This window comes from Variovorax sp. 770b2 (genome assembly GCF_900115685.1).
Lineage (GTDB): Bacteria > Pseudomonadota > Gammaproteobacteria > Burkholderiales > Burkholderiaceae_C > Variovorax.
The window spans coordinates 1-56938 of record NZ_FOXJ01000008.1 but is presented as its reverse complement, the minus strand read 5'-3'; the positions used below and the strand labels follow the sequence as shown (position 1 = coordinate 56938).

Below are 56938 nucleotides of genomic sequence, written 5' to 3'. Positions count from 1 at the left end.
CCTCGGTGCCCGACCGCTACGTGCGCATGATGGACGGCGACATCGTCACCATCGGCGGCCGCGGCTGGCGCTGCATCAGCGGCTACGGCCATGCGCCGGAGCACATCGCGCTCTATTGCGACGAGCAGAAGCTGCTGCTGGGCGGCGACATGATGCTGCCGCGCATCTCGACCAACGTGAGCGTGCATGCGGGCGAGCCCGAGGCCAACTCGCTGCGGCTCTTCCTGGACAGCATCGACAGGTTCAAGGCGCTGCCCGTCGACACGGTGGGCCTGCCCTCGCACGGCAAGCCGTTCACCGGCATCCACCGCCGCGTGGACCAGCTGCAGGAGCACCACCGCGACCGGCTGGCCGAACTGCTCGAAGCCTGCACCGCGCGCGCGCTCACGGCGGCCGAGGGCCTGCCGATCCTCTTCAAGCGCGAGCTCGACCTGCACCAGATCACCTTCGCGATGGGCGAGACGGTCGCGCACCTGCACCTCTTGTGGTTCTCGGGCCAGGTGAAGCGCGAGCTGGGCAAGGACGGCGTCTACCGCTTCGGCGCCGGGAACGCCACCGCCTAGGCATTTAGACTCGCCGGATGGACACACTGGCCGAGCTGCGAGCGGGCCGGCTGGCAGGCGCCACCCGACTGGACCTCGCGTGCGGACTCACCGAGTTCCCGCGCGAGATCTTCGACCTTGCCGACTCGCTCGAAACACTGAATCTCTCCGGGAATGCGCTCGATGCACTGCCCGATGACCTGGGCCGGCTGCATCGCTTGCGCGTGCTGTTCTGCTCGGACAACCGCTTCACGTCGCTGCCCGAATCCATCGGCCAGTGCCATGGCCTCGACATCGTCGGCTTCAAGGCCAACCGCATCCGCAGCGTGCCGGCTGCTGCACTGCCGCCGTCGCTGCGCTGGCTGATCCTCACGGACAACCAGGTCGAGGAACTGCCCGATGCGCTGGGCCACTGCACGCAAATGCAGAAGCTCATGCTGGCGGGCAACCGGTTGCGTCGGCTGCCCGATTCGATGGCCGCGTGCCGGCAACTCGAACTGCTGCGCCTCTCCGCCAACCACTTCGAGGCGCTGCCCGATTGGCTGCTCTCCTTGCCGCGCCTCTCGTGGCTTGCGGCTGCGGGCAATCCCTTTGATACGCAGGCCGAAGATGCCGCCATCACGGCGCAGTCCGTGCCGCATGTGGCCTGGCAAGACCTCACGCTCGGCAAGAAGCTCGGCGAAGGCGCATCGGGCGTGATCCATCAGGCCACGCTGGGGCCTTCGCAGCAGGAAGTGGCGGTCAAGCTTTTCAAGGGTGCGGTCACGAGCGACGGCTGGCCGCACAGCGAGATGGCCGCCTGCATCGCGGCCGGCGCGCACCCCACGCTGATCGCCGCGCAGAGCCGGATCGACGGCCACCCCGATGGCACCGAAGGCCTCGTGATGGCGCTGGTGCCGCCGTCTTTCCGCACGCTCGCAGGGCCGCCGAGCCTCGCATCGTGCACGCGCGATGTCTATGCGGACGATGCGCAATGGACCTCCGATGTCGCGCTGCGCATCGCACACGACATCGCCTCCGCCATGCAGCACCTGCACGCGCGCGGCATCCTCCACGGCGACCTCTACGCGCACAACATCCTGTGGAATGCGCAAGGCGGCGGCCGGCTGGGCGACTTCGGTGCGGGCTGGATGACGGGCTCGCTCGATGCGCGCCAGGCCGCGGCCTTGCAGCGCCTGGAGATGCGCGCCTTCGGCTGCCTGCTCGAAGAACTGCTGGAGCGCTGCAGCGGTGCGCCGCCTGTCGCCATGTCCGCACTGAAGGACCGCTGCTTGCACCCCGACGTGTCCTCTCGCCCGTCCTTCGCCGAAGCGCTGTCGGTGCTTCAGCAAGAAGCCGCGCGATGACCGGCCACCGGCTGCCGCTGCCCACCCGCGACGGCGTTGGCCCGAGCTGCGTCGGCCTGCCCTACGGCCCCTGGCCGACGATTGCCGAGTTCCTGATCGAGCGCTTCCCCGCCATCACGCGCAATGCGTGGCTGGAGCGCATCGTGGCGGGCGACGTGATCGACGAGCATCGCATCCCCGTCACCATCGAGCGGCGCTACGAATCGCCGCTGCGCGTCTACTACTACCGCACGCTCGACGGCGAAGTGCACATCCCCTTCGAGGAGCAGGTGCTGTTCCAGGACGAGCAGCTCGTGGTGGCCGACAAGCCCCCCTTCCTCCCCGTCACGCCCACCGGCAAGTACCTGCAGGAGAGCCTGCTCGTGCGGCTCAAGCGCAAGCTGAAGATCGACGACCTCGTGCCGCTGCACCGCATCGATCGCGGCACCTCGGGCCTGGTGCTGTTCTCGGTGCGCCGCGAGACGCGCGGCGCCTACCAGCAGATGTTCCCGGAGCGCCGCATCGCCAAGCACTACGAAGCCGTGGTGCCGTGGCAGGAAGGCGTCTCGTCGGTGCCCGGCACCTACCGCAGCCGCCTTGTCGACGACGAGCACTTCATGCGCATGCGGGAAGCGCCGGGCGAGCCCAACGCCGAGACGCACATCCAGGTGCAAGAGGTCCGGGGCGGCCGCGCGCTGCTGAAGCTCTCGCCCGTCACTGGCCGCAAGCACCAGTTGCGCGTGCACTGCCTTGCGCTGGGCATGCCGATCGAGAACGACCCCATCTACCCCGTGCTGTTGCCCGAGAACACCGACGACTTCGACAAGCCCCTGCAATTGCTGGCCAAGTCCGTCGCCTTCCAGGACCCGGTCACCGGCGACCTGCGCAGCTTCACGAGCCCCCGGAGCCTGTCGCTGGCACCAAGGTGACGCGGCGCGGGCACGCTCGGCACTAAGCTCGTTTCCTGAAATCTTTCACTCAGGAGACACCGGCACCATGGACACCACCCAACTCTTCTCGCTGAAGGGCCGCACCGCCTTGATCACCGGCGGCTCGCGCGGCATCGGCCGCATGATCGCCGAGGGGTTCCTCGCCCAGGGCGCGCGCGTGTACATCTCGGCGCGCAAGGCCGCGGCCTGCGACCAGACCGCCAAGGAACTCTCGGCCTTCGGCCATTGCGTGTCGCTGCCGGCGGACGTGTCCACGGTCGAAGGCGCGCAGGCGCTGGTCGCGGCCTATGCGAAGCACGAAAACTCGCTCGACATCCTGGTCAACAACGCCGGTGCCGCCTGGGGCGCGCCGTATGAAGAGTTTCCCGAAAGCGGCTGGGACAAGGTGGTCGACCTGAACCTGAAGACGCCCTTCTTCCTGACCCAGGCGCTCACGCCGATGCTCAAGAAGGCCGCGACCGATCACCTCTCGAAGGTGATCAACATCGCCTCGATCGACGGCATCTCGGTGAACCCGCAGGAAACGTATTCGTATGCGGCCAGCAAGGCCGGCTTGATCCAGCTCACGCGCCGCATGGCGCTGCGCCTCGCGCAAGACCGCATCGTGGTGAGCGCCATCGCACCGGGCGCCTTCGCCTCCGACATGAACAAGGATGCGCGCGACCACGGCGACGAGGTCAAGGGCCGCATTCCCGCGGGCCGCATCGGCACGCCCGAGGACATGGCCGGCGCCGCGATCTACCTGGCCTCGCGCGCGGGCGACTACGTGATGGGTTCCACGCTCGTCGTCGACGGCGGCGTGACGCACGCGCGCTGAGCGCATGCGCCGCGCGAGCGCTCGTCAGTGGTTGTCGCGCGGCACGCCGAAGGTGGCGTGGATCTTCTGGTACTTGATCGCCGGCTTGAGCACCATGCCCTCGGAGAGCTCATCGACCACCGAGCGCTGGATCTCCTGCCACGGCGTCTGGCTCGGCGGGTACGGGTAGCCGCCGGCGGCTTCGAGCTTCTGGCGGCGCTTGGCCAGCTCTTCGTCGGACACCAGCATGTTCGCCGTGCGTTTCTTCAGGTCGATGCGCACGCGGTCGCCGGTCTTGAGCAACGCCAGCGCACCGCCGGTCGCGGCTTCGGGCGATGCGTTCAGGATCGATGGCGAGCCCGAGGTGCCCGACTGCCGCCCATCGCCGATGCAGGGCAGCGCGGTGACGCCCTTCTTCAGCAGGTAGGCCGGCGCGCGCATGTTCACGACCTCGGCCGCGCCCGGGTAGCCCACGGGGCCCACGCCGCGCATGAACAGGATGCTGCGCGCATCGATCTTCATCTTCGGATCGTCGATGCGGCGGTGGTAGTCCTCCGGTCCGTCGAACACCACGGCCGTGCCTTCGAAGGCCATCGGGTCGGCCGGGTCCTCCAGGTAGCGGCTGTGGAACTCGGGCGTGATCACGCTGGTCTTCATGATCGCGGAGTCGAACAGGTTGCCGCTGAAGTCGAGGAAGCCGGCGTTCTTCATCATCGGCTTGGCGTACGGGAAGATCACCTTCCGGTCTTCGGTGAAGCGCCCCTCGCAGTTCTCGATGATGCTCTTGCCGTTGGCCGTGAGCGCGGGCTGGATCTTGCCCTTGGCGATCAGCTCGGCCACCACCGCGGGCACGCCGCCCGCGCGGTAGTAGTCCTCGCCCAGGTACTCGCCGGCCGGCTGCAGGTTGACCAGCAGCGGAATCTTGTAGCCGTGCTTCTCCCAGTCGCCGGTGGTCAGCGGCACGCCGATGTGGCGCGCAATGGCGTTCAGGTGGATCGGCGCATTGGTCGAGCCGCCGATGGCGGAGTTCACGACGATCGCGTTCTCGAACGCGGCACGCGTGAGGATGTCCGAGGGCTTGAGGTTCTCGCGCACCATCTCGACGATGCGCTTGCCGGTGAGGTAGGCCATCTCCTGGCGGTCGCGGTACGGTGCGGGAATGGCGGCGCTGCCGGGCAGCGTCATGCCCAATGCCTCGGTCAGCGAGTTCATCGTGGAGGCCGTGCCCATGGTGTTGCAGTGGCCGGTCGACGGGGCCGACGAGGCCACCAGCTTGAGGAACCCGGTCTCGTCGATCTCGCCCGCCGCCAGCAACTCGCGCGCCTTCCACACGATGGTGCCCGAGCCCGTGCGCTCGCCCTTGTACCAGCCGTTGAGCATGGGCCCGGAGTTCAGCGCGATGGCCGGGATGTCGACCGTGGCGGCTGCCATCAGCTGTGCCGGCGTGGTCTTGTCGCAGCCGGTGGTCAGCACCACGCCGTCGAGCGGGTAGCCGTACAAAATTTCGACCAGCGAGAGGTACTGCAGGTTGCGGTCCAGCGAGGCGGTCGGGCGCTTGCAGGTTTCCTGGATCGGATGGATCGGAAACTCGAAGGCGATGCCGCCCGCATCGCGGATGCCCTCGCGCACGCGCTCGGCCAGCACCAGGTGGTGGCGGTTGCAGGGGGCGATGTCGGAGCCGGTCTGCGCAATGCCGATGATCGGGCGGCCCGACTGCAGCTCCTCCAGGCCGAGCCCGTAGTTCATGGTGCGCTCCAGATACAGCGCCGTCATATCGGTGTTGGCCGGGTTGTCGAACCAGGCCTGCGAACGCAGCTTGAGCGCAGCCGGGGACTTCTTCGAGGCGCTGCTCTTCGGCTTGGATGTGGACACGGGCGTGGGGCTCTTCTTCTTGCTCATCAGGACATTCCCTTCAGTGTTTCTGCCGCATTCGGGAGCGCGGCGCAATCGGCGATGTATTGGCGAACGATGTCTGCAAAATTCTCGTGCGGATGCAGGCCGAGCCGGGCCGCGCGCTCGGCCGTGGCACCGGCGGGCCAGTTGGCCACGATGCCGGCGATGCGCTCGTCGCGCTCGAAGCGCACCAGCGCGCGCACCTTGGGGCCGGCCACTTCCTCGAGCGCATCGAGCATGTCGCTCACGCGCACGTTGAGCGCCGGCAGGTTGAGCGCGGCGCGTCCGCCGAAGGCCTCGCGGCTGGCTTCGTAGACGGCGATGAGGCCATCGACCGTGCGCGCCGGCGAGGTCATCGGGTGCGACACGTCGGGCGACACCGGGCAGACCGATTCGACGCCCGCCAGCGGCTCGCGGATGATGCCGCTGAAGAAGGACGAGGCGGCGCCATTGGGGCGGCCCGGGCGCACGGTGACGGTCATCAGCCGCGCGGCGCGGCCGTCGATGTAGCCCTTGCGGGTGTAGTCGGAGATGAGGTGCTCGCAGACCAGCTTCTGCGTGCCGTAAGAGGTCTGCGGCAATGGCAGCGTGTCGTCGGCCACCAGCTCGGGCAGCGGCACCGAAGGGTCGGGCCCGAACACCGCAACCGAGCTGGAGAACACCAGCCGCGTCACCTTGCCGCCTGCAGCCACGTTGGCACGCAGCGCATCGAGCAGCGCGCGCGTGCTGTCCAGGTTGGAGCGCAGGCCCAGGTCGAAGTCCGCTTCGCATTCGCCCGACACGGCCGATGCGAGATGGAACACGCCGTCGAAGGCTTCCGTCTTCAGCGCCTCCGTCTGCGCGAGCAGCGGGCCGGTGCGGGCTTCCACGCGCGCATCGGCCAGCAGGTCGGCGGGCGGCGGCGCGATGTCGGCCAGCACCAGCCGCTCGATGCGCTGGCCGGCCAGCGTGCCGCGCGCGAGCAGCGCTCGCGCAAGTCGGGAGCCGACGAAGCCGCCGCCTCCGGTGATCAACAGTTTCATGGGGTGTCCCTCTTCGTTCTCTGGGTGGTGCCGGTTGTACGTTGGGCGGTGCTTGCCGGTGCGGCCTTGCGCAGCGCCTGCGCCGCGGCGCGACGGCGTTGCCCGGTGATGACACCGCCTTCGACGAGCCGCTGCTCGCCGCGGATCAGGTGTTGCGTGGCGTGATGGCGCGCGGCCACGGGGTCGCGCGCCGCGATGGCTTCGACGATGGCGCGGTGCTCGTTCTGCACGGCTTCCATGAAGTCGAGCCGGCGCGCCTCGTTGCCGCGGGTGATGCGCATGCCTTCGCGCAGGTACTGCTCCAGAAACCCGAGCAGCAAACGGAATTGCGGATTGCCGGTGGCCTCGCCGATCACGCGGTGAAAGGCCAGGTCCTCGGCCACGCCGTCGTGCCCTGCCGCCGCGGCAACATCGATGGCCTTCAGCGCGCGCCGCAGCGCCGCGATCTGGCTGCGCGTCGCGCGCTTGGCGGCGAGCGCGGCGATCTCGCCTTCGAGTACGCGGCGCACCTCGACCACGTGCACGACCGCCTGCACCGACTCGAGCACGGCGGGGTCGAAAGCCAGCGGCCGATTGAGCGGCGCCTGCGCCACGAACACGCCCAGCCCTTGCCGCGATGTGACCAGCGCCTGCGACTTGAGCTGATGCACCGCCTCGCGCACCACGGTGCGCGAGACGCCGTGCGAGGCCGCCAGCTGCAACTCGGTGGGAAGGCGATCGCCGGGCCGCAGCGCGCCCGATTCGATCTGTGCCGCCAACCGCGAAGCGAGCCGGTCGGACAGGCGGTCCGTGACCAGAGGAAAGGAATCTGAGAGGGCGGTGGCCTGCACGGCAGCGGGAAAGTGAAGCACGGTTATCGGGTCATCATACAAGTCAACAGGGAGTTTCTCGTACCGGTTTGCCCTGATACCGGTTTCAAAACCGAGTGCCGATACTGCGCGGGCTGCTGCGATGCGGAGGTCTCCGTGTTGCTCCCCTTCCCGCGATTTGTCAGGACTCCTTGCATGGCCAGTGTCACGATTCAGGCGGTCAAGAAGCGATTCGGCGAAGTCGCCATCCTTCACGGGGTGGACATCGACATTGCCGACGGTTCGTTCACGGTGCTGGTGGGCCCCTCGGGCTGCGGCAAGTCGACCTTGCTGCGCATGATCGCGGGGCTGGAAGAAGTCCATGGCGGCGAGATCCGCATCGGCGATCGCCGCGTGAACGACCTGCCGCCCAAGGAACGCGATATCGCGATGGTGTTCCAGAACTACGCGCTCTATCCGCACATGACCGTGCGCGACAACATGGCCTTCGCCCTCTCGCTGGCGAAGATGGACAAGGCCACCATCGACAGCAAGGTGACGCGCGCGGCCGAAATTCTTGCGCTCGCGCCGCTCTTGGAGCGCTATCCGCGCCAGCTCTCGGGCGGCCAGCGCCAGCGCGTGGCGATGGGGCGCGCGATCGTGCGCGATCCGCAGGTGTTTCTTTTCGACGAGCCGCTCTCCAACCTCGACGCCAAGCTGCGCGTGGCGATGCGCAGCGAGATCAAGGAGCTGCACCAGCGGCTGAAGACCACCTCCATCTACGTCACGCACGACCAGATCGAAGCCATGACCATGGGCGACAAGATCGTGGTGATGCGCGACGGCCGCATCGAGCAGACCGGCAGCCCGCTGGACCTGTACGACCATCCGGCCAACCAGTTCGTCGCGGGCTTCATCGGCTCGCCGGCCATGAACTTCCTGCCCGGCACGCTGCGGCGCGCGGGCGGCGCGGCGCATGTCGAACTCCCTGACGGCACACGGCTCGATGCCCCCATCCACGCGGGCGGCACCGACGGCCAGCCCGTGGTGTACGGCACGCGCCCCGAGCACCTGACCCTGGGCGCGAGCGGCGGCATTCCGTCGCGCGTGGTCGTGATGGAGCCGACCGGCATGGACACCTTCGTCGCGTGCCGCCACGAGGGCGCGGAGCTCTCGGCCGTGTTCCGCGAGCGCTACGACTTCGCGCCCGGCAGCACGATCCATCTCTTGCCCGACCTCGAACGCGCGCACCTGTTCGATGCCGAAAGCGGCCTGCGCCTGGCCGCCTGAAGGCACGCCCGATTTTTTGCTTTGTCTTTGGTTCACACCGGTCCATTTACAACGAAGGAGACAGCCATGAGTGATTTCAATCGCCGCAAGTTTCTCGAGAGTTCGGCCGGCGTTGCCGCCGCCGCGACTGTCGGCACGGGCAGCGCCCTGTTCGCACCCTTCGCGCAGGCGCAGAACCTGACGTTCAAGCCCGAGAAGGGCGCCAAGCTGCGCGTGCTGCGATGGAGCCGCTTCGTGCAGGGCGACATCGACGCCTACATGGCCAACGTCAAGAAATTCACCGAGGCCACGGGCGTGGAAGTGCGCGTGGACAACGAAGGCTGGGAAGACGTGCGCCCGAAGGCCGCGGTGGCCGCCAACACGGGCGCCGGCCCCGACATCATCCTGTCGACCAACGACGACGCCAACCTCTATCCCGACAAGCTGCTCGACGTGACCGACCTGGCCGAATACCTCGGCAAGAAATACGGCGGCTGGTACCCGGCGGGCGAAGCCTTCATGCGCCCCGACGGCAAGAAGTGGCTGGGCCTGCCGCTGGGCGCCTCGGGCTCGCTCATCGTGTACCGCGAGAGCATGGTCAAGGCCGCGGGCTTCGCGGCCTTCCCCAAGACCACCGACGACTTCCTGAAGCTCTACAAGGCGCTCAAGGAAAAGGGCACGCCCGGCGGCATGGCGCTGGGCAACGCGACCGGCGACAGCACCTGGTGCAACTGGCTCATCTGGTCGCACGGCGGCAAGCTGGTCGACAAGACCAACAAGGTGGTGATCGACAGCCCCGAGACGCTCAAGGCGCTGGAGTACGGCAAGGAGCTCTATGCCAACTTCATTCCGGGCACGCTCTCGTGGCTCGATCCGAACAACAACAAGGCCTTCCTGGACGGGCAGATCAGCGTCACCAACAACGGCATCTCGGTCTACTACGCGGCCAAGAATTCGGCCGACCCGAAGGTCAAGGAAATGGCCGCGGACATCAACCACGCGGTGTTCCCCATCGGGCCGGTGGGCGTGCCGACGGAGTCGCACCTGTTCTTCAACCAGATGGTCATGAAGTACACGAAGTTCCCGCAGGCGGCCAAGGAGTTCCTGCGCTTCATGATGGAGAAGGAACAGTTCGACCCCTGGCTGCAGGGCGGCGGCGGCTACGTGGCGCAGCCCCTGCGCTTCTACGAGAACAGCGCGATCTGGACCTCGGACCCGAAGAACATGCCCTACCGCGACTCGGTGAAGAACCTGCGCCCGGGCGGCTACGACGGCAAGCTGGGCTACGCCTCGGCGGGCGCGGCGGCGGACTTCATCATTCCGAACATGGTGGCCGAGGCCGCCAGCGGATCGAAGACGCCCAAGGAAGCGGCCGAGCGCGCGCAGAAGCGTGCCGAGCGCTATTACAAGGTCTGACAGGCTCTGATCGTTCCACCTCCAAGCCGTCCACCCCATGACACTTTTGGCCAGGTTCCAGAACAGCCGCAACGCCCTCGGGCTCGCGTTCATGCTGCCCGCGGCGGTGCTGCTGCTTCTGTTCCTGACCTACCCGTTGGGGCTGGGCACCTACCTCGGCTTCACCGACGCCAAGGTGGGCCGCGCGGGCCAGTGGATCGGCCTGGAGAACTACGAGTACCTGTGGGGCGATGCCGTGACGCGGCTCGCCCTCTTCAACACGCTCTTCTACACGGCGGTGGCGAGCGTGCTGAAGTTCTTCCTGGGCCTGTGGCTGGCGATCCTCTTGAACCGGAACATCCGCTTCAAGACCTTCTTCCGCGCGGTCATCCTGCTGCCGTACATCGTGCCCACCGCGCTCTCGGCGATCGCGTTCTGGTGGATCTACGACTCGCAGTTCTCCATCATCAGCTGGGCGCTGATGCGGATGGGCCTGATCGACCAGTACATCGACTTCCTCGGCTCGCCATGGAATGCGCGCATCGCGGTGATCATCGCGAACGTGTGGCGCGGCGTGCCCTTCGTGGCGATCACGCTGCTCGCGGGGCTGCAGACGATCTCGCCTTCCTATTACGAGGCCTCGGCCATCGACGGCGCGACGCCCTGGCAGCAGTTCCGCCACGTCACGATGCCGCTGCTCACGCCGATCATCGCGGTGGTCATGACCTTCTCGGTGCTGTTCACCTTCACCGACTTCCAGCTCATCTACGTCATCACCCGCGGCGGCCCGCTCAATGCCACGCACCTGATGGCCACGCTGTCGTTCCAGCGTGCCATTTCGGGCGGCGCGCTCGGCGAAGGCGCGGCCATTGCCATCGCGATGGTGCCCTTCCTTCTGGCGTGCGTGATGTTCAGCTTCTTCGGCCTGCAGCGGCGCGCGTGGCAGCAGGGCGGTTCGGACAAATGAGGAATCTCTAATGAGCAATGCCGGCCAGGTCGACACCGTCGGCATGAGCTACCTCGACACGATCCCGCGCAAGGCGGTGACCGTGTACCTGCCGCTCGTGGTCTTTTTGATCGTGCTGCTGTTCCCGTTCTACTGGATGGCCATCACCTCGGTGAAGCCCGATGCCGAACTGCTCTCGCGCGAGGGCAATCCGTTCTGGGTGATCAACCCGACGCTTTCGCATTTCTACAAGCTGCTGTTCGAGACCTCGTACCCGCAGTGGCTGTGGAACACGGTGCTGGTGTCGGTGGTGTCCACCTTCGTCTCGCTCGCGGCCTCGGTGTTCGCGGCGTATGCGATCGAACGGCTGCGGTTCAAGGGATCGAAGCACGTCGGGCTCTCGATCTTTCTCGCGTACATGGTGCCGCCGTCGATCCTGTTCATTCCGCTGGCGAACGTGGTGTTCAACCTCGGCCTCTTCGACACGCGCTGGGCGCTGATCCTCACGTACCCGACCTTCCTCATTCCCTTCTGCACGTGGCTGCTGATGGGCTACTTCCGCTCGATCCCGGCCGAGCTGGAAGAATGCGCGCTCATCGACGGCGCGAGCCGCTGGCAGATCCTGGTGAAGATCGTGCTGCCGCTGGCGGTGCCCGGGCTCATCTCGGCCGGCATCTTCGCGTTCACGCTGTCGTGGAACGAATTCATCTACGCGCTCACCTTCATCTCCTCGTCGGAGGTGAAGACACTGCCGGTCGGCGTGGTGACCGAGCTGGTGCAGGGCGACGTGTACCAGTGGGGACCGCTCATGGCCGGCGCGCTGCTGGGCTCGCTGCCGGTGGCGTTCATCTACTCGTTCTTCGTCGAGTACTACGTCTCGGGGATGACCGGGTCGGTCAAGGAATAGCGGGACTGGCGCGGGGCTTTCAGTTCCAGCGCGGGACGGCCTCGTCCTTGAGCTGCTGGCGCAGCACGTCGTAGTCGGGCACCACGCTCTCCACGGTTTCCCAGAAGCGGTGCGAATGGTCCATCACGCGCAGGTGGGCCAACTCGTGCGCGACGACGTAATCGATCACCGGCAATCGGAAGTGGATCAACCGCCAGTTCAGCCGAAGCGATCCGTCCGCGCTCGCGCTGCCCCAGCGCGTGGCCGCGTTCGACAGCGACAGCTTCTGCCAGCGCACGCCCAGCAGCGGCGCGAAGTGGTCGAGCCGCTCGATGAAGAGCTTGCGCGCCTGCCGCATGAGCCAGGCCTGCGCGGCATCGCGGATCTGCGAGGGCTCGGCGTTCTGCGCGACCGCCAGCCGCAGGATGCGCGGGCCGCCCGCGACCTCGGCCTCATCGAGCGTGCCGCCGACGCTTGCAAAGCCGTGCTTCGGATCGAGCCGGATCACCACCGGCTCGCCCATGAACGGAAACCCGGCGCCGTCCTTCCACGCGATGCGCGTCGCCTCGACGCGCGCGTGGCGCTGCTGCGTTTCCTGGAGCTTCCGCAGGATCCAGTCGGCCTTTTCGCGCACCGCGGCATCGACGTCGCGCAGCGCGACCCAGCGCGGCGCGCGCACCGACAGCCCTTCGGCGCCGACCAGGAAGCCGATGGTCTTGCGCTTGCCGCGCTTGAATTCGTAGGCCACGCGTGCCGAGCCCAGCACCAGTTCGCGCGTCGCCTGCGGATGGATGAAGCTCGCGAGCGCCAGCGTGTCGCGCAGCGGAATCGCCGGCAGTGCCGGACCGGTGCTCTTGACCTCTTCTGGCGCCGGCACCGCGAAGGGCAACGGCGTCGCGACAGGCGGCGCAGCCTTGCGGACCTTCTTCGGCCGCGGCGCGGGCGGCTCGGGCTGCGTGAATTCGCTGCCCAGCCCCTCGAACAGGTCCATCGTGAACTGCAGCAGCCCCTGCATCTTGGCGCTCCTCTGTTCCTTGGCTAGCGGTACGCCTCGGGATCGAGCCGGTGCATCTCCGCTTCGATCCACGCTTCGACTTCGCGCATCAGCTCGTCGGGCTTGCGGCCCACGCTGGAGATCGCCGGCCCGATCGACACATCGACCACGCCCGGGCGCTTGATGAACGCCTTGCGCGGCCAGACCTTGGCCGAGGTGACGGCAATCGGGATCACCGGCACGCCGGTCTCGCAGGCCAGGCGCGTGCCACCGCTCTTGTAGGTGCCCTTCTGCCCGCGCGGAATGCGCGTGCCTTCGGGGAACATGATGATCCAGATGCCCTGCGCGAGCAGCTTGCGGCCCTGGTTCACCACCTTGTTGAAGGCTTGCGCACGCTGGCTGCGGTCGATGTGGATCATGTCCAGCCGCGCCATCGCCCAGCCGAAGAAGGGCACGTAGATCAGTTCTTTCTTGAACACGAAGGCCAGCGGGTGCGGCATCAGCGTGGGCATGAGGAAGGTCTCCAGCGTGGACTGGTGCTTGACCAGCAGCACCGCGCCGGCGAGTTGGTCGGTCGGCAGGTTCTCCATGCCGGTCACGCGCGTCTTGATGCCCAGCAGCACGCGCGCGCCGCCGATGGCCCAGCTGAGCCATTGCTCGGCCATCCAGTAGAGCGGGATGCCGCGCTTCCAGATCGAACTGACGCACATGATGATGCCCCACGGCACCACGGTGACCAGCATCCAGAGTGCGTGGAGAACGGAACGTATGAACGCCATCAGACAGCTACCTGCAGTGCAGCCCGCGCTTCGCGCACGAGCAGGAAATCGACAAAGGCGGCGAGGTTCTCGTGAACCATCGTGTTCGCCGGATATTCGGGGGGCAGCGGATCCACGCCGATGCAGGCCGCGCCCATGCCCGTGAGCAGGAGGTGCGGCTCGCAGCCGGCGGCCGCGCCCGCCTGCAGGTCGCGCAGGCTGTCGCCCGCGGTCGGCACGCCCTTCAGGTCGATGCCGTAGCGGTCGCCGATCTGCAGGAACAGGCCCGACTTGGGCTTGCGGCAGTCGCAGCCCTCGTCGGGACTGTGCGGGCAATAGAACACCGCATCGACCTTGCCGCCCACGGCCGCGAGCATCTTGTGCATCTTGGCGTGCATGGCGTTGAGCGAGGCCATGTCGAAGAGCCCGCGGCCCAGGCCCGACTGGTTCGACGCGACCACCACGTGCCAGCCCGCATGGTTCAGCCGCGCCACGGCCTCCAGCGCACCGGGCAGCGGCGTCCACTCGATGTCGCTCTTGACGAAGTCTTCGCGGTGCACGTTGATCGTGCCGTTGCGGTCGAGGATGACGAGTTTCATGGCGATGCCACCGGTGGAGGAGTCGTCGAAGGGATCAGACGGCCAGCCGCTCGAGCTGCGCCACGCGGTTCATCGCGGCGTGCAGCGACATCAAGAGGCCCAGCCGGTTCAGGCGCAGGTCGGCCTGCTCGGCATTGACCATCACGCCATCGAAGAAGGCATCGACCGGCTCGCGCAACGCGGCCAGCGTCTGCAGCGAAGCGGTGTAGTCGCCGGCTTCGAACTGGGCGTTGGCGGCGGGCACGACCTTCGCCATGGCGGCGTGCAGCGCCTTCTCTGCGGGCTCCTGCAGCAGCAGTTCGCTCACGTGCGCGTCGGCCTCGGGCGCCTTCTTCAGGATGTTGCCGATGCGTTTGTTGGCGGCGGCCAGCGCGGCGGCGGCGGGCAGTGCGGCGAAGGCGCGCACGGCGGCCAGCAGCTTGGGCACTTCGCCCAGGCGCTGCGGCAGCGGGGCCAGCACGGCGTCGACTTCCTGCGCGCTCGCGCCCTGCTCGCGCAGGCTGCCCGCAAGGCGGTCGAGGATGAAATCACGCAGCTCGACCGTGGCCTTGCCGCTGTCGAAGCCGGCGATGTCCTTGAACTGCGCAGCGGCGTCCTGCAGCAGGGCGTCGAGCCCCAGCGCAAGGTCTTTCTCGATCAGCATGCGCAGCACGCCCAGCGCATGGCGGCGCAGCGCGAACGGGTCGCGGTCGCCAGTGGGCAGGTTGCCGATGCCGAACATGCCGACCAGCGTTTCGAGCTTGTCGGCCAGCGCGACCACGAGGCCGACGGTGTTGCGCGGCAACTCGTCGCCGGCAAAGCGTGGCTTGTAGTGGTCTTCGATCGCATCGGCCACCGCGGCATCGAGGCCGTCGTGCAGTGCGTAGTAGCGACCCATCGTGCCCTGCAGCTCGGGAAACTCGCCGACCATGTCGGTCACCAGGTCGGCCTTGGCCAGTTGCGCGGCCTGCGTGGCCTGTGCGGCGACCTTCGCATCGCCCGGCTTCTCGGCCAAACGTTCCGCGATCGCGCGCGCGATGTGCATCACGCGCTGCACGCGTTCGCCCTGCGTGCCCAGCTTGTTGTGATAGACCACCTTGCCCAGCGACTCGACGCGCGAGGCCAGCGATTTCTTGCGGTCCTGGTCGAAGAAGAACTTGGCGTCGGCCAGGCGCGGGCGCACCACGCGCTCGTTGCCTTGGATGACCGCGCTCGCGTCATCGGGGCTGATGTTGCTGACGACCAGGAACTTGTTGGTAAGCCTGGCCTGTGCATCGAGCAGCGGAAAGTACTTCTGGTTGGCCTTCATCGTGAGGATGAGGCACTCCTGCGGCACTTCGAGGAACTCGCGCTCGAAGCTGCAGACCAGCACGTTGGGGCGCTCGACCAGCGCGGTCACTTCGTCGAGCAGCGCGTCGTCGTGGATCGGCACCGAGCCGCCGCCGACCTTGACCGCAGCCGCCGCGAGCTGGCGCGCGATTTCGGCGCGGCGCGCCTCGAAGCTCGCGATGACCGCGCCCTCGTCCTGCAGCTGCAGCGCGTAGCTGTTGGCATCGCGCAGCACGACCGGATCGACCGCCGCTTCGAAGCGGTGGCCATGGGTCTCGCGGCCCGCCTGGAGGCCCAGTGCCTCGATGGGCACCACGGTGTCGCCATGCAGCGCCACGAGGCCGTGCGCGGGACGCACGAAGCTCACGCTGCTCCAGCCTGGCAGCTCGCAGCCGCTCTCGAGCTGGTAGCTCATCACCTTGGGGATCGGCAGCTTGGCGATCGCTTCGGCCAGCGCCTTCTGCAGGCCCTCGGCCAGCGTCGCGCCCTTGGCGGTGCTTTCGTAGAAGAGCGCTTCGGCCTTGCCGTCCATCGCGCGCTTCAGGCCCGGCACGGCCGAGGCGTCGGCGCCCAGCGCGCCCAGGCGCTTGAGCAGCGCGGGCGTGGGCTGGCCCGAGGCATCGAGCCCCACGGCCACGGGCATGAGCTTTTGCGACACGGCCTTGTCGGCGGCGCCCTCGGCCACGTGCGTGAGGTGCGCGGCCAGGCGGCGAGGCGAGGCGTAGGCGGTGAGCACCGAGCCGGCTTCGGCCAGACCCTGCGCCACGAGCTGGTCGCGCAGCACGCCCGCGAAGGCATCGCCGAGCTTCTTCAGCGCCTTGGGCGGCAGTTCTTCGACGAAGAGTTCGACCAGCAGGGAGTTCTTGTTGTTCATGGGGGTCGTCATCGCTCAGGCGGCTTTCTTCGGAGGCATTTGCGCGACCCATTCGCGCGGCGCCATCGGGAAGCCCAGGCGCTCGCGGCTGTCGTAGTAGCTCTGCGCCACGCTGCGCGCGAGGTTGCGGATGCGGCCGATGTAGGCGGCGCGCTCGGTCACGCTGATCGCACCGCGCGCGTCCAGCAGGTTGAAGCTGTGCGCGGCTTTCAGCACCTGCTCGTAGGCCGGCAGCGCGAGCTGCTCGGTCATGAGGTGCTTGGCCTGCTTTTCGTGCGCATTGAAGGCGGTGAACAGAAACTCGGCGTCGCTGTGCTCGAAGTTGTAGGTCGACTGCTCGACCTCGTTCTGCTTGTAGACGTCGCCGTAGGTGAGGCCATCGGTCCACGTGAGGTTGTAGACGTTGTCCACGCCCTGCAGGTACATCGCCAGGCGCTCCAGGCCGTAGGTGATCTCGCCGGTGATCGGCTTGCAGTCGATGCCGCCGACCTGCTGGAAGTAGGTGAACTGGGTCACCTCCATGCCGTTGAGCCAGACTTCCCAGCCCAGGCCCCAGGCGCCGAGCGTGGGGTTCTCCCAGTCGTCTTCGACGAAGCGGATGTCGTTCTTCTTCAGGTCGAAGCCCAGGGCCTCGAGGCTGCCGAGGTAAAGCTCCAGGATGTTCGAGGGCGCGGGCTTGAGCACGACCTGGTACTGGTAGTAGTGCTGCAGGCGGTTGGGGTTCTCGCCGTAGCGGCCGTCCTTGGGGCGGCGGCTGGGCTGCACGTAGGCGGCCTTCCAGGGCTCGGGCCCCAGGGCCCGCAGGAAGGTGGCGGTGTGCGAGGTGCCCGCGCCCACCTCCATGTCGTACGGTTGCAGCAGCGCGCAGCCCTTGTCGGCCCAGTACGACTGCAGTTTGAGAATGATTTGCTGGAAGGTCAACATGAGGCTGGCCGGCTGAGGCCGGACATTGGACGGTAGCGCGGCAGTGCGCCGCGAAAGCGGACGATTTTACGGGCGGAGGGCAACTCTCCCACAGCCGGCCGGGATGCCGGCCGCTCCCGCCGCCCGGCCAGGCATGCGACAACCACCGGCCGGCCGCACGCGGCAGCCTTTCACACGGTCCTTCCGGGCCCGTCTTTTCCCCGCTCCACCCACATGCAACCGCCCCACATCGGTCCGAACGCCCCGTTTTTCATCGTGCTCAATGCCGGCTCCGGCAGCGAGAGCACCGCCGAGGCCCGCCGGGTCATCGAGGAAGGCTTTGCCGCGGCCGGCCGCAGGCACCGCATCTTCCTGGTCGACGGGCCGGGCCGGGTGCAGGCCCTGGCGCGCGAGGCCGTCGAACGCGCCCGCGCCGTGGATGGCGTGGTGGTGGCCGCGGGCGGCGACGGCACCATCAACGCAGTGGCCGAGGCCACGCTGGGCAGCGGCTGCGCCTTCGGCGTGCTGCCGCAGGGCACCTTCAACTATTTCAGCCGCACCCACGGCATTCCGCGCGACACGGCCCAGGCGCTGCAGGTGCTGCTGACCGAGCAGCCGCGCGCCGTGCAGGTGGGGCTGGTCAACGACCGCGTGTTCCTGGTGAACGCCAGCATGGGCCTGTACGCCGAGCTGCTGGAAGAGCGCGAGACCTACAAGGCGCGCTACGGCCGCAGCCGCTGGATCGCGTTCTTCGCGGGCCTCCTGACGGTGATGCGCGGCCGCCACCGGCACTGGAACCTGCGCATGGCCTGGCGCGGGCAGGAGAAAGACATCCGCACGCCCACCCTCTTCGTGGGCAACAACCCGCTGCAGCTGCTGCAGGTGGGCATCGCGCATGCCGATGCGCCCGAGCAGGGGCAGCTCGCGGCCATCGCGCTCAAGCCGGTCGGGGTGCTGGCCATGCCCGAATTGCTGGTGCGCGGCGCGATGGGCCGGCTCGGCCGCGCCGACCAGGTGCTGAGCTTTCCCTTCGAATCGATGACGGTGAAGGCCGGGCGCCTGCGCTCGCCGCGCCGCGTGAAGGTGGCGACCGACGGCGAGATCGCGTGGACGGAGATGCCGCTGATGTTTCGCGTATCGCCCGAGCCGCTGTGGCTGGTGCGGCCCGAGGTTGCGCCGGAACTGGAAGCGGCCAGGCAATGAGTTGCCTGCTGCAGATCTCCGACCCGCATTTCGGCACCGAGCGGCCCGAGGTGCTGCAGGCGCTCGAGCGCTTTGCCGAGGCGCTGGCACCGCAGGTGGTGGTGATGTCGGGCGACATCACGCAGCGCGCCACACGCGTGCAGTTCGCGGCTGCGCGCGCTTTCGTCGACCGGCTGGCGGTACCCGCCACGCTCGTCATTCCGGGGAACCACGACATCCCGCTGTTCGACCTTGCGGCGCGCTGCTTCTCGCCCTACGGCCGGTACATGGAAGCCTTCGGCGACGACCTGGAGCCGGTGTTCGAGTCCGACGAATGGCTCGTCGTCACCGTCAACACGACGCGCTGGTACCGGCATGAAGACGGCGTGGTCTCGCCCGCGCAGGTCGAGCGGGTGGCGCAGCGGCTGGCGGCCGCAACGCCCGCGCAGCTGCGCGTGGTGGTGACGCACCAGCCGGTGATGGTCACGCGGCAGGAGGACATGTCCAACCGCCTGCATGGCCGCGAGCGGGCCGTGGCGCACTGGTCCGAGGCGGGCGTCGACCTGATCCTGGGCGGCCACATCCACCTGCCCTACGTGCGCTCGCTGCACGATGCGTTCTCGGGCTGCAAGCGCACCGCCTTCGCCGTGCAGGCGGGCACGGCGGTGTCGCACCGCGTGCGCGCCGGGTTTCCGAATTCGGTGAACGTGGTGCGCCTGGGCTTGGGCCTGGACGTGGCCGCCGGCACGCGCGCGTGCCGCGTGGAACGCTGGGACTACGCCGCCGCCGACAAAGCCTTCGAGTGCACCAAAGTATTCCCGCTTTCGCTTGCCAGCAGCGCGGCGCCCCCTTAGGGTGCAGCCGCATGCCGTTGGAAGCTTCCCCTCTCGCCCCCCCTCTCGTTCTCCTTGCCCAGCAACTCGGCGCCCATGCGCTGGGCTGGTTTCTCTCGGTCTGGACCGTGTCGGTGCTCGGCGCCGGCGCCATTTGCCGGACGCTGCAGCGGCGCCATTTCAAGGCGCTCGATGCCGACGAACCCAGCGAGCCGCGCATCGCCCTCGGGCTCGCGGCCGGGTTCCTCTTGATCCTTGCAGCGGCAAGCGTGTTCGCATGGATTGCGTCGAACCTTTCCGACGGTCACTCGATGGGCCTGGCCGACCAGGCGCTCGCCGATGCCATTGGCACCCATGTGCCGTGGGCCGCGCTCGTCGCCTTCAGCTGGCTCACGCACCTGGGCGACTTCGCCTTTCTCGCACCGGTGTGCCTGATCGTCGCCGCCGTGCTGTGGCGCCATGCGCACCGGGGTCTCGCGCTGGGCTGGGTGCTCGCACTCGGCGGCATCGTGCTGCTGAACCCCGCGCTCAAGCACATCTTCGAGCGGGCGCGGCCGCTGCACGACCACGGCCTCGCGTTCGAGACGAGCTACAGCTTCCCGAGCGGACACAGCGCGGGCGCGATCGTGAGTTACGGAATGCTGCTGTACCTGGCACTGCGCACGCTCCCAGCGCGCTGGCATGTGCCGGCGGCGATGGCCGCCGTGGGCGCCATCCTGACCATCGCGTGCAGCCGCATTTTCTTGCAGGTGCACTTTGCGAGCGATGTGGCGGCCGGCCTCTTGACCGGCTTCGCCTGGCTGCTCGTGTGCGTGAGCAGCCTGGAATACGCGCGGCACCGCAAACAGCGGCGCGCGCCGGCCTGAGCATCACCCCGGGCATCCCGGGCGTCTTCGCCGGAAACACCGCGGAACCGGCTTTGCCGGGCCGCAGGTGTTGCCCCCGGAAGGGGGTAGGAGGCTACGCGAAGCGAGCAAGCCTGGGGGAGATCAATACTCCCAGAAGATCCGCTGCAGTTCCTTGGTGTTGCTGGTCTTCGTGAGCGCCACCATCGCCAGGATGCGCGCCTTCTGCGGGCGCAGGTCGTGCGCCACCACCCAGTCGTACTTGTCGTCGGGCTGCTCGGCGTTGCGGATCACGAAGCCGTCGGGCACGCGCGAGCTGCGGATCACGATCACGCCGTCGGTGCGCGCCTTCTGCAGGTTCGGCACGATCCGGTCGGCCACCGAGCCATTGCCCGTGCCGCCGTGGATGAGCGCCTTGGCGCCGCTCTTGGCGATCGCGTCGATGGCCACCGACGACACGCCTTCGTAGCCCATGGCGATCTCCACCGGCGGCAGCGCGTTGATGCTGTCGATGTCGAATTCCGAATTCATGGTGTGGCGCTTGACCGGCGCGCGGAACCAGTAGTTCTTGCCCTCCACGATCATGCCCAGCGGCCCCCATTGGCTGGAAAACGCGCTGGTCTTGATGTTGACGTTCTTGCTCACGTCGCGGCCGCTGTCGATGTTGTCGCCCATCGTCACCAGCACGCCCTTGCCCATGGCGTCCTTGCTGCCCGCCACGTTGACCGCGTCGTACAGGTTGAGCGCGCCGTCGGCCGAGAGGGCCGTGCCCGGACGCATCGAGCCGACCACCACGATCGGCTTGTTGGTGTGCACCGTCAGGGTCAGGAAGTAGGCGGTTTCTTCCAGCGTGTCGGTGCCGTGGGTGATGACGATGCCGTCCACGTCCGCCTGCTTGGACAGCGCCGAGACGCGCTTGGCCAGCGTCAGCAGGTTGTCGTTGGTGAGGCTTTCCGATGCGACCTGGAACACCTGCTCGCCGCGCACGTTGGCGACCTTGGCGAGCTCGGGCAGGCCGGCGATGAGCTTGTCGACGCCGACCTTGGCGGCCGCATAGGTGGCGCTGTTGACGGCCGAGGCGCCGGCGCCGGCGATGGTGCCGCCGGTGGCCAGGATCACCACGTTCGGCAGTTGCTGCGCCTGCGCGAGCGCGCTCGCGGCAAGCAGGGCGGCGCCCGCGGCGAAGGCCCGGAAACGGGGAGAGAGGTACATGGAAGACTCCTTGGTCTGAGGTGAAATTCTGGAAGCGGCGAGGAAGATACATGAACCGTGCCCGCATGCGCTGCATCGCCATGCCGGCATGGCATGCGGCCATGCCTTGCGGCACGGCGGGCCGCCATGCGCCTTGGGATTACCATCGGCCGGGCGCCCGCCGCCTCCTTCCAGCATGACCTCCGACACTGCCGCCCTGCCCCCCGCCACCGCCCAGGAAATGCCCGCCCCCGACGGCCCGCTGTCGCGCGCACGCCCGGGGCGCGAGCGCATCATGGCGGCCATCCGCACCGCGGCGGTGGCCGAGTTCAGCCTGCACGGCCTGAAGGGCACCTCGACCCAGGCCATCGCCGCGCGCGCCGGCCTCACCAAGCCCCAGCTGCACTACTACATCGCCGGCAAGGAAGAGCTCTACGAGGAGCTGCTCATGCAGGTGCTGCACGCCTGGAAGGTGGTGTTCTCGTTCGAGGACGCGAGCGACCCGGCCACCGTGCTGGGCGACTACATCCGAAAGAAGCTGGACCACGCGATCGACAGCCCCGAGATGTCGCGCATCTTCACGCGCGAGATCCTGGACGGCGGCCGCAACCTGGACCGCTACTGGCCCAACGCCCGCGCCTGGACACAGAAGAAGGTGGACATCATCAACGGCTGGATCGCGCGCGGGCAGATGCGCCCGCTCGATGCGCGCATCCTCCTCATGCACATCTGGGCCATGACCCAGAGCTACGCCGACTACGCGATCCAGACGCGCGTGATGCTGGGCCTGCCGCCCGATGCGCCCATCGACCGCGAACCCATCGCGCGCGAGCTGGTGGCCTTCGTGCTGGGCGGCTGCGGCATCAAGGCGACGCCCTGACCTCCCAGGCGCGGCCCGTCGGGTCGGCCATCGCGAGGCGCACCACCTCGATGAAGCGGCGCAGCCGCGCGGGCTGGAAGCGCGCGGGCGAATAGGTCAGGTACACGGGCAGCGGCGCCGCATGCCACTGCGGCACCAGCTGCACCAGCCGGCCGGCGGCGATGTCGTCGTTCATGAGCCAGGCCGAGCCGATGCAGGCACCCAGCCCCATGACGGCCGCGCTGTGCAGCGCATAGAGGCTGTCGGTGCTCATGCGCGGGCGGATCGGCACCCGCGCGAGCTCGCCGCTAGGCCGGTGCGTGAGCTGCACCTCGTTGCGATAGAAGGTGCGCAGCGCGATCCAGGGCAGCCCGGCCAGTTCCGAGGCGTGCGTGGGGGGCTTGCGGCCTTCCAGCACCGACGGCGCGGCGACCACCACGCGCGGCACCTCCGAAAGCTTGATGGCCACGGCCATGGTGTCGGTCACCTCGCCGACCTGGATCGCGCAATCGACGCCCTCGGCGATGAAGTCGGGCCGCCGGTCGTGCAGCAGCCATTCGACGGCCACCCGGGGATAGGCGCGCAGGTACTCGGCCAGCGGGCCGACCAGCAGCCGCTGCCCCAGCGCATGCGGCGCCACCACGCGCAGCGTGCCCTCGGGCTCGTCGCCCACGCCGCGCAGATCGGCCTCGAAGGCGCGCCAGTTGGCGATCAGTTCCTTGGCGCCCTCGTAGCAGCGCTCGCCGTCCTCGGTGAGCTTCATGGCGTGCGTGGAGCGGCGCAAGAGCCGCACGCCCAGCGAGCGCTCCAGCGCCTGCAGCCGGCGGCTCACGGTGGGCTGCGTCGCGCCCATCCGCAGCGCCGCGGCCGAGAGGCTGCCGGCCTCGACGATGTGGACGAAGGTCTGCATCAGCTCGATGCGGTCGGCGGCGGGGGGTGAATTCGGCATTTCCTCGCTCTTTATGCGCATTACGTATAGACATTGTGCAATCCACAGGGCTACCAAGTACATCCCAAGAGGAGCACATTCCAGCCCTAGCCAGAAAACCAAGGGTTATCACCATGTCTTCCATTCAAACACTGCATGCCCACCCAGGCGCCGCACCGGACGGCCAGGCGCTGCCGGCTTCGCTGGTGCTGCTGCTGGCCACCGCCGCGGGCCTGTCGGTGGCGTCGCTCTACTACGCGCAGCCGATGCTCGGCGTGCTGGGCGCCGACATCGGCGCCTCCATCCGCGCGGTCGGCTTCATCCCCACGCTGACGCAACTGGGCTACGCGCTCGGCATCCTGCTGCTGGCGCCGCTGGGCGATCGCTTCGACCGGCGCCGCATCGTGCTGATCAAGGCGGCAGCGCTTTGCGCCGCGCTGCTGGTGGCAGGCGCCGCGCCGTCGATCGGCGTGCTGCTCGCGGCCAGCCTGGCGATCGGGCTTGCGGCCACGATGGCGCAGGACATCGTGCCCGCCGCCGCCACGCTCGCGCCCGAAGCCTCGCGCGGCAAGACCGTCGGCACGGTGATGACCGGGCTGCTGCTGGGCATCCTGCTGTCGCGGGTGGTGAGCGGGTTCGTCGCCGAGCACTTCGGCTGGCGCGCGATGTTCATCGCGGCGGCGGCCAGCATCGCGCTCATCGGCGCGGCCGCCTGGCGCGGGCTGCCGCGCTTTCGCCCGACCACGCACCTGGCCTACGGCGCGCTGCTCGGTTCGCTGGGCACGCTGTGGTCGCGCCACGGCACGCTGCGCCGCGCGGCACTGGCACAGGCGCTGCTGGCGGTGGGCTTCAGCGCGTTCTGGTCGACGCTGGCGGTGATGCTGCATGGCGCGCCCTTCCACCTGGGGAGCGCCGCGGCAGGCGCCTTCGGGCTGGCCGGCGCGGCGGGTGCGCTCGCGGCACCGCTGGCAGGGCGCCTGGCCGACCGGCGCGGCCCGCAACTGGTGACGCGCCTGGGCGCCGGACTGGCCGTGGTGTCGTTCGCCGCCATGGGGCTCGCGCCGCTGATGCTGCCGCACGCGCAGCTCTGGCTGCTGGCCATCGCGGCCGTCGGCTTCGACCTGGGCCTGCAGGCGACGCTGATCGCGCACCAGACCATCGTCTACGGCATCGAGCCCGGCGCGCGCAGCCGGCTGAACGCGGTGCTGTTCACCAGCATGTTCATCGGCATGGCGGCCGGCTCGGCGCTGGGCGCGCTGGCGCTCGCGCAGTGGGGCTGGGCCGGCGTGACGTGGCTTGCGACCGGCACGGCAGCGGCGGCACTGGCCGTGCGGCTGCTGCCCGCGCCCCGCAAGCCCTGAGCCCGATGCTTCAGTCGGCGCAGCGGAAGGACGCCGCGAGGTTGACGTCGCCCGACCCCTTGTACGCCGGCCACTTCGGGTAGTCGCACAGCGGCCGGGTGCGGCCGGGCACGCCGGCCGTGTCGGTCGTCACCTGCCCCGTGGGCGCGGTGCCCTTCTCGGCCCATTGCTCCAGGGCCGTGAGCGAATCCCACGTCGCATTGAAGACGCTGCTCACCGCATGGCCCAGGCCCGCGACCTCGTAGTAGCGCACGAACGAATCGACTTCCGCGAGCCCCAGGCGCGACTGCAGCCGCTGGTAGTACTGCTCCGTGGCCCGCGTGCTCACCAGCACGTCGGCCAGGCCGTGGGCCAGCAGCAGCTTGCCGCCGCGCGCCTTGAACGCGGAGATGTCGGTGCTGACGTCCAGCTGCGTGCTCAGCGAACTGATGCGATTGGCCCACGGGCCGGCGTTTTCCGGATCGAGCGAGAGCGAGTCGTACAGCGGATCGCGCGTCACCGAGTACTTGATCCACTGGTCGGTCAGCACGCTGACGTAGGGCGCGGTCGCGGGCATCGGGCGCCCCGGCGGCGAGGTGCCGAACGCGAGGAACGTCACCACCGGCTCCAGCGGCGAAGTCCAGGTGGTGATGCCCAGGTCCGCGCCCCACACGTTGTAGCCCGGGTACTGCGTCTCCCCGCTCGCGAGCAGGTAGTTGAAATTGGTCGGCGTATTGATGGTCTTCAGTGCCGTGATCTGTGCATCCGAGAGACAGGTGTTGCCCGTGTCCGCGCCGCCCGGGCAGCGCACCGCGACGCCGGCCAGCGTGGCGGTCGACGGATCGAAGCGCGCATTGCACAGGTTCTGGTTGCTGATGAGGCCGTCGGTCGCGCCATCGAGCGCGTCGCAGGCTTCCATCGCGGCCTTGAACAGCACCTCGCGCTTCGCGACGTTGGGATAGGCGCCCGGCTGCGCAAGCGCGCGGCTCATGCGGTGCCCGGCCAGCAGCGCCGACGCGTCGTTCCACGCGGGGTACCACGCGATCGCGCCGTCCCAGTCCGCGGGCCAGCGCTGGATGGCGGTCAGCGCCTCGCGCCCGCCCGTCGATCCGCCGGCGAAATACGCCTTCGCCGGGCTGGCCGCGTAGCGCGTCTTCACCAGCGAGAGCGCGACGTCGTGCACCTTCTTGAGCACGTCGCCGCCGAAGTTGCGCACGGCCTCGTCGTTCAGGCCGAACGAGCCGTCCTGCGAGCCGAGCGCGTTGGCCTGGTGGCCCGAGTCGCTCGCGAAGGTGGCGTAGCCCCGGCCCAGCGGCGTGGGCTGGTCGACGGGACCGTTGGGCACGTTGCTCTTGACGCTCGGAATGGTGCCGTTGAACCCGCCACCGCCGAACATGACGACCTTCTGGTTCCAGCGCGTGGGCAACGCCAGCTGGAAGAGGATGTTGGGCGCCGTCGCATCGACCGGCGCGATCTTGCCCGCGACTTCGCAGTACTCGGGCACGGCCGCCGCGCCGCTGCCGCTGGCGGCCACGGTCTTGACCGACGTCACGGTGGCGCCGGAGGTGGGCAGGCCGATCGCCGATGCGGCGACGGTCATGCCCTGCAGCTGGTCGCAGGTGAGCGCAACGGGCTGCGAAGGCGGCGGCGGTGCGGCCGGGGGTGGCGCGGCGGGCGGCGGCGCGGCAGGGGGCAGGGTCACGAACGGGAAGCCCCCGCCGCCACTGCCGCCACCACCGCAGCCGGCAAGCATGGCGGTCGCCGCGAGGCAGGCCACGGCCACAAGGGCCAGGTCTCTGTTGCTGGATTTCATTGGGTCTGTCTCCGATGTCGTTGCAGGTTGCTTACGCGGCCTTCTTTCGAGGCCCGACAAAGTCTCGCGCGCGCCCCTCTCGAATCCAATGTGCGAACCCGACACCGCGGGGGCGAATCCGATGTGGTGCCCCCATGCAGTGAAAACCCTCGCCGCGCGGCGGCGTGCGCTCTATGCGCCGGGCAGCGCCATCTCGATGCCGGCCTTGGAAAGCTCCAGCTGGTATTGCTCGAACCCCGTGCCGGGCACGCGCTCGTCCTGGCGGTCCAGGATCTCTTCCATGCGCGAGCGGATCTGCGCCACCGGGTCTTCCGCGTCGCCGATGAAGATGCCCTGCGTCATCGTGACGTTCGCGCTCTCGAAGCTGCCCGCGCCCGCCAGCAGGATGGTGCGCGTCGGCGCGTCCTCGCCCACCAGCGCGACGAGGCCCGGGCTCACGTTGGCCGGCGCGAGCCGGGCCAGCGCCTCGGGCGGCAGCACGCCTTCGGTCATGGCCGTCGCGGCCGTGGGCGCGAGGCAATTCACGCGGATGTTCTGCCTGGCGCCTTCGAGCGCCAGCGTCTGCATGAGGCCCACGAGCGCCATCTTCGCGGCGCCGTAGTTGGACTGGCCGAAGTTGCCGTAGAGGCCCGACGAGGACGTCGTCATCACGATGCGGCCGTACCGGCGCTCGCGCATGTGCTCCCACACGGCCTTCACGCAGTTGACGGCGCCCATCAGGTGCACGTCCATCACCAGCCGGAAATCGTCGAGCGACATCTTGGAAAAAGTCTTGTCGCGCAGCACGCCGGCGTTGTTCACGAGGATGTCGACGCGGCCCCATTCGCCGATGGCGCGCGCGACCATCTGTTCCATCTGCGCGAAATCGGTGACGTTGCCGCCGTCGGCGATGGCCAGGCCGCCGGCCCGCACGATCTCGTCGGCGACCGCGCGCCCCGGCGAGCCTTCGTGCCTGCCCGCCACGTCGTTGACCACGACGCGTGCGCCATGCCGCGCGAGCGCCATCGCATGCGCCTTGCCCAGGCCGCTGCCGGCCCCCGTGACGATGGCCACGCGGCCTTCCAAGAACTTGTTCATTGCTACTCCTGATTGATGAATGGCTTGCTTCGGCGCGGCGTTCAGAACGCGACCGCGTCCCGACCCTTCAGGCCCAGCATGGCGCGCGCCTCGTCGGGCGTGGCGATCTCGAGCGATAGCTCCTCGAGAATCCGGCGGATCTTTCGCACCTGCTCGGCGCACGATTTCGCGAGCTGGCCTTTGCCGAGATAGAGGCTGTCCTCGAGGCCCACGCGCACGTTGCCGCCCATCACCGCGCCCATGGTCAAAAGCGGCATCTGGTGCCGGCCCGCGCCGAGGATCGAGAAGCGGTAGCCGCCGCGGCCGAAGAGCCGGTCGGCGGTGGTGCGCATCACCACGAGGTTCTCCGGGTCCGGCCCCAGGCCGCCCAGGATGCCGTAGATGCTCTGGATGAAGAGCGGTCCCTTGATGAGCCCCTCGTCCACGAAATGCGCGAGGTTGTAGAGGTGCCCCACGTCGTAGCACTCGAACTCGAAGCGCGTGCCGCAGTCCTCGCCCAGCACCTTCAGGATGTGCTTGATGTCACGGAAGGTGTTGCGAAAGATCAGGTCCTCCATGCCTTCGACATACGGCTTCTCCCAGTCGTGCTTCCACTCGGCGATGCGCCGCGAGGCCGGGTGGATCGAGAAGTTCATCGAGCCCATGTTCAGCGAGCACATCTCGGGCTTCGCTTGCAATGGATAGGCCAGGCGCTCCTGGAGCGTCATGCGCGTGCTGCCGCCGGTGGTGATGTTGATGACCGCGTCGGTGGCGTCGCGGATGCGCGGCACGAACGCATCGAAGATCTTCGGGTCGGCCGAGGGCCGGCCGTCCTTCGGGTCGCGCGCATGCAAGTGCAGGATGGCGGCGCCCGCCTCTGCGGCCTCGATCGATTGCTCGGCGATCTGGTCCGGCGTGAGCGCCAGGTGCTCGGACATCGTCGGCGTGTGGACCGAGCCGGTGACCGCGCAGGAAATGATGACCTTGTCTTGGGTGGTTGTGGTTGCCATGTGGAGGTTCGCAGCGGTGAATGAAAAACAGCGTGAGGTCAGACCGCGAGCCACTCGGCCACGAGCTTCTCGTTGGCCGTCAGTTCCTGCGGCGTGCCCTCGAAGACGATGCGCCCGTGCCCCATCACGCACACGCGCGTGGAGACCTTCAGCGCAATGGCCAGCTTCTGCTCGACCAGCACGACCGAGACGCCCTTGCGGTGCATGTCGCGGATGCATTCGGCCACCTGCGCGACGATCTTGGGCGCGAGACCCTCGGTGGGCTCGTCGATCAGCAGCACCAGCGGATTGCCCAGCAGCGAGCGGCACATCGTGAGCATCTGCTGCTCGCCGCCCGACATGCTGCCGGCCTTGGTGTTGCGGCGCTCCTTCAGGCGCGGGAAGTAGTCGAACATCTCCTCGATGCGCCAGCGGTGCGCGCCGGGCACGGGCGTCTGCTCGCCCATGCGCAGGTTCTCGTCCACCGTGAGGTTGGCGAACACCTCGCGCTCCTCGGGCACGTAGCCGATGCCGGCGCGGCAGATGGCGTAGGGCCTCGCGCCCGCGAGCTCGCGGCCTTGCAGCCGGATGCGGCCGGAGGTCGGCGTGACCAGCCCCATGACGGCCTTCATGGTGGTCGAGCGCCCCGAGCCGTTGCGGCCCAGGAGGCTCACGACTTCATTGCGTGCCACCTGCAGGTTCACGCCGTGCAGGATGTGGCTCTTGCCGTAGTGCGCGTGCAGGTCTTCGACGTGCAGCAGCGTTTCGGTCGCGGCGCTCATGCGGCCGCCTCCTCGCCCAGGTAGGCTTCCTTCACGCTCGCGTTGGCGCGGATCTCGTCGGGCGTGCCGGTCGCGATCACCTGGCCGTAGACCAGCACGCTGATGCGGTCGCTGAGCGCGAACACCACGTCCATGTCGTGCTCCACGAGCATCAGCGCCCGGCCGCGCGTGACCTCCAGGATGAGCTCGGCCGTGTACTGCGTTTCCTCGTTGGACATGCCCGCCATCGGTTCGTCCAGCAGGATCACTTTCGGGTCCGATGCGAGCGTCATCGCGATCTCGAGCGAGCGCTGTTCGGAGTACGCCATCTCGCCGGCGATCGCGTCCGCGCGGGACGCGAGCCGCACCAGCGCCAGCAGCCGGTAGGTCTCTTCGCGGACGCGCCGGTCGCTGTCGATGAATTTCCAGAACGCATACGCGAGCCCGTGCGGGCGCATCACCGCGAGGCGGACGTTCTCGAACACGCTGAGCTTCGGAAAGATGTTCGTGATCTGGAACGAGCGCGCGAGGCCCAGCCGGTTGATCGCCTGCGGCGTGCGGCCGCCGATCGAATGGCCGTCGAAATGGATCGTTCCGGCGCTCGGCGCGAGGTGGCCCGAGATGAGGTGAAAGAGCGTGGACTTGCCCGCGCCGTTGGGGCCGATGAGCGCGTGCCGCTCGGCGCCGTGCAGGTCGAGGTCCACGCCGCGCATGATTTCGGTCGGACCGAAAGCCTTGCGCAGGCCCCGGATGCTGAGGATGGGATCGCTCATGCGGCACCTCCCGCGCGCTCGGTGGCGTGCTTGAGCTTTCGCTGACCGAACCATGCGAGCAGGGCGCCGGTGCCGATGAGCACCACCGGCACCGCCCACGTCATCACCGCGGTCGGCGACCAGGTGCGCGCGAGCAGCGTGACCGGCGGCCACGCGCCGCCCGCGGCGAGCTTGGCCATCGCGCGGTAGTCCTGCGAGAAGATGCGCTGCAGCATCTCGACCGCGAACGCGCCGCCCATGCTCAAGAGCACTGCGGCGGCGATCGACAGCAGCGCCAGCGGAACCAGTTGCGCCACGCCGATGCGCTGGCGCAGGCGCCCGGTGGTGCCGATGAGGCCCGCGAGCCCCGAGGGCATGAACATCATCACCAGCACGAACAGGATGCCCTGGTAGAGCAGCCACGACTGCGTGAGGTCGGACACGGCGTAGCCGAAGAAGGTCATGAGCGCCGCGCCGAACGCGGGGCCGAGGAACACCTTGACGCCGCCGATGTAGGTGTTGAGCACGACCGCGGCCGACAGCGCCGGATCGAACACCACGTAGTTCGCCGATTCGTTGGACACGACCTGCAGGCCGCCCGCGATGCCCGAGAACATCGCCGAGATCGCGAACACCAGCATGCCCAGGCCGTGCACGTTGTAGCCGAGGAACCGCAGCCGGTGGCTGTTCTCGCGAAGGCCGTACGCGAGCCGCCCCATCGGCGTGCGCGTGAACAGGTACAGCAGCCCGACCGACAGCAGCACCCAGGCGAGCGTGAGGTAGTACACCTGCGTGGTCGAGCCGAAATCCAGGCCCCACGCCGGCATGCGCATGGTGGACACGCCGGCTTCGCCGCCGAAGAGGCCCTTCAGGTGCGGCGCGAGCGAATGCACCAGCTCGGCGATCGCGAGCGTGATCATCGCGAAGTAGGTGCCGGTGCGCTGGGTCGCGAACCAGCCCGCGATGCCGCCGAAGACGAGCCCGCAGACGGCGCCCGCCAGCGGCATCAAGGGCGTGGGCAGCAGCCCCGCGCCGCCGATGGCGTTCATCGCGTGGACGGTGCCGAACGCGCCGACGCCGAAGTAGGCCGCGTGCCCGAAGGACAACATGCCCGCCTGGCCGCACAGCAGGTTGTAGGCGCTCGCGAACAGCGCGGCGATGAGCATCTGGATGGCCGCGTTCAGCAGCCCCTGCGACAGCAGGAACGGCAGGGCGACGAGCGCAGCGACGCCCGCGAGGACAAAGAGAAGACCGGTCTTCATCGCATCACGCCTTCTCGCCCATGAGGCCGCTGGGCCGCACGAGCAGGATCAGCAGCATCAGCGCGAACGGGATCGTCGCCGACAGACTGGAGACCTTCAGCGTCATGAGGCCGCCGACGCTCGTGGCCCATTCGCCGGCGCCGAAGAGCGCGAACAGGTCGGCCAGGCTCCTGTCCACACCGACCGCGAGCGAGGTGACGACGCCGATCAGCAGCGAGGCCAGCATCGCCCCGCCGAGCGAGCCCAGCCCACCGACCACGACCACCACGAACACCATCACGCCCAGTTCGAGCGCCATGTTCGGGTTCGTCGTGTAGAACGCGCCGGCGACCGCGCCCGCGAGGCCCGCGAGCGCCGCGCCCACGCCGAAGACGCCCATGAACACCAGCGGCACGTTGTGGCCCAGCGCTTCGGCCATGCGCGGCTTGTAGATGGCCGAGCGCACCACGATGCCCACGCGCGTGCGCGTGAGCAGCAGGTAGATCACCACGAACATCGCGATGGCGACGCCGCCCATCAGGAGGCGGTACACCGGGTACTGCGCGCCGCCGACGGTGAAGGCCGAGACATCGAGCGACGCGGGAATCCGGTAGTCGACCGGGAAGTTGCCGAAGAACAGCTTGATCGATTCGGCCACGATGAACGAGAGGCCGAAGGTCAGCAGCAACTCATGCGCGTGGCCGTGGTGATGCACCCGACGAAGGAAGAAGCGCTCGACCACCACGCCCACCAGCCCCACGAGCACCGGCGAGACGAGAAGCGCGAGCCAGAAGCCGATCGCGCCCTGCAGCGTGTACGCGAAGTACGCCCCGAGCATGTAGAACGAGGCGTGCGCGAAGTTGAGCACGCCCATCATTCCGAAGATGAGCGTGAGCCCGGCGGACACCATGAACAGCAGGAGGCCGTAGATGACGCCGTTCATGAGGGAAACGATGGTCTGGTCCATAGGGTCCATAGGTTTTCTTCGCCAGCCGAAGCTGCGCCGCGCGGGACGCTCGCGTCCCGCCGGCCTGGTGAAAGTTCAGGGAGGGCGCGGCTCAGCCGGGCCGCTTCATGGCGCAGCTGGCCTGCGCGGGCGTCGAGGCTTCCTGCGCGCTGAAGCGCTTGACCGGCTTGAAGCCCATGTCGGTGTCGTCCACCTTGAACTTCGCATCCTTGGTGACCGTGGACACCACCATCGGCAGCTGCGCCTGGTGGTCCGCTGCGCGCATGCTCATGTCGCCCATCGGGGTCTTGATGGTGGTGGCCTCCAGCGCCTTGGCGAACGCATTCACGTTGAGCGCGCCGCCCTCGGGCTTGGTACGCTTCAGTGCATCGGCCACCATGGCCATGCCGAAGACGGTCTGCGGCTCGATGAAGACGGGCACGTGGCCGGTCTTGGCCTTGTAGTCGTTGACGAATCGCTCGCCCTCGGCACCGCCCGCTTCGGGGTTGAAAGTCTGCACGACGAAGTGCCCGACGGCCAGGTCGCCGGCGTTGGCGAGGTTGCCCGGCTGGTCGAGGTAGACCGTGCCGAAGCGTGCCTTCAAGCCCGCCGACTTCGAGGCCTTCATCAAGAGCAGCAGGTCGTTGGACCAGTTGCCGGTGAGCACCGAGTCGGCCTTGGAAGCGGCGATCTTCGCGACGTAGGGGGCGAAGTCCTGCACCTTGTTGACGTCGTGCAGCGTCTTCTCGACCACCTGGTAGCCGCCCGCCGCCGCGTTGTCGGCGATGGCCTTCTCCATGTCCTGGCCCCAGGAGTAGTTCTGGTTGATCGAGTAGACCTTGGTGCCCAGCGCATGGGACTGCTTCATCGCGCTCACGAGCGCCTTGGTGCGCACCTGCGGATCGCCGCCGAAGCGGAAGTGATGGAAGTTGCACTTCTCGCCGGTGAGCTCCAGCGCCTCGGCGCCGACGTTCAGGTAGACCATTTCCTTGCCGGGATTGCGCAGGTTGTACTTGCGCACGTCCTCAGTGATCTGCCCGCCGATGGCCGACGAGGCGCCCTGCACGATCAGCTGCACGCCGTCGGCGGCGGCCGCCTTGAGCTTGTCGGCCGCACCCGCGGGGCCGCCCTGGTTGTCGTACTCCAGAAGCTGCACGGGCTCGCCGTTCCAGCCGCCCGCGGCGTTGATCTGGTCGATGGCATAGCGCACGGCGGCGCGGTAGGCCTGCCCCGACGAGGCCTGCGGGCCCGAGAGCGTTTCGAGCACGCCGATCTTGACCGGCGCGGCGGATGCGGTCGAGGCGGCGCCGCAGAGAAGGCCCACCGCGGGAACGAGGGCGAAGGCGAGTGCGTTGAACTTGTGCATTGATGTCTCCATGCTTTTTTTGAAAGGAAATCGAAAAGGGGCGCGCCGGCCGCGCGGGCGCTAGAGGTATTCCATGTTCCCGTCGACGCTGATCGCCTGGCCGGTCACGTTGCGCGCCGCGGGCGAGCAGAGAAAGAGCGTCATGGCCGCCACGTCGTCCAGCGTGACCATGCGGCGCAGCGAGATCTTCTGCAGGTACTCCGCGCGCATCGCGTCCACCGACACGCCCGCGGTCGCCGCGCGTGCGCCGATCACGCTGTTCATGCGGTCGCCCTCGACCGTGCCCGGAAGGATCGCGTTCACCCGCACGCCGTGCGGGCCGAGCTCGATCGCCAGCGACTTCATGAGGCCGACGATGGCCCACTTGGTCGCGGCGTAAGGTGTGCGGAATGCATAGCCCAGCCGCCCGGCGACCGAGCTCATTGCGATGAGGCACGGGCTCTGCGTGGACTGCCGGAGCAAGGGCACCGCGCGCTGCGCGAAATAGAACTGGCTGTTCAGGTTCACCGACACCGTGCGCTCCCAGTCGCCGCGGTTCAGGTCCTGGATCGCGCCGGTCGGCCCCGCGATGCCGACGTTGCTCACCAGCACGTCCAGGCCGCCGAGCGCGCCCTGCACGTCGTCGAAGACGAGGTCGACGTCTTCGGGCACCGAGGCGTCGGCCATGCTCGATGTGATCTCGGGCGCTTCGTCGGCCAGGCGGTCGAGCGCGCCGCGGTCGATGTCGCAGACATGCACGCGCGCGCCGGTCTCCCGGAACGCGCGCGCCACCGCGGCACCGATGCCGGCGCCGCCTGCGGTGACCAGGACACGCAGGCCGGGCGCGGGCCGGAGTGAATCGATGATGCTCATGTGTGTTTGTCGTGATGTCTCGTGAACGGTGCAGCACGGCAAGTGTCCGGAAGGCGCCCGCGCAAACCTATGTGCGGCAGACACACATCCGGGCCCTGCGCGATGTGATCCCTGTCGCGCGCGGCGCCTGCCCGCCGGAACTGGGGCTTGAGCCCATGCCCATGCACGCATCGTTCTGCTAGCCTTCGCGCCCTATGCCGGCACTGCCCCAAGAACGAAAGCGAACGATCGGCCCGTCGCTGGGCCAGACGGCCGACGAGATCGCCCCCGAGCTGATCGGCCTCCTGCACCGCAACGCCTCGGCCGAAGAGTTCGCCGCCTGCCTCGCGCATGTCGAGGCGCTGCCCGATGCGCTGCAGCGCAAGTCGGGCCTGGTGGAGCTGGTGCGCATGGCCATGGCGCTGCGCAACCGGCTGGAGCTTCACGAGCAGCGCGAGCGCGGCATGCTCGCGGTGATCGAATCCGCGCAGGATCTCTCGAGCCGCCTGGATCTCGCGGGCCTGCTCAAGGCCATCGTGAGCCGTGCGCGCAAGCTGATGGGCGCGCACCTGTGCTGGCTCACGATCTACGACGCCGCGAGCGGCGAGTTCCAGGTGGTCGTGGCCGACGGCGCCATCTCGGACCGCACCGGCAAGATGACCGCCGGCAGGAACCTGGGCGTCGCGGGCATCGTGATGTCCAAGCGCCTGCCGTTCTTCACGCCCGACTACCTTCACGACAACCGCTTCGTGCACGACCCCGCACTGGACGACACCTTCAGGGACGAAGGCGTCGCCGCACTGGTCGGCGCGCCGCTGATGTGCGACGACAACGTGATCGGCCTGCTCTTCGTGGCCGACCGCTACCACCGCACGCACACGGCGCTGAACGTGTCGATCCTCTGCACGCTCGCCACGCACGCGGCCGTCGCCATCAACAACGCCAAGGCCTTCGCGGAGGCGAAGACGGCGCTGGAGAACGCGGACCTGGCCCGCGCGGAACTGGAGCGGCATGCGCGCGACGTGCAGGAGGCGGCCGAAGCGCACGAGCAGCTGACCTCGCTGCTCGCGAAAGGCGCTTCGCTCGGCGCGCTGTGCGAGTCGGTCGCGCAGCTTCTCAACGGCAGCGTGCTGGTGCTCGATGAGGCCAGCGAAGTGATCAGCCGGGCCACGGCGCCGGGCTATGCGGGCACGGCGGCCGATGCCTACGCGCCGCACGACGAACACAGCGCCGCGCTGGCGCAGGCCCTGCGCGAGAGCCGCCAGGCGGGCCGCTCGGCCGTCGCCTTCAGCCACGGCGGCGAGTTGTGCCGCGCGATCGCGGTGATCGGCGGCAACGACGTGCTCGGCGCGGTGCTGCTCTTCAGGCACGAGGACCTGCGCGACATCTCGCTGCGCACCTTCGAGCGCAGCTCGAGCGTCATCGGCGTCGTGCTACTGTCGCAGGAGCGCGTCGAGGCGAGCAAGAGCCGCGATGTCTCGACGCTGCTGCACACGCTCATCTCGCCCAGGCAAGACGAACCCGCCCTGACGCAGGACCGCGCCGAGCGCTTCGGCCTGGACCTTTCGCAGCCGATCTCGTTGATGGTGGTCGAGATGGAGCAGCCCCGGCCCGGCTTCTGGGCGCGGCGCCTGCGGGCGGGCGCGCCGCTGTCCGATCTCGTGATGGACGAGGTCGACGGCGTGCTGGTCATCGTGTGCGGCGCGACGAAGGCGCAGGACGTGCTGGCCCGGTTCACGACATTCGCCGGCAGCGAGCTCGGCGACGCCTACCGGGGCGTGCTATCGCGGCCGGTGCGCACGCCCGCCGAGATGCCCGCGCTCTACGCGACGCTGCGGCGTGCGCTGTCGGTGCTGGGGCGGCTGGGCATGCGCGGCAACATCGTCGCGCAGAACGAGATGGCGCTGTATTCCGTGCTGTTCGAAACGCACGACCAGGCGAGCCTGAACACCTTCCTGAACGCAACGATCGGCGCGGTCATGGGCCACGACAGGAAGCGCGGATCGGAACTGACCGCCACGCTCCTGGCCTATTTCGACAACAACCAGAACGCCAAGACGACCGCGGCGCGCATGGGCATCCACGTCAACACCGTGCGCCAGCGCCTGGCGAGCGTGGAGGAGCTGCTGGGGCACTGGGGCAACGCGAGCCGGGCGCTGGAGATCCATGTGGCGCTGAGGCTCTGGAGCCTGGGTATGTCGGGCGACGCGCCAGCGCTCGAAGGCTGACCCGGCCGGGCCTGCCGGGCCCAGCCAGCGCAATTTGGAGAAGTTCACCAGCCCGGTGCATCCGGACTGGCACGTCGCTTGCATAACCTGACCACTTGCTCTGATTAAGCGGTCAAACACACCATGCGCGTGCTCGTCGTCTACTGCCACCCGGTCGAAACCAGCTTCCATGCGGCCCTGCACCAGGAGGTGCTGAAGAACCTGCGCGCAGCCGGGCACGAGGTGGACGACTGCGACCTGTACGCCGAGGGCTTCAACCCGGTGCTCTCGCGCGAGGAGCGGCTTGGCTACCACGACGTGCCGGCCAACCAGCTGCCGCTGCAGCCGTATGTCGAGCGGCTGCAGTGGGCCGAGGGCATCGTGTTCTGCTTTCCGACCTGGTGCTTCGGGCTGCCGGCGATGCTCAAGGGCTACTTCGACCGGCTCTTCATGCCGGGCGTGGCCTTCGACATCAGCGATCCGGCGAACGTGAAGCCGATGCTCACGCACATCACGCGCATCAGCGCCGTGGTCACCTACGGCCGGCCGCGGTGGCTGGCCTGGTACATGGGCGATCCGCCGCGCAAGATCGTCACGCGCTACATGAAGCGTCTGACCGGGCAGCGCGCGAAGGTGGACTACCACGCCCACTACCACATGAACGTGGCGACCGAGCCCCAGTTGAAGCGCTTCATGGCGCGCGTGGGGCAGGCAATGGCGCGCTTCGCATGAACGCGCCCGTGCTGCTGGACAACGCACGGCTGCCGCGCTGGCTGCTGCCCTCCGGCTGGCCGCAGCGCGATGGCGTGCCGGTGCTGGCGCGCATCGCGCTCGACGCGGGGCGCGTGCAGTCGGTGCGTCCCGCCGACGACGCCGCGCCTTCGCCCTCGCCCTCGCCCTCGCCCTCAAGCTGGGACCTCGCCGGCACCCTCGTGCTCCCCGGCTTCGTCGATGCCCACACGCACCTGGACAAGGCCTTCACGCTGCCGCGCATGAAGCATGTGCAGCCGGGCCTGCTCGGCGCCATCGACGCGATGCTGGCCGACCGCGTGCACTGGAGCGCTGGCGACGTGCGCGAGCGCGCGTCGCGCGGCCTGCAGTGGGCCTGGGAATGCGGCACCACGCATGTGCGCACGCACGTCGACTGGTGGGAGCCCGATGCGGTGCCGCTGGCCTGGCCGGTGCTGGCCGAACTCGCAGAGGAATGGGCGGGCCGGGTTCGGCTGGAGCAGGTGAGCCTGATCAAGCTGCCGCTTTTCGAAGACGCCGCACAGGCGCTGCGCCTCGCCAAGCAGGTGAAGGCCACGGGACCTCATGCGCTGCTCGGCGGCTTCGTGCATTCGACCAACTGGAGCGAGAACGCGCTGCGCAACCTGCTGAATGCAGCGCAGGCCTGCGACCTCGATATCGACCTGCATGTCGACGAGGAACTCAACGCCGCGGCGGTCGGCCTCAAGACCACCGCGCGCATGCTGCGCGAGATCGGCTTCGAAGGCCGCGTGGTCTGCGGCCACATCTGCGCACTCGCGGTGCAGCCGGAGGCCGAAGCCCTCGCCACGCTCGATGCGGTGGCGCGCGCGCCGATCACCGTGGTCTCGCTGCCCGCGACCAACCTGCTGCTGCAGGACGCCGTCACCGGCCGGACGCCGCGCCTGCGCGGCATCACGCTCGTGAAGGAAATACGCGAGCGCGGCATTCCGCTCCTGTTCGCGAGCGACAACGTGCAGGACCCGTTCTGCCGCCTGGGCAGCTTCGACCCCGTCGAGGCGCTGGGCACGGCCGCGCTGGTGGCGCAGCTCGACGATCCCTTCGACAACTGGTCGCAGGCGCTGTGCCGTAGCGACTGGCTTCAACGCGCGCCTGCCACGACGGCGCCGACGCTGGTCGGCGCCAAGGCCGACCTGGTGCTCTTCACGCAGGCCGACCGCCACGGCTGGCCCTCGCGCACCGCCACCCGCGTGGTGCTGCGCGACGGCCGCGTGACGCACGGCGACGCGACGCCTTTCTTCCCCCAGTAAAGAACAAGGACTCCCATGCTCCACGGCTACATCCCGCCCCACCGCTTCCTGCCCTACCTGAGCTGGACCGAAATTGCCGCGCTGCCCGACCGCGAGAACACGGTCATCGTGCTGCCCTGCGGCGCCATCGAGCAGCACGGGCCGCACCTGCCGTGTTCGGTGGACAGCGTGATCGCCTCGGGCGTGATGGGCAAGGCGCTGGAGAAGCTGCCCGCCGACGTGCGCGCCTTCGCGCTGCCGACCATCACGTATGGCAAGTCGGAAGAGCACCTGCACTTCCCCGGCACGATGACGCTCACCGGCACCACGCTCCTGTCGACCGTGACCGAGATCGGCGAGTCGGTCTACCGCGCGGGCTTTCGCAAGCTCCTGTTCGCCAACGGCCACGGCGGCCAGCCGCAGGTGCTGGAGATGGCGGCGCGCGAACTGCGGCTGCGGCATGGCGACTTCGTGGTGGTGCCGCATGGCGTGTCGCGCCTGCCGAATGCATCGAGCAAGCAGATCAGCGAGCAGGAAAAGCGCCTGTCGATGCACGCCGGCCATTCGGAGACCGCGCTGATGCTCGCGCTCGCGCCCGACACGGTGCACATGGAGCGCGCGGCGGCCAACTTTCCGCCGCCCTTCCCGATCAAGCTGCTGTCGGCCGACGGCCGCCCGGCCTGCGCATGGACCGCGCGCGACTTCGGCCCGAGCGGGGTGATCGGCGATCCGACCAGCGCCACGCGCGAACAGGGCATCGAGATCCTGGACACGCTCTCGGACAGCTGGGTGCAGGCGCTGACCGAGCTCCATGCACTGCGCTGGGTGGTGCGCGAGGAGCAGACCTGGGAGCGCGGCCACCAGCAGGGTTTCATCCAGCAAAGCTACGAGCCCGCCTGAGGCGCGCTCCTTGCATCGGCTTTCTTCTTTTTCATCCAGCCTTCGAGAGGTCCCCACCATGCGTTCCTTCGCTCTTTCCCTGGCCGGCGCCGCCGCGCTTTCGCTCCTCACCGCAGCCGCACCCGCGCAGGCCCAGGACAAGTTCACCTACATGACCAACTGGTACGCGCAGGCCGAGCACGGCGGCTTCTACCAGGCGCTGGCGCAGGGCATCTACAAGAAGTACGGCCTGGACGTGACCATCAAGATGGGCGGCCCGCAGGTCAACATCACGCAGATGATGGCGGCCGGCCAGGCCGACTGCATCATGGGTTCGAGCGACATCCAGATGATGCAGGTGCGCGAAGGCGGCGTGCCGGTGGTCAACGTCGCGGCCTTCTTCCAGAAGGACCCGCAGGTGCTGATCGCGCACGACGACGTGAAGAAGTTCGAAGACTTGAAGGGCAAGACGCTGCTGATCGGCGCGCAGGCCAACCGCGGCTACTGGCCGTGGCTGAAGGCCAAGTTCGGCCTCACCGACGAACAGACGCGCCCCTACACCTTCAACATCCAGCCCTTCGTGGCGGACAAGAACACCGCGCAGCAGGGCTACCTGACCTCGGAGCCCTATGCGATTCAAAAGGCCGGCGTGAAGAGCACGGTGCTGATGTTCAGCGACCACGGCTTCCCCGCCTACGCGACCACGGTGTCGTGCATGGAGAAGACGGTGAAGGACCGCAGCAAGCAGGTCGCCGCGTTCGTGAAGGCCTCGGCCGAGGGCTGGAAGAGCTACCTCGCCGACCCGGCGCCCGCCAATGCGCTCATCAAGAAAGACAACCCCAACATGACCGACGACCAGCTGGCCTACAGCGTGGCCAAGCTGAAAGAGATGGGCATGGTCACGGGCGGCGACGCGGCCAAGCTGGGCATCGGCGTGATCACCGATGCGCGCGCCAAGGCGAGCTACGACTTCCTGGTGAGCGCCAAGCTGCTCGACCCCGCGAAGGTCGAACTCGCAAAGACCTACACGACCGAGTTCGTGAAGGACGCCAAGGTCCTGCCCTGAGTCTTTCTTTCCCATGAATCGCATCGAACCCCACACCCTCGCGCCGCCGGCGGCGCACGCCGTGCCCGCCGTGGAAGTGCTCTCGGCCGAGAAGACCTACCCCAACGGCACGCAGGCGCTGCTGCCGGTGGACCTGTCGATCGCCGAAGGCGAGTTCGTCACGCTGCTCGGCCCCTCGGGCTGCGGCAAGAGCACGCTGCTCAAGATGGTGGCGGGCATGCTGGAGCCGAGCGACGGGCGCCTCCTGGTGTGGCGCAAGCCGGTGGCGCAGCTGCACGACTGCCCGCACAAGCTGTCCTTCGTGTTCCAGTCGCCCACGCTGATGCCGTGGGCGAGCGTGCAGACCAACGTGCGGCTGCCGCTGGACCTGGCGGGCGTGCCGCGCAAGGAGGCGGATGCGCGGGTCGCGGAATCGCTTGCGCTCGTGGGCCTGGAGAAGTTCGCCGGTGCGCTGCCGCGTGCGCTTTCGGGCGGCATGCAGATGCGCGTGTCGATCGCGCGCGGGCTGGTCACGCAGCCCGACCTGCTGCTGATGGACGAGCCCTTCGGCGCGCTCGACGAGATCACGCGCCACAAGCTCGATGCCGACCTGCTCGAGCTCTGGCGCAAGAAGAAGCTCACGGTGATCTTCGTGACGCATTCGATCCACGAGGCGGTGTTCCTGTCGAACCGCGTGGTGATGATGGCGGCGCGGCCGGGCCGCGTGGTGGAGCAGTTCCAGATCGACGAGCCGTATCCGCGCAGCGCCGATTTCATGGTGACGCCCGAGTTCGCCAGGCACGCGAAGCGGCTGCAGGACAGCCTGCTGCGCGCAAGCCAGGGCGACGAGGAGCATGCCCGATGAAGCGCACGCCCCTCTTGAACCAGCCGCGCGTGCAGCGCGTGCTGTACCCGGTGCTGATCGGCGTGGTGCTGGTGGCGCTCTGGCAGTGGATGGTGGTGGCGATGGAGCTGCCGCCCTACCTCGTGCCCTCGCCGTATCTCATGATGCAGACGCTGGTGACCGACTGGGCGCCTCTGGGCAACGCGCTGCTGGTCACGCTCAAGATCACGGTGCTGTCGTTCGCGCTGGCCACGGTGGCGGGCGTGCTGATCTCGTTCCTGTTCGTGCAGAGCAAGCGCATCGAGACGGCGCTCTTTCCCTATGCCGTGCTGCTGCAGGTGACGCCCATCGTCGCGGTGGCGCCGCTCATCATCATCTGGGTGAAGAACCCGGTGGCTGCGATGACGGTGTGCGCGGCGCTGGTGGCGCTGTTCCCGATCATCAGCAACACCACGCTGGGGCTGCGCAGCATCGACCCCGACCTGCAGAGCTACTTCAAGCTGAACCGCGCGACGCGCTGGCAGCAGCTGGTGCGGCTGCGCATTCCGAGCGCGCTGCCGTACTTCTTCGGCGGGCTGCGCATCTCCAGCGGCCTCGCGCTGATCGGCGCGGTGGTGGCGGAGTTCGTCGCGGGCACCGGCGGCTCGGGCGCGGGGCTGGCGTACCAGATCCTGCAGGCGGGCTTCCAGCTGAACATTCCGCGCATGTTCGCGGCCCTGCTGCTCATCTCGCTGACCGGCGTGGCGCTCTTCGCGCTGATGGCCTGGCTCACCAAGGTGGCGCTGGGCTCGTGGCATGCGAGCGAACTTTCCCAAGACTGACATTGTTGACATTGACGACGACCATGAATGCTCCCGTTTCTTCCATCGAGCAGTTGCTGCTCGAACTGCCCGACCTCGACTGGATCACCGACGAAGGGCGCGTCACGCGGCTCTCGCAGGATTTCTCGTGGTTCAGCCCCGTGCTCAATCGCCAGCTGAAAGACAAGCGCGCCGACGTGGTGGTGCGGCCACGCAGCGAGGACGAGATCCGCGCCGTGGTGGGTGCGTGCGCGCGCCGCGGCGTGCCGATCGTCATTCGCGGCAGCGGCACCGGCAACTACGGACAGACCACGCCGCTCGCGGGTGGCGTGGTGCTCGACATGACGGGCTACAACGCCTGCCTCTGGGTGCAGCCCGGCGTGGCGCGCGCGCAGGCCGGCATCCGGCTGGGCGAACTCGAAAAGCAGACGAAGCCCTCGGGACAGGAGATGCGCTGCGTGCCGTCCACCTACCGCAGCGCGACGCTGGGCGGGCTCTTCGGCGGCGGCTTCGGCGGCGTGGGCTCGATCAACTACGGGCCGCTGGGCGCGCCCGGCAACGTGCTCGGCATCCGCGCGATGACCATCGAGGCGGAGCCGCAGGTGGTCGAGCTGCGCGGCGCCGAGGCGATGCGCATGCACCACCTGTGGGGCACCAACGGGCTCGTGCTGGAACTGGAGATTGCGCTGGCCCCCGCGCATCCATGGCTCGAAACGCTGGTGACTTTCGACGACTTCGAGAATGCGCTGCACTTCGCCGACAAGCTCGCGAACGGGCCCGGCATCGTGAAGCGCGAGATCGCGTTTTTCGCGGCACCCATTTCCGATCACCTGGCGCAACTCGCGGCGCACCTGCCCAAAGGCTGCCACACGGTGCTGTCGCTGGTGGCGGAGTCGTGCGAGCCGGCGCTGCTGCAACTGGTCGAAGCGCACGGCGGTACCGTGGGCTACCGCAGGACCGCGGCCGAAGTGCAGAAGAGCAACCGCACGCTGATGGAATTCACCTGGAACCACACGACGCTGCATGCGCTGAAGGTTGACCCGACGCTGACCTACCTGCAGAGCGGGTTCGTTCCCGGCAGGCACGTCGAGCAGATCGTCGAGATGGAAAAGCTGCTGGGCGGCGAGGTGATGATGCACGTCGAGTTCCTCCGCAACGTCGCAGGGCTCATGACGTGCAGCGGGCTCCAGCTGGTGCGCTTCAGCACCGAGGAGCGGCTCGCGGAAATCATCGACATCCACCGCGCGCACAACGTGCATATCAACAACCCGCACGTGAACATCGTGGAAGACGGCAAGGCCGGTGGGCCGCTGCCGCCCGAGATCATCGCGGTGAAGAAGCGCTTCGATCCGATGGGTTTGCTGAACCCGGGCAAGCTGCGCGACTGGCCGGTGCAGCCGGTACAACCGGTACAACCAGCGGCCTGAAGGCGCTCAGCGCCGGCGGCGGCCCATCGCGAAGGCGATGCCGACGATGGCGAGCATCGCGATCCACAGCGGCCACAGGCCGAACGGCGCCACCCAGCGCGCATAGGGCGTGAGCCCGGTGCGGCCTTCGACCGGCGCTTGGAGCACGCCGCGCGTGAGGCGCGGCAACTGGTGCGTCACGCGGCCCTCGGCGTCGATGACGACGGTGGCGCCCGTGTTGGTGGCGCGCACCATCGGCCGCGCGAATTCGAGCGAGCGCATGCGCGAGATGGACAGGTGCTCGTCGATGGCCACCGAGTCGCCGAACCACGCGATGTTGCTCACGTTGAGCAGGATGGTGGGCGCCGTTGCCTCGCCGCGGAAGTTCGCGCCGATCTCGTCGCCGAACAGGTCTTCGTAGCAGATGTTCGGCGCGATGCGCTGGCCCTGCCAGACGAAAGGCGCCTGCGCGAGGCCGCCGCGCTGGAAGTCGCCGAGCGGGATGCTCATCATCTGGATGAACCAGCGAAAGCCCGGCGGGATGAACTCGCCGAAGGGCACGAGGTGGTGCTTGCTGTACTTGTAAGGCTGCGCGGCGCCGGGCTGGAAGCCGAGCACTGCATTGCTGTAGCCGCTGCGGCCGCCCAACGGCAAGCCGACGATGGCGGCCTGCGTGCCGCTGCTGTAGCGCGCCTGGATCGCCTCGAGGTAGCCGGCCGGCAACTGCTGCGGCAACAGGGGCACGGCGGTTTCGGGCGTGACGACGAGCGAGGCCTTGGCATCGCGCAGTTGTTCGCCGTACCAGCGCAGGGCGGTTTCGATGCCGCCGCCGGGGATGAATTTCTCGTCCTGCGGGATGTTGCCCTGCAGGAGCGCGACCTGGAGGCTGCCGGTGCTGGCGCCGCGCAGTGACGGTGCGACGTGCGGGAATGCGAACACGAGCGCGATCAGCACCACTCCCTGCACGAGCTCGGCGCGGCGCGCGAGCGAGCCCAGCGCGATGAGCGCCATCACCAGTGCCGCGACGGCGCCGATGCCGTAGACACCGATCCACGGCGCCCACGCGGCCAGCGGCCCTTCGACGTGCGCATAGCCGCCCGCGCCCCAGGGAAAGCCGGTGAACCAGCTGCCGCGCACGAGCTCGGCGAGCGTCCAGAGCGCCGCGAAGACCAGCGCCCCCGTCACGCGCCCCCTCGGGCCGCGCACCACGAACCATGCGGCGGCCGCGGCGTAGTACAGCCCCAGTGCCGCAGCGAGCGCCAGCACGGCGATGGCTGCCAGCGGCGCCGGCAGCCCGCCGTAGGTGTGCATCGAGATGAAGAGCCACCAGAAGCTGCCGGTGAGCCAGGTGGTCGAGAAGAGCCAGGCATGAAGGCCGGCGCGGCGCCAGCCGGCGCCTTCGGCACGCAGGCTGCCGAGCAGCCAGACGAGCGCGCCCATCGAGAGAAGCTGAAGCCACCACAGCGGCCGACCGTCGAGCGGCCACGCGATCGACAGCGCCTGGGCCAGTCCGGCCAGCGCGAGGCCGGGCAGTCGAAACCGGGCAACCGCGGGGGAGGCGCGCAAGGCGCGCGCCGTCGCTGCTTCAGGCAGCGGCATCAGTCGGCCGCGTCGCCGCCGCGTGCCGGCGACACCTTGAACCAGCGCACCGCGCCGCCCTTGGTGTGCAGCACCACGAAGTCGAAGCCGCCCATCGCATGGTGCTCGCCGCGCTTGGGCACGTGGCCCATCTCGTGGGCGACGAGGCCGCCGATGGTGTCGAAGTCTTCGCTCAGCTGCTCTTCGTCGAACACGATGCCGAAAGCCTCGGCCACGCGCTCGATAGGCGTGTCGCCCGAGACGCGGTAGGTGTGGTCGGCCAGGCCGAAGATGTCGCCCTCGTCCTCGGCGATGTCGAACTCGTCCTCGATCTCGCCCACGATCTGCTCGAGCACGTCCTCGATGGTGATGAGGCCGGCCACGCGGCCGAACTCGTCGATGACGATGGCCAGGTGGTTGCGGTTGCCGCGGAATTCGCGCAGCAGGTCGTTCAGGCCCTTGCTCTCGGGCACGAAGGTGGCCGGGCGCAGCAAGGCGCGGATGTTCAGGCCCGGCGCGCGCTGCAGCTTGAGCAGGTCCTTCGCGAGCAGGATGCCGATGATGTTTTCTTTTTCGCCCTCGTACACCGGAAAGCGCGAGTGCGCGGTGTCGATGATGAGGTGCAGCAGCGCATCGAAGGGCGCGTCGATGTTGATGGCGTCCATGCGCGGCGCGGCGACCATCACGTCGCCGGCGGTCATGTCGGCCATGCGCAGCACGCCTTCGAGCATCACGCGCGACTCGGCGCCGATCACCTCGTTGTCCTCGGCGTCCGCCAGGGTTTCGATCAGCTCGTCGCGCGAGTCGGGACCGGGGTGGATGAATTCGGCAAGCTTCTGGAGGAAGCCGCGCTTGTCTTCCCGTTCTACGGGTGCGCGTTCAGGGTGAGGTTCGGCCACTGCGGGAGGGCGGAGTTGAGGAGGGACAAGGATAACGGATTGTGTGTGACACGCTCTACCTCCGGTTCCGCCCGCGGCGGAGAGCACCGGCGGCCACGGCCGAGCCGCCAAGGCGAGTCGCGTCTCCCCTCGGGGGTGGCGGAATACACGCAGCGAAGCGAAGTGAAAAGCCCCGGGGCCAACAGTCAGGGGGCAGATTTGCTGCGGGCGTCTCTCATGCCGCTGCGCACTTCCTGCAGGCTCGCAAGGAAGGCCCAGAACTGCTTGGCGCGGCTCTTGAGGGCGAAGTCGACCGCGGCGTAGTGCTCCAGGGCGATTTCGCTCATGCGGCTGTCGAAGGTGGCCTCCGGCAGTTGCAGATGCGCCTCGGCTTCGGCGCCGCTGCGCACCACGGTGGCGCCGGCGTTGCGGGCGATCTTGAGCATGGCGGCGTTTTCGCTCAGCGCATGGATGAAGAGCATGCCCACGCCTTCGTTGCGGGCCACCACCACCGCGCGCTCGAAGAGGCGGGCGCCGTAGCCGCGGCCACGGGCGTGTGCGGAGACCGAGACGCCGAATTCGGCGCAATCGCTGTGCTGGTCGCCGGGCGCGAAGGCCAGGTGGGACATCGCGATCAGCTCGAGGCGGCGGTTGTAGATGCCGAACATCTCGTCGCGCTCGAAATCCAGGCTGTCGACGTAGCGCTGGATCTGCTCGTCGGCCGCGGCGTAGCCGAAGCGCAGGTACCGGTCGTGGGGGGTCAGCGCCAAGAGGTGCTGCGCGATGCGCTCCCGCTCGCGCGGGCCGATCGAGCGGATCGGCACCATGACGGGCTGGGGCGACGAGACAGCGCGTGGCTGGGTCTCAACCATCGGCGCTTTCAGGAAAGAGCCGAGGCCTAGAGACGCTTTGAGGAGGGTCTTGGCGGTAAGCATGGCTTGAATGTAAGGGTTTTCCCTTAATCAACAAGCCCGCAAGGACACTTCCAAGACACATTCGTGACCCATTACCAGAGCGCGTGGCGCCCGCGCAACCACTTTGTGGTTAAACGGGCACAGCTGTTGTGGCCTTGACACGGTCCAGCACGAAGCTGGTCTTGCAGTCTTCCACGCTGGGGTGCTTGAGCAGGGTGTCCATGATGAAGCGGCTGTAGTGCGCCATGTCGGCCACCACGACGCGCAGCAGGTAGTCCATGTCGCCCGTGAGGGCCGCGCATTCGACCACCTCGGGCCAGGTCTGCACGCTGGCGCGAAAGAGGTCCATCGGGTTGCGCTTGTGGCTCTCGGTGTGCTTTTCGAGCCGCACGTTGAGATAGGCGGTCAGGCCCAGGCCGATCACCTCGGGGCGCACGAGGGCGACGTAGCGGTCGATCACCCCGCTCTCTTCCAGGCGCTTGACCCGCCGCAGCACGGCGCTCGGCGAGAGGCTGACCTGCTCTGCCAGTTGGTCGTAGGTTGCGCGCCCGTCTGCTTGCAGCGTGCGCAAAATGAGCCTATCAATCTTGTCGAGTGCTTCCATTTCTCTATTTTTGCAGTTTTACTGCGCGTTTGCCATCAAACACGCCCAACAACGCTGAAAACTTGAGCAGCATCCAACCTACATTGCAGCACTGGCGTTTTTCGCCTATCTCTACCTATCGATCCCCCACTTTCTGGAGACCGCACATGAGCCAAGCCGACGCACCCGCCTTCACCCCTTGGGACAACCCCATGGGCACCGACGGCTTCGAATTCATCGAGTACGCGGCGCCGGACCCGGTCGCCATGGGCAAGGTGTTCGAGCGCATGGGCTTCACGGCCGTGGCCAAGCACCGTCACAAGAACGTGCTGCTGTACCGCCAGGGCACGATCAACTTCATCCTGAATGCCGAGCCCGATTCGTTCGCGCAGCGCTTTGCGCGCGAGCACGGCCCGAGCGTCTGCGCCATTGCCTTCCGCGTGGAGGACGCCAAGCAGGCCTACGAACGCGCCACCGCGCTGGGCGCCTGGGGCTTTGCCGACAAGGCCGGCCCGGGCGAGCTGAACATCCCCGCCATCAAGGGCGTGGGCGACAGCCTGATCTACCTGGTGGACCGCTGGCCCGGCAAGAACGGCGCGCAGCCGGGCGACATCGGCAACATCGGCTTCTACGACGTCGACTTCGAGGCGCTGCCGGGCGTGTCGCCGCAGCAGGCGCTGTCGCCGGTGGGCAACGGCCTCACCTACGTCGACCACCTGACGCACAACGTGTACCGCGGCCGCATGAACGTGTGGGCCGGCTTCTACGAGAAGCTCTTCAACTTCCGCGAGATCAAGTACTTCGACATCGAAGGCCAGGTGACGGGCGTCAAGAGCAAGGCCATGACCAGCCCCTGCGGCAAGATCCGCATCCCGATCAACGAAGAGGGCAAGGAGCAGGCCGGCCAGATCCAGGAGTACCTGGACATGTACAAGGGCGAAGGCATCCAGCACATCGCGATGGGCTCGGACGACCTGTACGCCACCGTCGATGCGATGCGCGCCAAGGGCGTCGTGCTGCTGGACACCATCGACACGTACTACGAACTGGTCGACAAGCGCATTCCCGAGCATGGCGAGAGCGTGGCCGAACTGAAGAAGCGAAAGATCCTGATCGACGGCAAGAAGGACGCGCTGCTGCTGCAGATCTTCAGCGAGAACCAGCTGGGCCCGATCTTCTTCGAGTTCATCCAGCGCAAGGGCGACGACGGCTTCGGCAACGGCAACTTCAAGGCGCTGTTCGAGAGCATCGAGCTCGACCAGATGCGCCGCGGCGTGCTGACCGCCGCAAAATAAGGGCCCCTTCAACCGCCCTCATTGCCCAGGAGTTCGCATGCGCAGCAGCAAGTCTTCGATCGGTTTGACCTTCATCGCGGCGGCTGCCGCCGTTCTCTCGGGTTGCGCGATGGCGCCGGCGGCAACGCCCGCGGCTGCCTCGCACCTGGACGCGGTGCAGAAAGCCGCGGTGCTGCGCATCTGCACCCCGGGCGACTACAAGCCCTTCAGCTTCCAGAAGACCGATGCCTCGTTCGAAGGCATCGACGTCGACTTGATGACGGGCTTCAGCGCGAGCCTGGGCGCCAAGCCGGAGTGGGTCAAGACCACCTGGGCCAACCTGCTGCCGGACCTTGCAGCGGGCAAGTGCGACATCGCGGTGGGCGGCGTGTCGGTCACCACCGACCGGCAAAAGCGCGCCTTCTTCAGCGCGCCCTACATGGTCAACGGCAAGACGCCGATCGCGCGCTGCGCCGACGTGGCCAGGTACCAGAGCGTCGCGGCCATCGACCAGCCTTCCACGCGCGTCATCTTCAATCCGGGTGGCAGCAACGAGCGCTTCGCCCGGACCAACTTCAAGCAGGCCAAGCTCACGCTGCACGGCGAGAACGTGACGATCTTCGACGAGATCCTGGCCAACCGCGCCGACGTGTTCGTCACCGAGGCGGCCGAGGCCATCACCCAGCAGAAGCTCAAGCCGGGCCTGTGCGCAGTGAACCCCGACAAGCCGCTGCAGTACGGCGAGATGGCCTGGATGCTGCCGCGCGACGACGTGGCCTTCAAGTCGTACGTCGACCAGTGGCTGCACCTGCAGCAGGCCGGCGGCGACTTCCAGCGCACGATGGACCGCTGGCTCAAATAAACCGAGAAACACGACTTCCCATGGATTCCCCTGCCGCCGTTGTCATTCCCGCCGTCTATGGCGCATCCGATCGCCCGCCGCGCGGCGACTACTCGCGCGGCGGCTCGGTGCAAGCCGACTACACCTGCCCACAGGACTGGGCCAGCTACACGGCGGCCGACCACGACACCTACAGGCGGCTCTACGAGCGGCAGGCCGCGCAGCTGCCGGGCCTGGCCTGCGATGCCTTCATCAACGCGCTGCCCTCGCTGGGCGTGAAAGACCGCATCCCGCACTTCGACGAAATCAACGAGCGGCTTCACAAGGCCACGGGCTGGGAAATCGTCGCAGTGCCGGGGCTCATTCCGGAACTGCCCTTCTTCACGCTGCTCGCGAACCGCAAATTTCCGGTGACGGACTGGATCCGCAAGCCCGAGGAGTTCAACTACATCGTCGAGCCCGATGTGTTCCACGACCTCTTCGGCCACGTGCCGATGCTGTTCGACCCGACCTTCGCCGACTACGTGCAGCGCTATGGCGCGGGCGGCATCAAGGCGCACGAGCTGGGCGCGGGCGAGAAGCTCTCGCGGCTTTACTGGTACACGGTGGAGTTCGGCCTGATCCGCCAGCCGGGGGGCCTTCGCGCGTACGGCGCCGGCATCCTGAGCTCGGTGGGCGAGCTCAAGCACGCCGTGCTCAGCGATGAGCCGCGCCGGCTGCCGCTCGATCTGCTGCGCGCCATGCGCACGCGCTACAAGATCGACACCTACCAGAGCAACTACTTCGTCATCGAAGACTTCGCGCAGCTCTTCGATCTCACGGCGCCGGACTTCACGCCGATCTACGAGGCGCTCCAGGTCCAGGCCGACATCGAGCCCGGCGTGCTGCTGCCGGGCGAGACCGGCAAGGCCTGATCGCACGGTCTCTATCTATCGCCTGCGCGACAGCGCGCGCAGGCACCCTAGGACAAGCCCGCTGGCGGCTGGGAGCGCCTCGCTCCCACAATCCGCGCCAAAGGAGCTTGCATGCAGACATCCGCGCGACAGAACTATCCGGCCGGCGTGCCCGAGGAAATCAATCCCGAGCAATACCGGTCACTGCCCCACATGTTCGAGGAGGCGTTCGGTCGCTACAAGGACCGGCCGTTCTCGGTCTGCATGGAGCGCTGGATGAACTACGGCGAACTCGACGTGCTGTCGAAGGCGCTGGGCGCCTGGCTGCAGTCGAAGGGACTGGAGCCCGGCGCGCGGGTGGCCATCATGCTGCCCAACATCCCGCAGTTCGCAGTGACGATGTGCGGCGTGCTGCGCGCGGGGTACACCTGCGTGAACGTGAACCCGCTCTATACCGCGCGCGAGCTGGAGCACCAGCTCAAGGACTCGGGCGCGACGGCGATCGTCATCCTCGAGAACTTCGCCTCCACGCTGGAGCAGGTGATCGAGCGCACGCCCGTGAAGCACGTGGTGATGACCTCGATGGGCGATCTGCTCGGTGGCCTGTACGGCGCGTGGATCACGCTGGCCGTGCGCCACCTGGCGAAGATGGTGCCGCCCTACAAACTGCCGCTGAGCGACGGGCGCACGGTGACGCCGTTCACGCAGGCGATCTCCGAAGGACGCGGGCGCACGCTCGGGCCTGACCAGAGCACGCTCGATTCGATCGCCTTCCTGCAGTACACAGGCGGCACGACCGGATTGTCGAAGGGCGCGGTGCTCACGCATCGCAACATCGCCGCGGCGACGCTGCAGGCCGAGGCCTGGTTCACGCCGGCGCTGTCTCGCGCGGGTGACCTCGCGAAGGTCAACAGCATCGCGGCGCTGCCGCTGTATCACATCTTCGCGCTGACGCTGTGCCTCTTGGTGATCCGGCAGGGCTCGCACATGACGCTGATTCCGAATCCGCGCGACTTCGACAAATTCATCGCGGTGCTCAAGAAGCGGCCGTTCCACATGCTGCCGGCGGTGAACACGCTGTTCAATGCGCTGCTGATGCATCCGGAGTTCAAGTCGATCGATTTCTCGACGCTGTTCGTCTCGCAGGCCGGGGGCATGGCGGCGTCGGAAGGCACGGCGCGCAAGTGGTTCGAGGCGACCGGCTGCCCGATGATCGAAGGCTGGGGCATGAGCGAGACCTGCGCGATCGGCACCAACAATCCGGTGTCGAACACGAAGTTCACCGGCACGATCGGGCTGCCGTTGCCGAGCATCGAGATCGCGATCAAGGACGACGATGGCAATTCGATGCCCGTCGGACAGTCCGGCGAGCTCTGCATCAAGGGCCCCAACGTGATGACGGGCTACTACAACCAGCCCGCCGAGACCGCGGCCGCGTTCACCGCCGATGGCTTCATGCGGACGGGCGATATCGCCGTGATGCAGGAAGATGGCTACAGCCGCATCGTCGATCGCAAGAAGGACATGATCCTGGTGAGCGGCTTCAACGTGTTCCCGAACGAGTTGGAAAACGTGATTTCGCTGTGCCCCGGGGTCGTCGAATGCGCGGCGGTGGGCGTACCCGACGAGAAACAGGGCGAGGCGATCAAGGTCTTCGTGGTGCGCAGGGATCCGAACCTGACCGAAGACGCAGTGCTGCAGTACTGCAGCGGGCAACTCACGGGCTACAAGCGGCCGAAGCACATCGAGTTTCGCGATTCCTTGCCCAAGACAAATGTCGGGAAGATCCTGCGGCGCGAACTTCGCACCAGCGCAGGCGCCTGAATGAGCAACGCCGCGGCGCGCGCCGGCTTGCCGGCGAATGTCGTCGTGTTCGAGCGGGGGTGGCTGTCGTCGAACAACATCCTGTTCGTCGGGGCGGACGAGACCGCGCTGGTCGACACCGGCTATGCCACGCATGCCGAGCAGACGCTGGCGCTGGTGGAGTCGGCGCTGGGCGCCCGGCCGCTGGACCGGGTGCTGAATACGCATCTGCACAGCGACCATTGCGGTGGGAACGCCGCGTTGCAGCAGCGCTATCCGGCACTTCGAACGGATATTCCCCCAGGGGAAGCGGCGCTGGTGGAACGATGGGACGAGGGCGGCCTGAGTTTTCTTGCGACGGGGCAGATTTGCCCTCGTTTTCGATTCGACGGATTGCTGCAACCTGGAACGGAATGCCGGCTTGGTGGGAGTGCGTGGGAAGTCCACGGCGCGCCTGGCCATGATCCGCATTCGATCATCCTGTTCGATCCGGCCTCGCGGACGCTGATTTCCGCGGACGCGCTGTGGGAGAACGGTTTTGGTGTTGCATTTCCCGAACTGGCGGGGGAGCCTTCTTTCGGTGAGATCGCTGCGACGCTGGATCGCATCGAGGAGCTGTCACCGCTGCAGGTGGTTCCTGGTCACGGTCGTGTGTTCAGTGACGTCGACGGCGCATTGATCACTGCGCGTCGTCGTCTTGCTGGGCTGCAGCGCGATCCGGTGAAGCATGCGCGGCATGCGATCAAGGTGTTGATGAAGTTCAAGCTGCTGGAAGTGCAGCACATTGCTCTCGAGGACTGGTCGGCATGGCTGCGAGGTACGCCGTACTTGGACGCTATTCGTCTTCGTTTCTTTGCGGACGAGGAGTTGAATCAATTGACCGGGAATATCTTGGCTGAATTGATTGCCGCAGGTGCGGCGGAAATGGATTCTTTGGGCATCCGCAATACCTGAATCCTGTCCATCAAGGAATAAGAAAAGCGCGCCATCGAGATGTACGCGCTTTTTTCTTCTCCGGTCTTTGGTGTTCCCAAAGCAAAAAACCCCAGTCATTGCTGACTGAGGTTTTCTGGGCTGTAAGAGCCTGACGATGACCTACTTTCACACGGGAACCCGCACTATCATCGGCGCTGAGTCGTTTCACTGTCCTGTTCGGGATGGGAAGGAGTGGTACCAACTCGCTATGGTCATCAGGCATAAAGGGTTGTCTGGTTGATCACGCGATCAATCAGACGAATTCATAGAGTTTGGAATCAGCATGCAATTGTCTTGCACTGGCTTGAATGTATTTTGAATGCGTCAACTTGGCATAACACCTTGATCTGTATTTTGATCAAAGTTATAGGGTCAAGCCTCACGAGCAATTAGTATCAGTTAGCTTAACGCATTACTGCGCTTCCACACCTGACCTATCAACGTCCTGGTCTTGAACGACTCTTTAGGGGGCTCAAGGCCCCGGCAGATCTCATCTTGAAACGAGTTTCCCGCTTAGATGCTTTCAGCGGTTATCTCTTCCACACTTAGCTACTCGGCAATGCCACTGGCGTGACAACCGATACACCAGAGGTGTGTCCACTCCGGTCCTCTCGTACTAGGAGCAGGCTTCCTCAAATCTGCAGCGCCCACGGAAGATAGGGACCAAACTGTCTCACGACGTTTTAAACCCAGCTCACGTACCTCTTTAAATGGCGAACAGCCATACCCTTGGGACCGGCTACAGCCCCAGGATGAGATGAGCCGACATCGAGGTGCCAAACACCGCCGTCGATATGAACTCTTGGGCGGTATCAGCCTGTTATCCCCAGAGTACCTTTTATCCGTTGAGCGATGGCCCTTCCATACAGAACCACCGGATCACTATGTCCTGCTTTCGCATCTGCTCGACTTGTCAGTCTCGCAGTTAAGCACGCTTATGCCATTGCACTATCGTCACGATGTCCGACCGTAACTAGCGTACCTTCGAACTCCTCCGTTACGCTTTGGGAGGAGACCGCCCCAGTCAAACTGCCTACCATGCACTGTCCCCGATCCAGATAATGGACCTAGGTTAGAACCTCAAACACACCAGGGTGGTATTTCAACGTTGGCTCCACAAGATCTAGCGACCCTGCTTCAAAGCCTCCCACCTATCCTACACAGATCTGTTCAAAGTCCAATACAAAGCTACAGTAAAGGTTCATGGGGTCTTTCCGTCTTTCCGCGGGGAGATTGCATCATCACAAACATTTCAACTTCGCTGAGTCTCAGGAGGAGACAGTGTGGCCATCGTTACGCCATTCGTGCAGGTCGGAACTTACCCGACAAGGAATTTCGCTACCTTAGGACCGTTATAGTTACGGCCGCCGTTTACTGGGACTTCAATCAAGAGCTTGCACCCCATCATTTAATCTTCCAGCACCGGGCAGGCGTCACACCCTATACGTCCACTTTCGTGTTTGCAGAGTGCTGTGTTTTTAATAAACAGTCGCAGCCACCGATTTTTTGCAACCCATTCATGCTTCGTTGTTCACTACACACTAATAGGGCACACCTTCTTCCGAAGTTACGGTGTCAATTTGCCGAGTTCCTTCTCCTGAGTTCTCTCAAGCGCCTTAGAATACTCATCTCGCGCACCAGTGTCGGTTTGCGGTACGGTCGTATATAGCTGAAGCTTAGTGGCTTTTCCTGGAACCTCGTTCAGTCACTTCACGGACAAGTCCGCTCGATCGTTGGCCTCGGTATATGTGCACCGGATTTGCCTAATGCACGCCTACATCCAACTAAACCAGAATAATCCAATAACTGGATGACCTATTAAGATCCGTCCCCACATCGCACTATATAACGGTACAGGAATATTGACCTGTTTCCCATCAGCTACGCATCTCTGCCTCGCCTTAGGGGCCGACTCACTCTACGCCGATGAACGTTGCGTAGAAAACCTTGCGCTTACGGCGAGGGGGCTTTTCACCCCCTTTAACGCTACTCATGTCAGCATTCGCACTTCTGATACCTCCAGCACGCTTTACAACGCACCTTCACAGGCTTACAGAACGCTCTCCTACCACTTGCAATAAATTGCAAATCCGCAGCTTCGGTAACTGGCTTAGCCCCGTTACATCTTCCGCGCAGGACGACTCGATCAGTGAGCTATTACGCTTTCTTTAAATGATGGCTGCTTCTAAGCCAACATCCTGACTGTTTTAGCCTTCCCACTTCGTTTCCCACTTAGCCAATTTTAGGGACCTTAGCTGGCGGTCTGGGTTGTTTCCCTCTTGAGTCCGGACGTTAGCACCCGGTGCTCTGTCTCCCAAGCTGTACTCATCGGTATTCGGAGTTTGCCTTGGTTTGGTAAGTCGCCATGACCCCCTAGCCAAAACAGTGCTCTACCCCCGATGGTAATACTTGAGGCACTACCTAAATAGTTTTCGGAGAGAACCAGCTATTTCCAAGTTTGTTTAGCCTTTCACCCCTATCCACAGCTCATCCGCTAGTTTTGCAACACTAGTCGGTTCGGACCTCCAGTACCTGTTACGGCACCTTCATCCTGGCCATGGATAGATCACTTGGTTTCGGGTCTACACCCAGCGACTGATCGCCCTATTCGGACTCGATTTCTCTACGGCTTCCCTATTCGGTTAACCTTGCCACTGAATGTAAGTCGCTGACCCATTATACAAAAGGTACGCAGTCACCCCTTACGAGGCTCCTACTTTTTGTAAGCACGCGGTTTCAGGATCTATTTCACTCCCCTCCCGGGGTTCTTTTCGCCTTTCCCTCACGGTACTAGTTCACTATCGGTCAATGATGAGTATTTAGCCTTGGAGGATGGTCCCCCCATATTCAGACAGGATTTCTCGTGTCCCGCCCTACTTGTCGTTAGCTTAGTACCACACAGGTCATTTCACGTACGGGGCTATCACCCGCTATGGCCAGTCTTTCCAAACTGTTCCGTTATGTCTTGTGCTATCACTAACAGGCTCTTCCGATTTCGCTCGCCACTACTTTCGGAATCTCGGTTGATGTCTTTTCCTCGAGCTACTGAGATGTTTCAGTTCACCCGGTTCGCCTCGCATAGCTATGTATTCACTATGCGATACCTTTCGGTGGGTTTCCCCATTCGGAAATCTCCGGATCAAAGCTAATTTGCCAGCTCCCCGAAGCTTATCGCAGGCTATCACGTCCTTCGTCGCCTATCATTGCCAAGGCATCCACCACGTGCTCTTATTCACTTGACCCTATAACTTTGACGTCTCACTGGATTGCTCCGGCGAAACACAAAATCATTTCAAGGAATATGTCAGGTCTCTCACCTGACGCGTTATGCCGTTACATTCAAAATTCGATTTGACTCGAAATTGAAGTTTCTTTTGACGCAATCAAAAATTCTATGTTGCTGATGGCACGGTCTGCACTAAACCTTTACGAATGTGCAGTTTCCATCAGCAACGCTGATTCGACTCTATGAATTTTTAAAGAACAGCCGATTGATCAAGAGATCTCGATCAACAACAAAGAAGCCTCATGCTCACGCACAAAGCCGCTTTGGTGTTGAATTTAAGTATCGATTTATTGGTGGAGGATGACGGGATCGAACCGACGACCCCCTGCTTGCAAAGCAGGTGCTCTCCCAGCTGAGCTAATCCCCCAAAACTCTCACACGAGAAATCAGAAGATTTGGTGGGTCTAGTTGGGCTCGAACCAACGACCCCCGCCTTATCAAGACGGTGCTCTAACCAGCTGAGCTACAGACCCAATCGAGAATCAATGAAGATTTCGACTTCTTCCAACAACCGATAAGTGTGGGCGTTTAAATTAAATTGCTTGTTTCCAGAA

Annotated in this window: 49 protein-coding genes, 2 tRNA genes and 2 rRNA genes (1 of these 53 cut by a window edge); 26 read left to right on the top strand and 27 right to left on the bottom strand. The window is 66.7% G+C overall.

The window, feature by feature from the left end:
- From BM133_RS29695 to BM133_RS29680, 4 genes are all read left to right on the top strand, one after another.
- Positions 1-563, top strand: the 3' portion of a protein-coding gene (locus BM133_RS29695; protein WP_093442188.1) for an MBL fold metallo-hydrolase. 508 nt of this gene lie to the left of the window's left edge; only the last 563 of its 1071 coding nucleotides appear in the window; its start codon lies beyond the left edge, outside the window; its stop codon occupies positions 561-563.
- Between the two features lie 17 nt (positions 564-580).
- Complete coding sequence (locus BM133_RS29690) at positions 581-1888, top strand: leucine-rich repeat-containing protein kinase family protein (protein ID WP_093442186.1); 1308 nt, start codon at positions 581-583, stop codon at positions 1886-1888.
- Positions 1885-2796: a pseudouridine synthase gene (locus BM133_RS29685; RefSeq protein ID WP_093442183.1), complete on the top strand. Its 912-nt coding sequence runs from the start codon at positions 1885-1887 to the stop codon at positions 2794-2796. The genes BM133_RS29690 and BM133_RS29685 overlap by 4 nt, the downstream gene beginning before the upstream one ends.
- Positions 2797-2863: 67 nt before the next feature.
- Complete coding sequence (locus BM133_RS29680) at positions 2864-3634, top strand: SDR family oxidoreductase (RefSeq protein WP_093442181.1); 771 nt, start codon at positions 2864-2866, stop codon at positions 3632-3634.
- A 24-nt stretch (positions 3635-3658) separates the two neighbouring features.
- Here BM133_RS29680 and BM133_RS29675 read toward each other — a convergent pair whose 3' ends face one another.
- From BM133_RS29675 to BM133_RS29665, 3 genes are read right to left on the bottom strand one after another with little or no spacing between them, the layout of a single operon-like run.
- Complete coding sequence (locus BM133_RS29675) at positions 3659-5512, bottom strand: IlvD/Edd family dehydratase (protein WP_177224981.1); 1854 nt, start codon at positions 5510-5512, stop codon at positions 3659-3661.
- On the bottom strand, positions 5512-6528 hold the full coding sequence (gene denD / locus BM133_RS29670) for a D-erythronate dehydrogenase (protein ID WP_093442179.1): 1017 nt from the start codon (positions 6526-6528) through the stop codon (positions 5512-5514). The genes BM133_RS29675 and denD overlap by 1 nt, the downstream gene beginning before the upstream one ends.
- The gene (locus tag BM133_RS29665; protein WP_093442176.1) at positions 6525-7358 is read right to left on the bottom strand and encodes a FadR/GntR family transcriptional regulator; all 834 of its coding nucleotides are present in this window, start codon (positions 7356-7358) and stop codon (positions 6525-6527) included. Before BM133_RS29665 ends, denD begins: the two co-directional genes overlap by 4 nt.
- A gap of 174 nt (positions 7359-7532) precedes the next feature.
- Here BM133_RS29665 and BM133_RS29660 point away from each other — a divergent pair, with 174 nt between their 5' ends.
- The 4 genes from BM133_RS29660 (at position 7533) to BM133_RS29645 (ending at position 11833) form a co-directional block, all read left to right on the top strand.
- The gene (locus tag BM133_RS29660; RefSeq protein WP_093442175.1) at positions 7533-8606 is read left to right on the top strand and encodes an ABC transporter ATP-binding protein; all 1074 of its coding nucleotides are present in this window, start codon (positions 7533-7535) and stop codon (positions 8604-8606) included.
- 66 nt (positions 8607-8672) lie between these two features.
- Positions 8673-10001, top strand: a complete 1329-nt coding sequence (locus tag BM133_RS29655; RefSeq protein ID WP_093442172.1) for an ABC transporter substrate-binding protein — start codon at positions 8673-8675, stop codon at positions 9999-10001.
- Between the two features lie 37 nt (positions 10002-10038).
- Complete coding sequence (locus BM133_RS29650; RefSeq protein ID WP_093442170.1) at positions 10039-10947, top strand: carbohydrate ABC transporter permease; 909 nt, start codon at positions 10039-10041, stop codon at positions 10945-10947.
- Positions 10948-10957: 10 nt separating this feature from the next.
- Positions 10958-11833: a carbohydrate ABC transporter permease gene (locus BM133_RS29645; RefSeq protein ID WP_013543745.1), complete on the top strand. Its 876-nt coding sequence runs from the start codon at positions 10958-10960 to the stop codon at positions 11831-11833.
- Positions 11834-11852: 19 nt separating this feature from the next.
- Here BM133_RS29645 and BM133_RS29640 read toward each other — a convergent pair whose 3' ends face one another.
- From BM133_RS29640 to glyQ, 5 genes are read right to left on the bottom strand one after another with little or no spacing between them, the layout of a single operon-like run.
- On the bottom strand, positions 11853-12827 hold the full coding sequence (locus BM133_RS29640; protein ID WP_256219394.1) for a M48 family metallopeptidase: 975 nt from the start codon (positions 12825-12827) through the stop codon (positions 11853-11855).
- Between the two features lie 23 nt (positions 12828-12850).
- A complete protein-coding gene (locus BM133_RS29635) occupies positions 12851-13585 on the bottom strand; it encodes a lysophospholipid acyltransferase family protein (RefSeq protein WP_093442167.1) in 735 nt (244 codons plus the stop codon).
- Positions 13585-14163 (bottom strand): D-glycero-beta-D-manno-heptose 1,7-bisphosphate 7-phosphatase, encoded by a 579-nt coding sequence (gmhB, locus tag BM133_RS29630; RefSeq protein WP_093442165.1) that lies wholly within the window; start codon positions 14161-14163, stop codon positions 13585-13587. The genes BM133_RS29635 and gmhB overlap by 1 nt, the downstream gene beginning before the upstream one ends.
- 34 nt (positions 14164-14197) lie before the next feature.
- Entirely contained in the window at positions 14198-16345 is a 2148-nt protein-coding gene (gene glyS, locus BM133_RS29625; protein WP_093442162.1) for a glycine--tRNA ligase subunit beta, read from the bottom strand.
- Positions 16346-16360: 15 nt separating this feature from the next.
- On the bottom strand, positions 16361-17269 hold the full coding sequence (glyQ, locus tag BM133_RS29620) for a glycine--tRNA ligase subunit alpha (protein WP_093442160.1): 909 nt from the start codon (positions 17267-17269) through the stop codon (positions 16361-16363).
- 213 nt (positions 17270-17482) lie between these two features.
- Here glyQ and BM133_RS29615 point away from each other — a divergent pair, with 213 nt between their 5' ends.
- From BM133_RS29615 to BM133_RS29605, 3 genes are read left to right on the top strand one after another with little or no spacing between them, the layout of a single operon-like run.
- Positions 17483-18451, top strand: coding sequence for a diacylglycerol/lipid kinase family protein (locus tag BM133_RS29615; RefSeq protein WP_093442157.1), 969 nt, complete (start codon positions 17483-17485; stop codon positions 18449-18451).
- Positions 18448-19284, top strand: a complete 837-nt coding sequence (locus BM133_RS29610) for a metallophosphoesterase family protein (RefSeq protein ID WP_093442155.1) — start codon at positions 18448-18450, stop codon at positions 19282-19284. The genes BM133_RS29615 and BM133_RS29610 overlap by 4 nt, the downstream gene beginning before the upstream one ends.
- A gap of 11 nt (positions 19285-19295) precedes the next feature.
- Complete coding sequence (locus BM133_RS29605; protein ID WP_093442152.1) at positions 19296-20129, top strand: phosphatase PAP2 family protein; 834 nt, start codon at positions 19296-19298, stop codon at positions 20127-20129.
- Between the two features lie 123 nt (positions 20130-20252).
- Here BM133_RS29605 and BM133_RS29600 read toward each other — a convergent pair whose 3' ends face one another.
- On the bottom strand, positions 20253-21320 hold the full coding sequence (locus BM133_RS29600) for an asparaginase (RefSeq protein ID WP_093442149.1): 1068 nt from the start codon (positions 21318-21320) through the stop codon (positions 20253-20255).
- A 175-nt stretch (positions 21321-21495) separates the two neighbouring features.
- Here BM133_RS29600 and BM133_RS29595 point away from each other — a divergent pair, with 175 nt between their 5' ends.
- Positions 21496-22179: a TetR family transcriptional regulator C-terminal domain-containing protein gene (locus tag BM133_RS29595; RefSeq protein ID WP_177224980.1), complete on the top strand. Its 684-nt coding sequence runs from the start codon at positions 21496-21498 to the stop codon at positions 22177-22179.
- Here BM133_RS29595 and BM133_RS29590 read toward each other — a convergent pair.
- Entirely contained in the window at positions 22163-23107 is a 945-nt protein-coding gene (locus BM133_RS29590) for a LysR family transcriptional regulator (RefSeq protein WP_177224979.1), read from the bottom strand. The genes BM133_RS29595 and BM133_RS29590 overlap by 17 nt on opposite strands.
- A 113-nt stretch (positions 23108-23220) precedes the next feature.
- Between BM133_RS29590 and BM133_RS29585 the strand changes: the two genes are divergently transcribed.
- Complete coding sequence (locus tag BM133_RS29585) at positions 23221-24447, top strand: MFS transporter (protein ID WP_093442144.1); 1227 nt, start codon at positions 23221-23223, stop codon at positions 24445-24447.
- A gap of 10 nt (positions 24448-24457) precedes the next feature.
- On the opposite strand, the gene BM133_RS29580 is transcribed toward BM133_RS29585, so the two are convergent.
- The 9 genes from BM133_RS29580 to BM133_RS29540 form a co-directional block, all read right to left on the bottom strand.
- Positions 24458-26239 (bottom strand): tannase/feruloyl esterase family alpha/beta hydrolase, encoded by a 1782-nt coding sequence (locus BM133_RS29580; protein ID WP_093442142.1) that lies wholly within the window; start codon positions 26237-26239, stop codon positions 24458-24460.
- 171 nt (positions 26240-26410) lie between these two features.
- Positions 26411-27316, bottom strand: coding sequence for an SDR family NAD(P)-dependent oxidoreductase (locus tag BM133_RS29575; RefSeq protein WP_093442139.1), 906 nt, complete (start codon positions 27314-27316; stop codon positions 26411-26413).
- 41 nt (positions 27317-27357) lie between these two features.
- Complete coding sequence (locus BM133_RS29570) at positions 27358-28305, bottom strand: 3,5-dioxohexanoate:acetyl-CoA acetone transferase (protein ID WP_093442137.1); 948 nt, start codon at positions 28303-28305, stop codon at positions 27358-27360.
- Positions 28306-28343: 38 nt separating this feature from the next.
- Positions 28344-29066: an ABC transporter ATP-binding protein gene (locus BM133_RS29565; protein WP_093442134.1), complete on the bottom strand. Its 723-nt coding sequence runs from the start codon at positions 29064-29066 to the stop codon at positions 28344-28346.
- Positions 29063-29818, bottom strand: coding sequence for an ABC transporter ATP-binding protein (locus BM133_RS29560; protein WP_093442132.1), 756 nt, complete (start codon positions 29816-29818; stop codon positions 29063-29065). Before BM133_RS29560 ends, BM133_RS29565 begins: the two co-directional genes overlap by 4 nt.
- Positions 29815-31059, bottom strand: a complete 1245-nt coding sequence (locus BM133_RS29555; RefSeq protein ID WP_093442129.1) for a branched-chain amino acid ABC transporter permease — start codon at positions 31057-31059, stop codon at positions 29815-29817. Before BM133_RS29555 ends, BM133_RS29560 begins: the two co-directional genes overlap by 4 nt.
- 4 nt (positions 31060-31063) lie before the next feature.
- Complete coding sequence (locus tag BM133_RS29550; protein WP_093442127.1) at positions 31064-32005, bottom strand: branched-chain amino acid ABC transporter permease; 942 nt, start codon at positions 32003-32005, stop codon at positions 31064-31066.
- 91 nt (positions 32006-32096) lie between these two features.
- Complete coding sequence (locus BM133_RS29545; RefSeq protein WP_093442124.1) at positions 32097-33350, bottom strand: branched-chain amino acid ABC transporter substrate-binding protein; 1254 nt, start codon at positions 33348-33350, stop codon at positions 32097-32099.
- 60 nt (positions 33351-33410) lie between these two features.
- Positions 33411-34202, bottom strand: a complete 792-nt coding sequence (locus BM133_RS29540; protein ID WP_093442122.1) for an SDR family oxidoreductase — start codon at positions 34200-34202, stop codon at positions 33411-33413.
- Positions 34203-34396: 194 nt separating this feature from the next.
- Between BM133_RS29540 and BM133_RS29535 the strand changes: the two genes are divergently transcribed.
- The 8 genes from BM133_RS29535 (at position 34397) to BM133_RS29500 (ending at position 43380) form a co-directional block, all read left to right on the top strand.
- Complete coding sequence (locus BM133_RS29535) at positions 34397-36409, top strand: helix-turn-helix domain-containing protein (RefSeq protein ID WP_093442120.1); 2013 nt, start codon at positions 34397-34399, stop codon at positions 36407-36409.
- Positions 36410-36532: 123 nt separating this feature from the next.
- Entirely contained in the window at positions 36533-37120 is a 588-nt protein-coding gene (locus BM133_RS29530; protein WP_093442117.1) for an NAD(P)H-dependent oxidoreductase, read from the top strand.
- Positions 37117-38406, top strand: coding sequence for an amidohydrolase family protein (locus BM133_RS29525; protein WP_093442115.1), 1290 nt, complete (start codon positions 37117-37119; stop codon positions 38404-38406). The genes BM133_RS29530 and BM133_RS29525 overlap by 4 nt, the downstream gene beginning before the upstream one ends.
- A 15-nt stretch (positions 38407-38421) precedes the next feature.
- Positions 38422-39285 (top strand): creatininase family protein, encoded by an 864-nt coding sequence (locus BM133_RS29520; RefSeq protein ID WP_093442112.1) that lies wholly within the window; start codon positions 38422-38424, stop codon positions 39283-39285.
- A 58-nt stretch (positions 39286-39343) separates the two neighbouring features.
- Positions 39344-40330 carry an ABC transporter substrate-binding protein gene (locus BM133_RS29515; protein WP_093442109.1) on the top strand — a complete coding sequence of 329 codons (987 nt, stop codon included), beginning with the start codon at positions 39344-39346 and terminating at the stop codon, positions 40328-40330.
- A 13-nt stretch (positions 40331-40343) separates the two neighbouring features.
- On the top strand, positions 40344-41174 hold the full coding sequence (locus BM133_RS29510; RefSeq protein ID WP_093442107.1) for an ABC transporter ATP-binding protein: 831 nt from the start codon (positions 40344-40346) through the stop codon (positions 41172-41174).
- Complete coding sequence (locus BM133_RS29505; protein ID WP_093442104.1) at positions 41171-41974, top strand: ABC transporter permease; 804 nt, start codon at positions 41171-41173, stop codon at positions 41972-41974. The genes BM133_RS29510 and BM133_RS29505 overlap by 4 nt, the downstream gene beginning before the upstream one ends.
- 23 nt (positions 41975-41997) lie before the next feature.
- Complete coding sequence (locus BM133_RS29500) at positions 41998-43380, top strand: FAD-binding oxidoreductase (protein ID WP_093442102.1); 1383 nt, start codon at positions 41998-42000, stop codon at positions 43378-43380.
- A gap of 6 nt (positions 43381-43386) precedes the next feature.
- On the opposite strand, the gene lnt is transcribed toward BM133_RS29500, so the two are convergent.
- From lnt to BM133_RS29480, 4 genes are all read right to left on the bottom strand, one after another.
- Entirely contained in the window at positions 43387-44958 is a 1572-nt protein-coding gene (gene lnt, locus BM133_RS29495; RefSeq protein ID WP_093442099.1) for an apolipoprotein N-acyltransferase, read from the bottom strand.
- Positions 44958-45836 (bottom strand): HlyC/CorC family transporter, encoded by an 879-nt coding sequence (locus tag BM133_RS29490; protein WP_093442097.1) that lies wholly within the window; start codon positions 45834-45836, stop codon positions 44958-44960. Before BM133_RS29490 ends, lnt begins: the two co-directional genes overlap by 1 nt.
- Before the next feature lie 185 nt (positions 45837-46021).
- Complete coding sequence (locus tag BM133_RS29485) at positions 46022-46750, bottom strand: GNAT family N-acetyltransferase (RefSeq protein WP_093442094.1); 729 nt, start codon at positions 46748-46750, stop codon at positions 46022-46024.
- Positions 46751-46859: 109 nt separating this feature from the next.
- Positions 46860-47333 (bottom strand): Lrp/AsnC family transcriptional regulator, encoded by a 474-nt coding sequence (locus BM133_RS29480; protein ID WP_093442092.1) that lies wholly within the window; start codon positions 47331-47333, stop codon positions 46860-46862.
- A gap of 146 nt (positions 47334-47479) precedes the next feature.
- Between BM133_RS29480 and hppD the strand changes: the two genes are divergently transcribed.
- The 5 genes from hppD to BM133_RS29455 all read left to right on the top strand — a co-directional run bounded on the left by hppD (position 47480) and on the right by BM133_RS29455 (position 53077).
- On the top strand, positions 47480-48607 hold the full coding sequence (hppD, locus tag BM133_RS29475) for a 4-hydroxyphenylpyruvate dioxygenase (RefSeq protein ID WP_093442089.1): 1128 nt from the start codon (positions 47480-47482) through the stop codon (positions 48605-48607).
- A 37-nt stretch (positions 48608-48644) separates the two neighbouring features.
- Positions 48645-49448: a transporter substrate-binding domain-containing protein gene (locus BM133_RS29470; protein ID WP_093442087.1), complete on the top strand. Its 804-nt coding sequence runs from the start codon at positions 48645-48647 to the stop codon at positions 49446-49448.
- A gap of 20 nt (positions 49449-49468) precedes the next feature.
- Positions 49469-50341, top strand: coding sequence for a phenylalanine 4-monooxygenase (gene phhA, locus BM133_RS29465; protein WP_093442084.1), 873 nt, complete (start codon positions 49469-49471; stop codon positions 50339-50341).
- Between the two features lie 111 nt (positions 50342-50452).
- Positions 50453-52144: an AMP-binding protein gene (locus tag BM133_RS29460; protein ID WP_093442082.1), complete on the top strand. Its 1692-nt coding sequence runs from the start codon at positions 50453-50455 to the stop codon at positions 52142-52144.
- Positions 52145-53077 (top strand): MBL fold metallo-hydrolase, encoded by a 933-nt coding sequence (locus BM133_RS29455; protein ID WP_093442079.1) that lies wholly within the window; start codon positions 52145-52147, stop codon positions 53075-53077.
- A gap of 128 nt (positions 53078-53205) precedes the next feature.
- Here the strand turns inward: BM133_RS29455 and rrf are convergent.
- From rrf to BM133_RS29435, 4 genes are all read right to left on the bottom strand, one after another.
- Positions 53206-53318, bottom strand: a 5S ribosomal RNA gene (rrf, locus tag BM133_RS29450).
- Positions 53319-53466: 148 nt separating this feature from the next.
- Positions 53467-56340: ribosomal RNA gene (locus BM133_RS29445) — 23S ribosomal RNA — on the bottom strand.
- 335 nt (positions 56341-56675) lie between these two features.
- Positions 56676-56751: transfer RNA gene (locus BM133_RS29440), tRNA-Ala, on the bottom strand.
- A gap of 29 nt (positions 56752-56780) precedes the next feature.
- A tRNA-Ile gene (locus BM133_RS29435) sits at positions 56781-56857 on the bottom strand.
- Between the last annotated feature and the right edge of the window lie 81 nt (positions 56858-56938).

What these genes read in the sequence shown, in the direction of transcription:
- BM133_RS29690 (WP_093442186.1), top strand. Translation starts at nt 581, where the DNA reads ATGGACACACTGGCCGAGCTGCGAGCGGGCCGGCTGGCAGGCGCCACC.
- BM133_RS29685 (WP_093442183.1), top strand. Translation starts at nt 1,885, where the DNA reads ATGACCGGCCACCGGCTGCCGCTGCCCACCCGCGACGGCGTTGGCCCG.
- BM133_RS29680 (WP_093442181.1), top strand. Translation starts at nt 2,864, where the DNA reads ATGGACACCACCCAACTCTTCTCGCTGAAGGGCCGCACCGCCTTGATC.
- BM133_RS29675 (WP_177224981.1), bottom strand. Translation starts at nt 5,512, where the DNA reads ATGAGCAAGAAGAAGAGCCCCACGCCCGTGTCCACATCCAAGCCGAAG.
- denD (WP_093442179.1), bottom strand. Translation starts at nt 6,528, where the DNA reads ATGAAACTGTTGATCACCGGAGGCGGCGGCTTCGTCGGCTCCCGACTT.
- BM133_RS29660 (WP_093442175.1), top strand. Translation starts at nt 7,533, where the DNA reads ATGGCCAGTGTCACGATTCAGGCGGTCAAGAAGCGATTCGGCGAAGTC.
- BM133_RS29655 (WP_093442172.1), top strand. Translation starts at nt 8,673, where the DNA reads ATGAGTGATTTCAATCGCCGCAAGTTTCTCGAGAGTTCGGCCGGCGTT.
- BM133_RS29650 (WP_093442170.1), top strand. Translation starts at nt 10,039, where the DNA reads ATGACACTTTTGGCCAGGTTCCAGAACAGCCGCAACGCCCTCGGGCTC.
- BM133_RS29645 (WP_013543745.1), top strand. Translation starts at nt 10,958, where the DNA reads ATGAGCAATGCCGGCCAGGTCGACACCGTCGGCATGAGCTACCTCGAC.
- BM133_RS29640 (WP_256219394.1), bottom strand. Translation starts at nt 12,827, where the DNA reads ATGCAGGGGCTGCTGCAGTTCACGATGGACCTGTTCGAGGGGCTGGGC.
- BM133_RS29635 (WP_093442167.1), bottom strand. Translation starts at nt 13,585, where the DNA reads ATGGCGTTCATACGTTCCGTTCTCCACGCACTCTGGATGCTGGTCACC.
- gmhB (WP_093442165.1), bottom strand. Translation starts at nt 14,163, where the DNA reads ATGAAACTCGTCATCCTCGACCGCAACGGCACGATCAACGTGCACCGC.
- glyS (WP_093442162.1), bottom strand. Translation starts at nt 16,345, where the DNA reads ATGAACAACAAGAACTCCCTGCTGGTCGAACTCTTCGTCGAAGAACTG.
- glyQ (WP_093442160.1), bottom strand. Translation starts at nt 17,269, where the DNA reads ATGTTGACCTTCCAGCAAATCATTCTCAAACTGCAGTCGTACTGGGCC.
- BM133_RS29615 (WP_093442157.1), top strand. Translation starts at nt 17,483, where the DNA reads ATGCAACCGCCCCACATCGGTCCGAACGCCCCGTTTTTCATCGTGCTC.
- BM133_RS29610 (WP_093442155.1), top strand. Translation starts at nt 18,448, where the DNA reads ATGAGTTGCCTGCTGCAGATCTCCGACCCGCATTTCGGCACCGAGCGG.
- BM133_RS29605 (WP_093442152.1), top strand. Translation starts at nt 19,296, where the DNA reads ATGCCGTTGGAAGCTTCCCCTCTCGCCCCCCCTCTCGTTCTCCTTGCC.
- BM133_RS29600 (WP_093442149.1), bottom strand. Translation starts at nt 21,320, where the DNA reads ATGTACCTCTCTCCCCGTTTCCGGGCCTTCGCCGCGGGCGCCGCCCTG.
- BM133_RS29595 (WP_177224980.1), top strand. Translation starts at nt 21,496, where the DNA reads ATGACCTCCGACACTGCCGCCCTGCCCCCCGCCACCGCCCAGGAAATG.
- BM133_RS29590 (WP_177224979.1), bottom strand. Translation starts at nt 23,107, where the DNA reads ATGCCGAATTCACCCCCCGCCGCCGACCGCATCGAGCTGATGCAGACC.
- BM133_RS29585 (WP_093442144.1), top strand. Translation starts at nt 23,221, where the DNA reads ATGTCTTCCATTCAAACACTGCATGCCCACCCAGGCGCCGCACCGGAC.
- BM133_RS29580 (WP_093442142.1), bottom strand. Translation starts at nt 26,239, where the DNA reads ATGAAATCCAGCAACAGAGACCTGGCCCTTGTGGCCGTGGCCTGCCTC.
- BM133_RS29575 (WP_093442139.1), bottom strand. Translation starts at nt 27,316, where the DNA reads ATGAACAAGTTCTTGGAAGGCCGCGTGGCCATCGTCACGGGGGCCGGC.
- BM133_RS29570 (WP_093442137.1), bottom strand. Translation starts at nt 28,305, where the DNA reads ATGGCAACCACAACCACCCAAGACAAGGTCATCATTTCCTGCGCGGTC.
- BM133_RS29565 (WP_093442134.1), bottom strand. Translation starts at nt 29,066, where the DNA reads ATGAGCGCCGCGACCGAAACGCTGCTGCACGTCGAAGACCTGCACGCG.
- BM133_RS29560 (WP_093442132.1), bottom strand. Translation starts at nt 29,818, where the DNA reads ATGAGCGATCCCATCCTCAGCATCCGGGGCCTGCGCAAGGCTTTCGGT.
- BM133_RS29555 (WP_093442129.1), bottom strand. Translation starts at nt 31,059, where the DNA reads ATGAAGACCGGTCTTCTCTTTGTCCTCGCGGGCGTCGCTGCGCTCGTC.
- BM133_RS29550 (WP_093442127.1), bottom strand. Translation starts at nt 32,005, where the DNA reads ATGGACCAGACCATCGTTTCCCTCATGAACGGCGTCATCTACGGCCTC.
- BM133_RS29545 (WP_093442124.1), bottom strand. Translation starts at nt 33,350, where the DNA reads ATGCACAAGTTCAACGCACTCGCCTTCGCCCTCGTTCCCGCGGTGGGC.
- BM133_RS29540 (WP_093442122.1), bottom strand. Translation starts at nt 34,202, where the DNA reads ATGAGCATCATCGATTCACTCCGGCCCGCGCCCGGCCTGCGTGTCCTG.
- BM133_RS29535 (WP_093442120.1), top strand. Translation starts at nt 34,397, where the DNA reads ATGCCGGCACTGCCCCAAGAACGAAAGCGAACGATCGGCCCGTCGCTG.
- BM133_RS29530 (WP_093442117.1), top strand. Translation starts at nt 36,533, where the DNA reads ATGCGCGTGCTCGTCGTCTACTGCCACCCGGTCGAAACCAGCTTCCAT.
- BM133_RS29525 (WP_093442115.1), top strand. Translation starts at nt 37,117, where the DNA reads ATGAACGCGCCCGTGCTGCTGGACAACGCACGGCTGCCGCGCTGGCTG.
- BM133_RS29520 (WP_093442112.1), top strand. Translation starts at nt 38,422, where the DNA reads ATGCTCCACGGCTACATCCCGCCCCACCGCTTCCTGCCCTACCTGAGC.
- BM133_RS29515 (WP_093442109.1), top strand. Translation starts at nt 39,344, where the DNA reads ATGCGTTCCTTCGCTCTTTCCCTGGCCGGCGCCGCCGCGCTTTCGCTC.
- BM133_RS29510 (WP_093442107.1), top strand. Translation starts at nt 40,344, where the DNA reads ATGAATCGCATCGAACCCCACACCCTCGCGCCGCCGGCGGCGCACGCC.
- BM133_RS29505 (WP_093442104.1), top strand. Translation starts at nt 41,171, where the DNA reads ATGAAGCGCACGCCCCTCTTGAACCAGCCGCGCGTGCAGCGCGTGCTG.
- BM133_RS29500 (WP_093442102.1), top strand. Translation starts at nt 41,998, where the DNA reads ATGAATGCTCCCGTTTCTTCCATCGAGCAGTTGCTGCTCGAACTGCCC.
- lnt (WP_093442099.1), bottom strand. Translation starts at nt 44,958, where the DNA reads ATGCCGCTGCCTGAAGCAGCGACGGCGCGCGCCTTGCGCGCCTCCCCC.
- BM133_RS29485 (WP_093442094.1), bottom strand. Translation starts at nt 46,750, where the DNA reads ATGCTTACCGCCAAGACCCTCCTCAAAGCGTCTCTAGGCCTCGGCTCT.
- BM133_RS29480 (WP_093442092.1), bottom strand. Translation starts at nt 47,333, where the DNA reads ATGGAAGCACTCGACAAGATTGATAGGCTCATTTTGCGCACGCTGCAA.
- hppD (WP_093442089.1), top strand. Translation starts at nt 47,480, where the DNA reads ATGAGCCAAGCCGACGCACCCGCCTTCACCCCTTGGGACAACCCCATG.
- BM133_RS29470 (WP_093442087.1), top strand. Translation starts at nt 48,645, where the DNA reads ATGCGCAGCAGCAAGTCTTCGATCGGTTTGACCTTCATCGCGGCGGCT.
- phhA (WP_093442084.1), top strand. Translation starts at nt 49,469, where the DNA reads ATGGATTCCCCTGCCGCCGTTGTCATTCCCGCCGTCTATGGCGCATCC.
- BM133_RS29460 (WP_093442082.1), top strand. Translation starts at nt 50,453, where the DNA reads ATGCAGACATCCGCGCGACAGAACTATCCGGCCGGCGTGCCCGAGGAA.
- BM133_RS29455 (WP_093442079.1), top strand. Translation starts at nt 52,145, where the DNA reads ATGAGCAACGCCGCGGCGCGCGCCGGCTTGCCGGCGAATGTCGTCGTG.